This window comes from uncultured Bacteroides sp. (assembly GCF_910585845.1).
Lineage (GTDB): Bacteria > Bacteroidota > Bacteroidia > Bacteroidales > Bacteroidaceae > Bacteroides.
The window spans coordinates 1-57,671 of record NZ_CAJUHF010000020.1 but is presented as its reverse complement, the minus strand read 5'-3'; the positions used below and the strand labels follow the sequence as shown (position 1 = coordinate 57,671).

The window sequence follows — 57,671 nt, the reverse complement described above, 5'->3', positions numbered from 1 at the left end:
TCTGCCATGCTGGCTTTGGAATACATCAAAGCTCATGCCTCTTTGCTAAATCTGGATGAAGATATTTTTGAAAATTGGAACATTCATGTGCATGTCCCCGAAGGGGCTATTCCCAAAGATGGCCCGTCGGCAGGTATTACTATGGCCACTGCTCTCGCCTCTGCCCTCACCCAGCGCAAAGTGAAAGCGAACCTGGCAATGACGGGAGAGATCACGTTACGCGGCAAGGTGCTTCCTGTAGGCGGAATCAAGGAGAAAATCCTGGCAGCCAAACGGGCGGGCATCAAAGACATCATTCTGAGCGAAGAGAACCGCAAAGACATTAATGAGATACAGGAAATCTATCTCAAAGGATTGACGTTCCATTATGTGAAAGATGTGAAGGAAGTGTTTGCCCTTGCGCTTACAAACGAGAAAGTGGCCGATGCTATTGATTTATCCGTAAAGGTAGAAAAGACAGAAAAGAAAGCAGAATGACATTCGACTTACAATATACAGACAGTAAAAGCAATGCACGTGCAGGGCTGATTACCACCGACCACGGGCAGATAGAAACACCTATCTTTATGCCTGTGGGCACTGTAGGAACAGTGAAAGGTGTACACGTGACTGAGTTAAAAGAGGACATCAAAGCGCAGATCATATTAGGTAATACTTACCACCTCTATCTGCGTCCGGGATTGGATGTACTGGAAAAGGCGGGCGGATTGCATAAATTCAATGGCTTTGACCGTCCGATGCTGACCGACAGTGGAGGTTTTCAGGTATTTTCCCTATCAGGCATCCGTAAGTTGCGTGAAGAGGGAGCGGAATTCCGTTCGCATATTGACGGCAGTAAGCATATATTCACTCCGGAAAAGGTGATGGACATTGAACGCACCATCGGGGCGGATATCATGATGGCATTTGACGAGTGTCCTCCTGGCGACTCGGACTATGCTTATGCCAAAAAGTCATTGGGATTGACCCATCGGTGGTTGGACCGCTGCATCCAGCGTTTCAACGAGACGGAACCTAAATACGGGTATCGTCAGTCTCTTTTCCCCATCGTTCAGGGATGCATCTATCCGGATCTGCGCAAGCAATCGGCAGAGTTCATCGCCTCAAAAGAAGCGGATGGCAATGCAATCGGTGGTCTGGCAGTAGGCGAACCGGTAGATAAAATGTATGAGATGATTGAACTGGTGAACGAAATCCTGCCTAAAGACAAGCCGCGCTATCTGATGGGCGTAGGTACTCCGGTCAACATTTTGGAAGGCATAGAACGCGGCGTAGACATGTTCGACTGCGTGATGCCTACCCGTAACGGACGAAACGGAATGTTGTTTACGAAAGACGGCATCATCAACATGCGCAATAAGAAGTGGGAAACAGATTTCTCTCCTATTGAAGCGGACGGCGCTTCTTACGTAGACACTTTGTATAGCAAGGCATATCTCCGTCATCTGTTCCATGCACAGGAATTGTTGGCCATGCAAATAGCTTCCATTCATAATCTGGCATTTTATCTGTGGCTGGTAGGTGAAGCCCGCAAGCATATCATTGCAGGCGATTTCTCTACATGGAAACCAATGATGGTGAAACGTGTATCAACAAGGTTATGAAAAAGCTGAACTGGAAAATAAAAGGTGTGAAGTTGCCGGATAACTGGAAGTGGCTGAAGCGGCTGGATTTCTATATCATAAAGAAGTTCTTGGGTACGTATGTGTTTGCCATCGCATTGATCATTTCTATTGCCGTGGTGTTCGACTTCAATGAAAAGATGGATAGGTTCATGTCGCACGAAGCGCCTTGGAACGCTATCATCTTCGACTATTACCTGAACTTTATCCCCTACTTTGCCAATCTGTTCAGTCCGTTGTTTGTATTTATAGCTGTTATATTCTTTACCTCAAAACTGGCAGAGAATTCTGAAATCATAGCCATGTTCTCTACCGGAATGAGCTTCAAACGAATGCTTCGTCCCTATATGGTATCGGCGGCAATCATTGCCGTACTGACCTTCTTTCTGGGTTCATATGTGATACCTAAAGGCAGTGTGACGCGTATCGACTTTGAAGATAAGTATTATAAGTCGCGTAAGAAAAATACAGCCCGGAACATTCAATTGGAAGTAGATTCGGGCGTAATCGCCTACATTGAACGTTTCGAAGATTTCACCAAAACAGGATATCGTTTTTCCTTGGATAAATTCAAGGACAAGCAATTGGTCTCTCATCTTACTGCCCGTTCTATTACGTATGATACAGCTTCCGTCCATAAATGGATCATCAAGGACTACATGATACGCGAAATGGACGGCATGAAAGAGAGTATCACCAAAGGAGACCGCATTGACAGCACACTCTTCATGGAACCGGCAGACTTCCTCATTACCAAGAATCAGCAGGAGATGATGACCAACCCGCAGCTGAGTGAATATATCACCCGACAGCGGCAGCGAGGGTTTGCCAATATCAAAGAGTTTGAGATAGAGTATCATAAACGCATAGCCATGTCGTTTGCATCGTTTATCTTAACACTGATAGGTGTCTCTCTTTCTTCTAAAAAGACTAAAGGGGGAATGGGACTGCACTTGGGTATAGGGTTAGGATTAAGTTTTTCATACATATTGTTCCAGACCATTGCGTCTACCTTTGCAGTGAATGGCAATGTCCCTCCCGTGATTGCCGTGTGGATACCCAACCTGCTTTATGCGTTCATCGCATTCTATCTGTATCGGAAGGCACCGAAATAAGGTAAATTGTAATTCGCAGAAATAAGAAACCCCTCCCGCTCTTGTATTGTCTGAACAAGTGCAGGAGGGGACTTTTTGTTGTATTCATTTCCTCTTTGATCACCATTCTCCCATAACCTTCAACAACAATGAGTTGCTATTATGTTTTGGGAGAACAAACCCACTTCCATCTTACTGTTCTTTTAGGTTTCTCAAGCTACGTGTGCGATAAAAACTCAATTCAAGTAAGCAGGAAGCTCTGCGACAGAGATGTTTTTGGCTATAATCACACCATTATCATCCAGTAAATAGTTAGTAAATCCCCGGCCTAAACGGTACTTCTTGAAGATGCCGGACGATTCGCCCTTGGTTTCCACGAAACAGGTGGACGTAACTATTTGGTCCTTACGAATGGTCTCCTCGAAGATGGACTGATGTTCATCGAATGAGACGGAAACCATTTCCACATTATGACTCAGGGCTGTTGAACGAAGTGCATTGCTAAAACTTGCGTTCCGCATCCGGGACTGCGCATCGTAACTTGCCCAAAAACTGAGTAGCACATACTTTCCCCGCATTTGGGAAAGGCTTTGCGCCGGTTGCTCAGCTGACATAGTTTCAATATTGAAATCGGGGGCTATGTCACCCACACTCAAACCTCCGGTCGGTTTGTCTTTTTCTACGAAAGAAATCAAGGAACTAATTAGTAATACAACAAAAATCCATTTTACACACTTCATGTAATGCGGTTTTGGTTAATACTGGTTGATTTACAAATGTTTGTTTGGAAAGCAATTCAGCCTCTTATGAAACAAATGTAGACTCAACGTTTACTAAGATTGTAGAACCATCTGTCCTAAATCGGCGTCAAAGGTACAACATTATTAATGATTATCAAGCAAAACAGACTAAAATTTTATGTTATATAACATGTTTTTCATTTGCAATACGTTCTTAAACAGTAATCAACCGAAGAATATCGGTACTGTGTTTATAGCCGATAGATACATGATAAATGCATATTTTCGCGCTGTTTCAACAGGATTAGCGGGAATTTTATTTACTTTTGCAGTTATTATTCTTTTATTTTTAAATAGATGTTCTATGCAACCATTAGATACTGAACTTATTCTTATCCGTATCACAGGCGAAGACCGTCCGGGATTGACTGCGTCTGTCACGGAAATTCTGGCGAAATACGATGCAACCATATTAGATATCGGACAGGCTGATATCCATAACACTTTGTCGCTGGGCATTTTGTGTAAAACCGAAGAGCAATATTCCGGCTTTATCATGAAGGAGTTGCTTTTCAAGGCGTCCTCTTTGGGAGTTACCATTCGCTTCTACCCTGTTTCCGTAAAAGAGTATGAGGACTGGGTAGGCATGCAAGGGAAAAACCGCTATATCCTTACTTTACTGGGGCGTAAGTTGTCTGCCCTCCAGATATCTACCGCAACCCGCATCCTGTCCGAGCAAGGAATGAATATTGATGCCATCAAGCGCCTGACTGGACGTATCCCGTTGGATGAGTGTGACTCGCGCACGCGTGCCTGCATCGAATTCTCCGTACGAGGTACCCCGAAGGATCGTATCGCCATGCAAGAGCAGTTGATGAAGATGGCCGGTGAACTGGAAATGGATTTTTCTTTCCAGCTTGACAATATGTACCGCCGCATGCGCCGCCTGATATGTTTCGATATGGATTCCACTCTGATTGAAACGGAAGTGATTGATGAATTGGCTATGCGTGCCGGTGTGGGCGATCAGGTGAAAGCCATTACCGAGCGTGCCATGCGCGGTGAAATAGATTTCACAGAAAGTTTCCGCGAACGTGTAGCCTTGCTGAAAGGACTGGATGAGTCTGTGATGCAGGAGATAGCCGAGAACTTGCCAATCACAGAAGGCGTAGACCGTCTGATGTTTGTATTGAAGAAATATGGCTATAAGATTGCGATTCTTTCTGGAGGATTTACCTATTTCGGACAGTACTTGCAAAAGAAATATGGCATTGACTACGTATATGCCAATGAACTGGAGATCGTAGACGGCAAACTGACCGGCCGGTATCTGGGTGATGTGGTAGACGGCAAACGGAAAGCCGAATTGTTGCGCCTGATCGCTCAGGTGGAGAAGGTGGATATCGCTCAGACTATTGCTGTGGGAGATGGCGCCAACGACCTTCCGATGCTGGGTATCGCCGGATTAGGAATCGCCTTCCATGCCAAACCTAAAGTAGTGGCCAATGCCAAGCAGTCCATCAATACCATCGGTTTGGATGGCGTACTTTATTTCTTGGGATTCAAAGATTCATATATCGATTTACCCAAATAATTCAATATATCACATTGCACAAGTTTCACAGGCTCAACTTTCACAGGTTCAACTTTCGTCATTTACAAGTAGACGAGGAACAAGTAGACAAGAAAAAATGAAAGTTCTCTTATAGTAATGAAGTTCTCTTATAATAAGGAATATTTCCCTCGTCTCCCCGTTAACTGAAACCTTGTTTACTAATAAGTTGAGCTCTTGCGAAACTTATATCACATTATTTTGTATCTTTGTCCAAAATAAAAGAACAACATGAAGTTTTCCGAACTATCACTAAACGACCAAGTGCTTGATGCATTAGAAGCGATGCGCTTCGAAGAATGTACTCCCATACAAGAGAAATCTATTCCCATTATACTCGAAGGCAGAGACCTGATAGCCGTAGCGCAAACCGGAACAGGCAAGACCGCCGCCTATCTGTTGCCTATCCTGAACAAGCTTTCCGAAGGCGGGCATCCTGAAGATGCCATCAATTGCATTGTCATGTCGCCTACGCGAGAGTTGGCACAACAGATTGACCAACAGATGGAAGGCTTTTCCTATTTCATGCCCGTCAGTAGCGTAGCTGTCTATGGAGGCAACGACGGAATACTTTTCGAGCAGCAGAAGAAAGGACTGACGCTGGGTGCCGATGTGGTGATAGCTACTCCGGGACGCCTGATTGCCCATCTCAGTTTGGGCTATGTAGACCTTTCCCGCGTATCTTATTTTATTCTTGACGAAGCCGACCGCATGCTCGATATGGGCTTTTTCGATGACATTATGCAGATTGTAAAGCATTTGCCCAAGGAGCGGCAAACGATTATGTTTTCTGCCACTATGCCGGCCAAGATACAGCAACTTGCCAACACGATTCTTCATGATCCGGCCGAAGTGAAACTTGCCGTTTCCCGTCCGGCAGACAAGATCATACAGGCGGCTTACGTTTGCTACGAAAACCAGAAGTTGGGCATTATCCGCAGTCTTTTTGCCGAGCAGACACCGGAACGGGTCATCATCTTTGCTTCATCCAAGCTGAAGGTAAAAGAGGTGGCAAAGGCATTGAAGCTAATGAAACTGAATGTGGGAGAAATGCACTCTGACTTGGAACAGGCACAACGCGAGGAGGTGATGCATGAGTTCAAAGCCGGCCGGGTAAACATCCTTGTAGCTACAGATATCGTGGCACGTGGGATTGATATTGACGACATCCGCTTAGTCATCAACTATGACGTGCCGCACGACAGCGAAGACTACGTGCACCGCATTGGACGTACTGCCCGTGCCAATAATGACGGAGTTGCTTTAACCTTTGTCAATGAGAAAGAACAAGGTAGATTCAAGCAAATAGAGAACTTCCTGGAAAAGGAGATTTATAAGATCGCCTTGCCGGAAGAGTTGGGCGAAGCACCGGAATATAGCCCCCGCAATAATGACGGCAAAAACCGTCGGAACGCTCGTGGCAAAGGCAACGGAAGAAAGAATAACAAAAGCGGAAGCAACGGACAGAAAAGAGGTAATGCCTCAAAAAGAAAGAATGGCAACGCTTCGGAAAAGAATTGATGGTGGAGTCTCTTACTCCACCATTTCTACATGTAACTGCTTGTCCGCATCAATGGTCAGGCTTACAAGATGATATACAGAACTTTCGGGTATGCGCAGAGTTGCTTCATAATGATACCCTTTTCTGTCTACTCCCATGAAATTCATATCGGCAAGGATGCTTTGCCCCAACTCTTCTTCCGGAAATACGGAGGCAAACATCTTTTTGGTGATGTCTTTTCCATATAACAGGTTTTTCCCTTCATACACACAGATATGTATCACATTGTCATAATACACATTGTCTATGCTGATCCCCTCTTCCGAATATGAGGTTTTTATCACTTTCATTTGAGAAGGATTGATATAAACATATCCGCGATAACGGGTTCCTTTGTATACCACTACACTGTCTTTTTGAACGATCTCCGGAACAGTGGAAACAATTTCCGTTTCTTGATTGGAAAAAGCCAACGTATCTTCCGGATTGTTTGATTTATGCAGTTTCACAATTTCTTCCGAGAGGTTGTGAAACCATAAACTGTATTCCGTTTGCCGATCTATCTTATAGGTCGTAGGCGTATTCCCGTGTACATATATCGTATCACGGACAATCTTAAAATAGACAGGCAGATTCTGAGGATCAATATAGAAAATGGTATCTCCGTCAATGCGCATTAACGGTATCTCCGTCTCGTCATCCAGCCATACACCTTGCAATAGTTCTTTGGCTATCAAGTCTTCCTTGCTGGAGGACTCACCGTCCTTGGCACTGCTGCATGAAGCCAGCGCCATGACAAACACCATAAAGCCAGCACTCCATTTAGTCATAACTCCGTGATCTTTTTTTAGAAAATTCTTAATGTCCGATACAATGGTAAAAAAAGCCCTGTTCTTCCATTTCCTTCTTATCATAGATATTACGTCCATCCAATACTACGGGCTGTTCCATCGTCTTTTTGATGACTGCCCATGACGGCAGACGAAATTCCTTCCACTCCGTAACCAACAACAAAGCATCGGCATCAAGCACAGCATCGTACATGTCCTGGGCATAATAGACACTTTCACCAATCCGCCGGCGACACTCGTTCATTGCAGCCGGATCGTACACACGAATCTTGCATCCGGCTTTCAGCAATTTGTCTATCAGCACCAGTGAAGGCGCCTCGCGCATATCATCTGTTTCAGGCTTGAACGCCAATCCCCACATTGCTATAGTCTTGCCCGTCAAGTCGTTGTTGAAATGTTTGCAGAGTTTGCTGAACAAGATGCCCTTTTGCAATTCGTTCACCTCTTCTACGGCATGAAGCACACGCATCCGATAACCATTCGATTCAGCCGTCTTGACAAGAGCCTTTACGTCCTTAGGAAAACAGGAACCGCCGTAACCGATGCCCGGATACAGGAACTTGCGCCCGATACGGGTATCCGAACCGATGCCGCTACGCACCATATTCACATCCGCTCCCACCAACTCGCAAAGATTGGCGATGTCATTCATAAAACTGATACGGGTGGCAAGCATTGAGTTGGCCGCATACTTGGTCATTTCGGCAGAAGGTATATCCATGAAAATGACACGGAAGTTATTCAGCAGAAAAGGTTTGTAGAGTTTGGACATTATCTTCTTCGCACGTTCCGACTCCACTCCCACTACCACACGGTCGGGACTCATGAAATCACTGATGGCGTTGCCCTCTTTCAGAAACTCCGGATTGGACGCCACATCAAATTCTATGCTGACTCCCCTATTGTCCAGTTCCTCCTGAATGGCAGCACGTACTTTTTTTGCCGTACCCACAGGAACAGTACTCTTAGTGACCACCAGCAGATATTTCTGCATATTCCGCCCGATGGTGCGGGCTACTTCGAGCACATAACTGAGGTCGGCACTTCCGTCTTCATCGGGAGGGGTACCCACAGCACTGAAAACGACTTCCACATCATTCAGACAACTCTCCAATGAGGTGGTGAAATGCAAACGTCCGGCCTTTACATTGCGGTTGACCATATCTTCCAACCCATTCTCATAGATAGGAATAGTTCCTCCCTTCAATGCATTTATCTTTTCACTGTCAGTGTCTACACAAGTAACGTTGACTCCTATTTCGGCAAAACAGGTACCAGTCACCAAACCGACATATCCGGTTCCGACAATAGCTGCTTTCATATTTTATTCAAAATAAACCGCATCCTGGAAAAGTGGAGCGGCTTTGTCTTTGGGCGACAACATCAATTGTTCTTCCGCAACGGGCCAGTGTATTCCTATCGTTTCGTCGTTATAGCGAACAGAGGCTTCCATCTGGGGAGTATACGCATTATCTACTTTATACGTGAAGATGGCTTCCTCACTGAGCACCAGGAAACCGTGGGCGAATCCGCGAGGAATGAAGAACTGACGTTTGTTCTCTTCGCTCAGCTCCACACTGACGTACTTTCCGAACGTAGGAGAAGACTGCCGCATGTCTACTGCCACATCCAGCACCTTGCCTTTGATGACACGCACCAGTTTTGCCTGGCTGCATTCCCCTTTCTGATAATGCAAACCACGCAGTACACCAAAGGAGGACTTGGATTCATTGTCCTGAATGAAATGGACATTACCTACGTGCTCATTGAATTCTTCTTCTTTGAAGGCTTCCATGAAATAGCCACGTTCGTCACAAAATACTTTCGGCTCAATCAGCCATACACCGTCAATTTCAGTTTGTATGTAATTCATCTTTTCAGAATGTTTTATGTACTTTCAATTGGCAACCCAAATTGTCGCCATATATCTCTCCAAAGTCGAAAGCGACGGAAGCCTCGAAACGCCATCCCTTCCATTTGTGGGGAGTATAGAAAAACGATGCAAAAGTAGAAAAATTTTCTAATATATCGGGTATAGGTTTGAAAGGAGTTCCCCAAGTTTTATTATATGACAACTTTGCGAGGTACATCCATTCGCTGCTGATGTCTCCGCTCCACCCCAGATGCATCGCGCGGATACGGTTGTATTTGAAGGTCATATCGCCATCCTTATTATAGATGGGCGAGGCAACTAGCGGGTTTCCGATAGCCATTCCCCAGTGCACCCAACCCGGATACCAGTCGTTGTTGTAGTAATCATCGGCTCCGGTTGTTTTCTCCACTACCGAGTAGTCCAGACCATGCATCGGACCGCTTTGATGGGTGGTCTGATAGTATTCCAGCACGAATCCATTGATAGCCTGTCTTCGGCCGGACTTATATTCGATTCCCCATAATCCGTCGAAGCCATTCCGTTTCCCCATTCCGGTCAGGTCGTCATAATAGTTTTCCAGATAAGCACTCAAGGAGAAATCGTCGTGGCGATAGGTCATACGAATGTGTTCGCTTCCCATCGAGTTGCCTTGAAAAGCGATCTGTTCCCCTTCGGGACTGCTTTCGTCTCCCCGGCTGGGTATAAGCACTTTGAAGTAATCCTTCCAACTGTTGCCAAGGTCTCCGGCATCCATACCGGCACTTTTGTAGCCGCCGAACTGCACATCCATACTGAAACCCAAGTCCAGTTGCCAGCGTCCTTGCGGCACACCGATGCGAAGGAAACCGCTTTTGTGATGATACTTGATGCTTTTCGTGTACCAATAGCCCTCTCCTACCTGATGCTTCTGATAGTTGTTGTCTGTAAACCATCCGTATGAGATTTCCGCCTTGAGCGCCAGGCGCGGCAATACCTGTATGTACTCCGGAACACCGACCCCTATTTGCGGAATAGGCCTTGCATTGCCCGACCAAGTCAGTCCGCCGCTGCTCAACTGCTGATTCAGCAAAGGAGAACCGATCTCCCGGCTGCCGGCAAACAGTCCTAACCATTTATACCGCACATCGGCATATGCCTGTTGCAGGACAAATGTTGACGTAAAGCCGGAAGCGACAGCCATATCCACTCCCCCTTCCAACCTCCAGTTGCGGATGGTGTCCACATAGAATGCGCCGCCTCTCAGGTAGATGTTGTTGTTGATGGAAGACAGCCCGTGCCGGTTGCTCACCTGCCATAGCGGGGTGTTCTCGCCCGTGTGGAGAGAAGCGCCATATTCGACGAAAGAGGACAGGTTCTGCCGTTTCAGTCCGCTCTGCGCCTGCACGGCGGTGGAAGTATGGCTGTATAGAAGGATGGCTATGATATAACGGGCTATGCGCATAGACGATTATCGGAAGATTATCTTTAATGTTTTGAACATGATCCGTATATCCAATGCCAATGACCAATGCTCGATATACCAGATGTCATATTCCACTCTTTTTTTCATCTTCTCCAGATTTTCGGTCTCACCACGCAAGTTATGTACTTGTGCCCAACCCGTAATGCCCGGCTTCACCAGCAAGCGTTTATTGTAATCGGGGATGATGTCGCAGTATTGCTTGGTATGCACCAGCATGTGCGGGCGTGGTCCCACGACGGACATGTCACCTTTCAATACATTCCAGAACTGAGGCAGTTCATCCATGCTGGTGATGCGCAGGAAACGTCCGAACGGGGTAATGCGAGGGTCGCCGTCGGATGCCTGCTGGGTATCAGACTCTTTGTTGGGCAGCATGGACCGGAATTTATAGCAGGTGAACACCTTATTGTATATTCCGTTTCTTTTTTGCGAGAAGATGATTTTGCCCGGCATCTTTATCTTGATGCAACATCCCACGATGATATATGCCCACGGATATATCAGGATTAGGACGAGCAAGGCAAACACAATATCTATGATTCGCTTCAAGATACGGTTCGATTTGCGTTGCAGCGGGAAACTATATGCTGGATAATGTATGTTCATGCTAAAAACATTCTGATATTTTAGTTTTATAGAACGGCAAACCTCTTTCTATATTGCTTTGGAGGCAATAAAAAAAGTAAATTGTGCCACAGGACGGATAATTTCATCTCACGAGACGAAAAAAATCGTCCCGCGAGACCGGAAAATCCGTCCCACGAGATGAATTTTTTCAGCTCACGGGACGAAATTATCCGTCCCGTGGGACAAAACGGCAGCTTCCGCGATTAAAAGACGATTCAAATATCATAGGGAATTTCTCAGAGAGATTCTGAAAGGAAATCCTTTCAGAACGATATAGGTTTATGCCATCAAGGAGTCGTATATGCCTCTGGTACGAAGGGCGATATACGCCCAATCATACGCGGAAAGGTCATACTCCACCCTACTGTCCTGCCGCTCTGATGTTCTCTGTTCCAGAGCTTTCCGCAGGTCGTCTGTATCACCACTTCTAAAGTAGCATTCATCCGGCAATCCGATCTCTTTGTTGGCGGGGATATCGCTTGCAAGCACCGGAACCCCACAGCTCATGGCTTCGAGCAGCGCGATGGGCAATCCCTCGTGGGTAGAGGGTAGCACAAACAGCTTTGCATGTGCATACAGTTCCGTCAGGTTATCCCCTTTCACAAAACCGGCCAGACACACATTCTTCACCTTTCCGCACTTCTCTTTCAGTTTTATCGCATAACTGTCCTCATGGTCCGCCCCGCCTGCGATGACCAGCATCAGAGAGGAAGCAGGGAGCTGTCCGAAAGCTTCTACCAGCCTGTCGAAGCCTTTCTCTTTCACGAGGCGCCCGACGGCCAAGACATAGTTGCGTTCCGTCAGTCCCAGATTATGGATAAATTCCGTACCACATGTTCCGGAAAACGCTTTAACCCCATTATGTACCAAAGTGATGTTCTTTATTGAAGGATATTTCTGCAAAATCATCCGGCGTATATGCTCTGAGATGACGATGACATGATTGGCATAACGCATTCCTGCCTTCTCTCCCATGCGGAGTATCCATTTGGCAAATCTGCCCCATTTCTCCCGGTCGTAATCTGCTCCGTGGTGGGTCACCACCACTTTCAACCCCAACATGCGTGCCAACGGAGTAAACAGCGCAGGCCCGACCGCATGTATATGGACAATGTCAGCCCCTGTTCTTCGGGCATACAAGATGGACAAGAAGGTGTGCACGAACGCTTCCAGATACTTGTTGCGCACTACATCTATATCTTTGATCCTTACCTGCCTGTACACTTTCACCGCACGGTTTGCCGCATAACCGGGACGGCGGACGACAACCACTTCATGCTGCCGGTCGGCAATCAGCGGGTAGAGTTCTTCGCAATGCGTCTCTATCCCGCCCTGTATGCCGGGGATTCCTCTGGTGCCGGTAACTACTATCTTCATTCCTCTCTGTCGTTTAAGTCTACGGAATAGCCCAACAGCGATTGCAGCTTCTGATAGAGCACCCATCGCATGGGAGTGGCAATGTATTTCTTCATGACCGGAGCGGCGGTTCCCACCATCCAGCAGTTCTTGGGGCACTCCCGTACGCACTTCCGGATGTGCTCCGCCTGTTCGCTGCTCCACAAATCGTCGAAAGAAGACATGGTACGGATATTTCCCATGCTTTCCTTCCAGTATTTGCTCTCCAGACCGTTACAAGGATAAACATCGCCGTGCGGATCTACAAAGAAATTGACCAGACCGGCTTCGCAAGGGAGCAGGCGCGGTCTTCCTTTGATATAGTTTATCAGCCCCCAATTGAAGTAAGCACGAAACCAGGATTTTGGATGCTTCTCCTTCAATTGCCACTCAATCAGCTTACCAAAGTTGCTGCAAACCTCTTCCCGATTGGTAATCACATTATCCGACTTATGAAAATAATAGGAGTTATGCAAAGCGGCAGTAGCAAACTCCATCCCCAACGAACGAGACAACCGGTACAGGGAAAGCATATCCGCCGAATTGGAATTGGAGACCGTTATGCCGAAACCGATATCCTTCACGCCCATTTCCCGCAGCTGCAACAAGATGCGAAGCCCTTTGTCGAACCCACCCTGCCTGCCGCGGAGCTCGTCATTCTTCAAGGACAGTCCTTCGATGCTGATACGTATCCCTATCTTAGGAAACTTCTTCGCCAAGCGGATGACGCGCTCTTCAAACCATCCTGAGGTAGAAATGACAACACGGGGAGACTTGCGGAACGCCACTTCCACGATATCCTCCAAGTCTTCCCTAATGAAAGGTTCTCCGCCCGTGATATTGATAAACTTCACCTTGGGAAGCCTTTCGATATCCGCCGGACCGATTTCCTCACTCTTATCAGTAGGATTCTGCCATATATTACACATCCGGCACTGCATCGGACAGCGATAGGTCACAATGATACACATATCAGTAGGTGGATTCACAATTGGATTCATCTTATTCTATGCTATTGATTTACGCACAAAGGTACGACTTTTCACTCTTCTTCTGCAATCTCGCGCCACTTTTGATAATAACGTCGGGCGGAAAAGCGTTGCAATGCGGCGTCAGACAACTCTCTTCGATCGACAGAAGAGGCACTCTGGAACATCTCCGTAATTGAAGCAGGCAACTCTTCGTCCCGACCGAAAAGCCGGTTGGAGCTGTCTGTTTCCAACAATTCCGGTATGCCGCCGATATCCCGCCCCAATACAGGCGTACCACAACACAAAGATTCGATAACGCTGATGGGGTTGTTTTCATAGCAAACGGAAGGGGTGACAGTAAATAATACCTTCTTCTGCAATCCAATGATACTCTTTGTGTCCAGATGTCCAAGAAAGCAGATATTGTCCGCAGCATATCTCTTCCTCAAATCGGCCTCCAAAGGTCCGCTTCCGGCAATATACAATGTGTAGGGTAAGCGGGAAGCAGCCTCCAACAGCGATTCTATCCCCTTTTCCGGAGAAAGACGGCCTATGTATGCGTAAGCTTCTTCGCGTATGCAGTCGGGCATATCCGCTATACATTGCGCTTGCTCTTCTCCAATGAAGTTGGCAACAACCTGCAACTTATGCGCCGGAAATCCTCCTTGCCGCATTTTCTCTGCCATAAACCGGCTGGGGCATACAAAACGGTCGGTCCATGCCGAAAGTTTTTCCTTGTTCCAGTTTGCTGCTTCCCCGAAGGCAAGGAGACTTGCCACGAGGCTGTTCTTCATACATCTGCGCGACACGACCTTCTTCTTGTCTGCGAAGCAGGCTTCGCAGGGTTCCCCTTGGCAGAGGCAACTGTATGAAGGGCAGATTAGTTTGTAGTCATGTAGCGTCCAAAGCACCTTGATTCCCCGCTGATATGCCAGTCTGGCGACCACTGGCGAAAGGTAAGAGTGAATGTTATTCAGGTGCACCACGTCCGGACGGAACTCGTCCAAAATCCGATTGAAACTTCCGGCAACTCCGCTCCCCCACAGGATGCGGCAGGCAGCCTTTATTTTTCCTTGTAAGCATGGGGCGGAAAAACTGACCTCTTCGGCAAAGTACCTGCTCTCTTCGCACGCTATATTCTGCGGATAGTTCATCGCATAGAAACGGACGTCATGCCCCGCATGGCGCAACACTTCTCCCAAATTCAGGGAATGGATGCAGTCTCCTCCCCGGGGATATAAGAACTTATTGACAATGAGAACTTTCATAAATGCATGTATTAAAAAGGCACCAACCACAATCGTTTATCTTTCCTCCAGCATTCTATTATATATATTGATATATTGTCCGGCTGTCCGTTCAAAATCAAATTGGGCAACCACATGACTGTTTGCTTCACTTGCGAGTTGTTGGGCTTCCTCATAATAGGTTATGATATGCTCCAGTTTCCGGCGGAAATCATTGATGTCATTGCTCGCAAAGAAATAACCGTATTTCCCTTCGCCGATCACCTCCATCGGTCCCGGAAGATTGGATACCAGCACCGGAACACCGGCAGACATCCCCTCCGCAATGGTCAGTCCGAAGCCCTCGTCCAACGAAGGCTGCACCAACAGCTGGTATTCACACAGATGCCGGTATATCCACTCGCTGCTGCGGTTGCCCAAGAAATTGACCTTCTTCTCTAACCTTAGTTCTCTGGTCCTCTCCATCAACCAAGCCTCCGAACTGCCGCTTCCTATAAAGTCGACTGTCACGTAAGGATAAGCCAAGCCGTCCAGCACTTCCAGCAGCAAGTGTTGCCCCTTTACCGTATGTTCCAACCTGCCGACCTGCACGATACGAAACTCCTTCCGGCTCCGTTCCACCCTGGGAAATTGCCAGATGGCAGAAGTCGGCACACCATTATATATGACCTGGGGTAAAGAAAATCCCCTCGTTTCCGTCGCGTGTGCCACGGCTTTCGATATGGCGACAGTCCGGTCATACAGGCCGATGCCTTTTAGGGGCAGACAGGATGCATGGATAGTCAGTAACGAGCGATACAGGCGGCGTATAGGTACATAGAGTATGGCATCGGAATCGTGTACATGAAGAATGTCCGGATGGAACTTCAGTATATACCAATTCAACAAGAGCACATCACAGATGTTCCGGCTCCCTTTCTTCCGGTCGACACGAAAGAGCCGTATTCTATCGTCCAATTCACTCAAGAGGTCTGGAGAGTACAGATCATTGATGATGCACAGCCCCACCTGATGGTGCGTTATCTGGCTGTTGGCAAGGGCTATGACCATGCGTTCCGCCCCTCCCGTATTGAAGGAATAGATCAGGTGTAAGATTCTCATTTCAGTTTCTTCAGCAAATAGAATGTACAGATTATGATGATAACAGCTTTCAATATCTCAGTCATGATTTCAGTCAGGGCATACCCGTCCACTCCTTTCCAAGCAATCAACCCATAATAGAGGGCGCACGTAAGCAGGTTCATGGGTATCATGACCATGCCATAAACTTTCACCCGGTGCAACGCATACAGCATGCGCGAGGAAAGGGAGATCGCAATGGAGAAAGGTATGCCGACAATCAGTATGCCCATGATATGGATAAAGAGGGACAGATTTTCTGCCGTCATGGCTCCCCTCCCGAAGAAAAACTCAATAATCGGCGCGCGAAGCAAGAAAAAAAGTACAGCTCCCGACACACTCAGCATCAGCGCTTTACTACCTATCCGGACAAACGTCTGGCGCATGGACATGAATGCACGTAATGCATATTGCTCACTCAGCTTTATTTGCAACACGGCAAAGAGCTGGAGCAACAGATTCATAGGTGCCTGGAGCAATTTCGTTGCATAAGTCACGACGGTCACCGTACCCGGATGCAGCATCGAGAGCAGATAGAAAGGATACATGGTGGTGAAAGCCACAATGGAATGGTTCAGAAAAACGGTACCCATGTCGCTCGCCAGCACTTTGAGGTGCTTGAAAGAGGTGCATGTATAGCACCAGCCCAAGTTGCGCTTCGCAAAAAACAACGTCCACAGCAGATTGATGATCGTGGAGGAAAAGAATCCCCAGGCCAAAGAGAAAACGCCCAAAGTCTTATGGAACAAGGCGACAAAAAGAATGATCAGCAAATTGTTGATGACAGCAATCAGCTGCGGAAACGTGAAATATTTGTATGAAGCCAATATTTCCGCAAAAATGATGTTGAATACATACGGAAGGGAAACTGGCAGAAGGATGTACAGCAATTGTGCATGCATGCGGATATCCTCTTCCTGAAAATGGGACAACAAACGGATGCACTCTTCTCCCCCTGCCATCGCGATAACGGTAAGCACCGCCATGACGCAGGCGACTGTATAGAGGAAAGCATTCAGGCACCTGTTTTCTTCTTGGGGCGAATCCTGGCTGCGCAGTTGCATCGAATAAGGAATCAGGGCGGACGACACAACAGTCTGCACTATTTCGCATACAGCAATGATGCACCCGAAGAGATAGAAATAGATATCCGTGCCGGTTCCCGCCCCCAGGAAATAGGCGATCAGGAAGTTCTGGATGAAAGCGATGAACTTCACGACCACGCTCAGACCGGCAGAGTAAATGGCTCCTTTCTTATACGTATCTACTTTCAGTCTCATGGCAAGGTTTCATTTCATTAAGGGTTATGGCGGTGACGATCAGTATGAACAGTCCGCGATTGTGCACAATCGTAGTGTCCGCCGTCCCTTCAATAAGGAAAAACAGGAAAGAGAACAGCAGGAGTATCCATTGCTTTTGGTTTTCAGCGGAAAGCCAGTGATATCCCTTGTGCAGGATGGACCACCAGAAGAGCAGGTATAGCCCGATTCCCACCACACCAAATTGTGCCAACGAAGGATAGAATGCATCGCAAATGAAGAATCTCGTATTGCGGGATAGCCCCCACAGTTGGTCTATCCCGTACGCTTCGTACAGGGCAGAATAGTATTCTCCGGAAGCAAACGTACCGAAACTTGCCAGCCCGCTGCCAAAGGGGAAGTAATCGTAGAGGATTCTTCCGGACATCAGGAGCATGGCAGGACGACTCCACATCTCACGGGAGTTCATCATGCCGTCTACGTAGTATAGGATTATCTTATCCTTGCAAAGCCAAAGGACAAGGATAAAAACGACAATAGACACTCCGATAGAACTTTTGTTCAGACGCAGTTTTCCGCCCGCTTTGCTGTAGACCAATATAGCAAACGCAATCATCCAAAAGCCATAGAACTTGGTGCGCGTAGAGAAAAAACCTATCGTCAGCAACAGGATGAAGATAAGGATATCGCTCCATTTATAGGAACTGCAATAGAGGAAAAGAAAAGCCGTAGCCGTGATTGCCGTAGCAAACCGGGACGGATGGCCGAAAACGAAATAGATATTACCGGTAATCCCGACTATAAGAATCATTCCACCAACAATCAGACACAGAATAGCAATCAGACGTTTCTGGGTGGCGGAAAAGTGAGGTGCAACCAGGTAAGCGCAATAGAAACCGAGATAGGGTTTTATCTGGATAATCAAGTCCTTGATAATCGCCTGATACACATTGGAGTGAATCAGGAAGGAATATACCGCATAAAACGAGAATACGGCAAAGAGTATGCCCAAAGGTATGGCCTCTTCCCACTCCTTCCGCTCCCAAACCACGATACCCGCGAACAAGACCAGGAAAAGCGCCATCAACTCGTCGGTATATTTAAATTCCAAAAAGTCATACAATATGACGCCAAACAGATAACCTGCCGTCAAGAAAACAAAGAAAAGGTCGTTTTTAGAGAACACTAACCGCGACAACATGGGCTTACTCTTTTGGACGGAAGACAAATACCCACAGGCTGATGGCAATCAGCGAAAGGATGAAGGAGGCAGTCAACGCAACCGCCAGCACGACTAACTTTTTCGGATAGACCGGCTTCGCCGAACTGTACGCAGCGTCCACCACCCTGCCCGCCTGCTCGTCCGGAGAGTTTACCAACTCTTCCTCCTGCAATTTCTGCATCAGAAACAAATAGACGGTCTCTTTGATACGCTGCTGGCGCTTCATCTCGATGTACTCCCGCTCCTGAGTGGGCAGGGCACTCAACTGATCGCTAAATACCCGGTTTTTCTTTTTTATTTCTTCCAAGCTTGCACGTGTACTTTGCCGAACTGCGTCTATGGCTTCCGACAACATCTTGCGTTGCTCAGTCAGTTGCTTCTCGGCAAGGAGCAGAGCCGGATTCTCTTTTTCGGAAGAGAGGAGCAGACGCTGGCGGTCGAGCACCAGTTGATTGTAGAGAGCAATGGACTTTTCGCCTACCCCCTCCACGGCGGGCACGGAGGCATACTCATTCTGCGGGTTCCGTATGTAGTCTGCCACATAGTCTAACATCTTGAGACGAACTTCCGTCCCCAAAATACGATCCTCCAGTTCCTTATAACCCGAAATGGCGACTTGGGCGTATAAAGTCGGTTCCGGTATGTTGTTCTGCTTCTTGTAGGCTTCTATCCGGTGCTCCAGATAGGCAAGTTCCATCGTCACGCTATCCAGACGCTCTTTCACAAAACGGGCATTGCTGACGGCTTCTTTCACCTTCACATCTCGCGAATACTGGTTGTAGACAGCCATCAGGGTGTTCAGCACGTCATATCCCCGCTGCTTGTTCTCGTCTTCAAACAGGAGGAGGACGATGTCCGAAACGGTCTCTTGCGCACCAGCATATAGGTCATCATACAGATCCTCGTAGGTCTGCTGCAACGGAGTGATCCGGATAGTCAGCTTCCTATCGTCACGGACAGGAACGTCCGCATTCTGCATGACCGTGATTGTGCCTACGGGCAATTGTAGAGGACAAGGTAACGGCTGACCCTTTACTTCCACGGTTTCAAACAGATCCGATTTGATTTGTGCCGAACGTATGGCTCCATCCGACAGGGTCAGCTTGAGCTTCATTGGCCGACTCAGGGTATCTAAAAACTGTTCCGGGAAGAGCAATCTTATCGGATTGGTATTTCTGTAGAGCAGTACATTCTTCCATCCTTTCCATTCGCGCGTCTCCACCTGATATTCTGTCTCGAGTATCGCCTTGCTCATGTTGGAACGCGAAGTCAGCACAATGACTTCGTCCTCCACGCTACTGCCCGACGCACTTCCACCCAACATGGCACTTATGCCTGCACTCTTCAGCATCTTCAGTTCGGACATCATGCCCTGGTTGTCACGGATGAGCTGCATGCGCGCCGTGAACTGGTACTTCTTGGGCGTGACCATCAGGAAACAGATGGCGGCGATTAAACAAACCGTTCCGATAGATATGTATATCTTCCAGTAAATCAGGAATTGCCGCAAGAGGGCACCAATATGTATGTTTTCATCATTCATAACTGAAGTGTGATCTATTTAATCAATAATGCGATGCCCAGCGATACCAGTACAGACAGTGCGCTGATAATAGTGGATGCCAAGGAGACATTGAACTGCCCGTTCTGACTGTATTGGGCGTTTCCTTTCCTGGCTTTGTTGGGTTCTACACAAAGGATGTCATTCTGTTGTAAATAGTAATAGGGCGAAGTCAGCGTCTCTGCGGAGGTCAGGTCGAAACGGTGATACTCCTTTTTCCCGTTGTTATCGCGGATCAGAAGCACATTGTTACGGTTGCCGTAGATGGTCAAGTCACCGGCCATGCTGAGGGCATCGAGCACGGAGAGGCGTTCGTGGGACACGGTTACCGTTCCGGGTCTGTTCACCTCACCCAGTACGGAGACTTTGAAGTTTCTGATCTGTATCGTGACAATCGGCGATTTGGCATAGGCGGAAATCTTTTCTGTCAGCATGTTCGTCAGTTCGCTGCGTGTCATGCCTGCCACGTGCAGCCTGCCAAGCACCGGAAAGTCGATATTCCCTTCCGGACTGACCAGATAGGTATGCAGCACCGGAGTGGAGCTTACATAAGTGTCTTCCGCAGACAAGTAACTGGTAAGGGGCATATTGAATGCGGCTACTGCCTTGGGGTCTGTTCCCGATACCGTGATAGACAACTGGTCGTCGGGCACGATACGCAGTGCGTAGTCGGCAACCTCTCCCACAATCTCCGCCGAACGGGAGTCCAAATCCTGAAAATAGGTAATCGTATTGTTCGTGGTTCTGCACGAAGTGAATAAGAAAAACGAAAGGACGAATATAATTGTTGTAATCTTCATTGTGTACTTCCTAATGGTTTGAGTGACGTCTGAATAATTAGCCACAAAAATAAAACATTTATGTCAATAAACGCTATAATTGCTTATTTATTGTCAGATTGCTTTATAAATTGCGTCCGATAACAGGATAAATTATATCCGGTAACGGAATGCGCTGCTTCAGGCATCCTGCCCTTTTCTCGAAACACATCAACTTCATACCAGCTCCAAACATATAGGCATGAAGAAACATGAAGTTGACCCGATTCTAACATTGAAGATTCGCGCGCGAAAATACCCTGACTGCTTCCCCAAGTCTAGAAAAGATACCAGCCATATTGTATGATTTACATTTTTTTTAAAGAAAGATGCCTTGAAACTGGCTTATATCCGATATTTCCGTTATTTTTGCAACATGATTGAACTGGCACAACATATAGAAGCTTTATTATTGGAGAATGACTGCGTCATTGTTCCGGGTTTAGGAGGATTTGTAGCTCATTACACTCCAGCTATGCGAATGAAAGAAGAGAATATCTTCCTGCCCCCTACGCGTGTTGTCGGCTTCAATCCCCAACTGAAGATGAACGACGGACTGTTGGTACAGTCTTACATGTCGGTGTATGGCACCAGTTTCTCGGATGCTACCAAACGCGTAGAACGTAAAGTGGAAACGCTGATCACCGCCCTGCATGAGGATGGCAAAGTGAACTTGCCCAACATCGGCGAAGTGTACTACACGATACATAATACATTTGACTTCGCGCCATACGACAATAAGATTGCCACTCCTTATCTATATGGCTTGGATACCTTCGAGATGAAAGAGTTGGCGATAATAGAAAAACCTGCGACAGAGAAGGTTATTTCCATTCCTGCATCCACCGAAGTACAGAAGGTGAAACGTATTCCTGCCGTCCGGTTCAACCGTACCTATCTGGCAAATGTAGCTGCAGTAGTGCTTGCCATTGTTATCTCTTTCTTCTTCTCTGCTCCGATAGAAAACACGGAAGTGGTCGAAGAGAATTATGCCCAGTTGCTTCCGGAAGAGTTGTTTGAAAAGATAGAAAAGCAATCTTTAGCCATAACGCCAATCATCGTAAAGCAGACTCTTTCTACGCAGAAAGCCAGCGGTAAGCAAACTGCGAAACCGAAAAAGGTAGTAGTTCCGGTCGCCGTGAAGGAGGTTAAAGTCGGTAAAGCTCCAGTCGCTTCTACCGATGCGAAAGCGAAAAAGGAAACTCCCCGCCCTGCTACCGAAAGCAACGTGGCAAAAAAAGCGACGCAACCTGCCGCCCAATCGGCAGTTTCTGCTCCTAAGAGACCGTATCACATTATCGTTGCCAGTGTAGGAACCGAGCAAGATGCCCGGAAGATGGCCGAACAGTTGGTTACCAAGGGGTATGCCGGTGCAAAGGCTATCATCGGAGACGGCAAGATGCGGGTAAGCATCGAGTCATGCGGTACGGAAGTGGAAGCCTACCAGACACTGAAAAAGATTCGTGAAAACGAGACTTACAAGAGTGCTTGGGTGCTGAAGAAATAATGCTTTATACTTGATTTTTAATTCCTTGATATTTATTCTTTTTCCATTACGCTTATGAAACGTGTACGTTGTCCTAAATGCGATAATTACCTTTTGTTTGATGAAACCAAATATAGCGAGGGCCAGTCGCTGGTCTTTGTCTGCGAACATTGCGGGAAGCAGTTCAGCATCCGCTTAGGAAGAACAAAGATGCGTGCTCCTCAAAAAGAAGAACGTCCGGATGAGGAGGAATTTAAAGATGCCTTCGGAAGCATCACAGTGATTGAAAATGTGTTCGGCTTCAAGCAAGTACTGCCCCTGCAGGAGGGAGACAATGTAATCGGCCGTCGTTGCATCGGGACAAATATCACCACCCCTATCGAGACATCGGATATGAGCATGGACCGCCGCCACTGCATCATCAACGTAAAACGGAACAAGCAAGGCGGACTGGTATATACCTTGCGCGATGCGCCCAGCCTGACAGGTACTTTCCTGAACAATGAGATTTTAGGCGACAAAGACCGCATCCGCATTGAGGACGGTGCGATAGTTACCATCGGCGCCACTACATTCATTTTGCGCAGCGGGACGAACGAAAATTCCGATGAATCCAAGTAATGCATGCGTTATTAGAAAAGATAAAATAAAGAAGGGTGAGGCAACTGCCTCACCCTTCTTTATTTTATAGATTGGTATATCGGTTAGAGAATACCTTTCACTGTTTCCAACATTCCTTTTTCCTGAATGGAATCCAGATCAGCCTTCACAGCAGCAGTAAGTCCCGGAATGTTATTCAAGTCTTCGCCCCAGATAGATGTTGCGGCAAGTACGCCTTCGGCAACCTTCTGAGTGTCGTCCGTAGCCCACAAATCCTTCAGCAACTGCATGATTTCCGGAGCGTCATTCGGAACGATTTCAGCGCCATCTTCACGGACACCGCCTTTGTAGTAGGTGATGATAGCAGCCAGACCCAGAACCAATCCTTTCGGCAGTTCGCCCTTGCGTTGCAGGTAAGTCTTCAAACCGGGCAGGTCACGGGTTTCAAATTTCGGGAAAGAATTCAGCATGATGCTGGTTACGGCATGGTCAACAAACGGATTGTTGAAGCGTTCCAGTACATCTTCGGCAAATTTCTTCAACTCATCTTTCGGCAAATTCAGCGTCTCCATCAGCTCGTCAAACATTACCTTGTGGATGTACTGTCCGATAACCGGATGCTGGCAAGCATCGCGCACGATATTCACGCCCGACAGATAAGCAACAGGAGAAAGGACAGTGTGCGGACCATTCAGCAAAGTCACCTTTCTTTCGTGATAAGGCTCTTCGGAAGGCACAAACAGTACGTTCAGACCTGCTTTGTCGGCGGGGAATTCCTTGGCAATCTCTTGGGGAGCTTCGATCACCCAAAGATGGAAGATCTCTGCCTGAACCACCAGATTATCATCATATTGCAGTTTCTCTTTGATAGCTGCGATATCTTTGCGGGGGAATCCCGGTACAATACGGTCTACCAGCGTAGCATATACACCGCAGGCTTCTTCAAACCAAGTCTTGAACTCGTCGCCCAACTGCCACAGTTCGATGTACTGGTAGATGGTTTCTTTCAGTTTGTGACCGTTCAGGAAGATAAGTTCGCAGGGGAAGATGATCAGACCTTTGCTCTTGTCGCCGTTGAAAGTCTTGAAGCGGCGGTACAGCAGCTGAGTCAGCTTGCCCGGGTATGAGGAAGCAGGAGCGTCAGTCAGCTTGCAGGAAGGATCGAAAGCGATACCGGCTTCCGTTGTGTTGGAGATGACAAAGCGCATTTCCGGTTGGTCGGCAAGCTTCATGAACTCTTCGTTCTGAGAATAAGGGTTCAACGCACGGCTGATTACGTCGATCATAGTCAGGCTATTCACGGTTTCGCCTTTATCCAATCCTTGCAGGTTTACGTGATAGAGGTCGTCCTGAGCGTTCAGCATGTCTACCATACCTTTTTCGATGGGCTGCACCACTACGACGCTACTATTGAAATCGGCTTTCTCGTTCATGTTGTAGATGATCCAGTCGATAAATGCACGCAGGAAGTTTCCCTCACCGAACTGGATGATACGTTCCGGGCGCTGAGCCTTGGGAGCGGTTTGTTTGTTTAATGCTTTCATTTCAATAATACATTTTAAATGATTGATACTATTTAGTTTATTCAAATTCAAAGTAGAAGTTGATGTTTTCTTTCATCAGCACATCAATGGGCATATACTTCACTGCGGTCACCGGACGCTTGAAGACAACGTGGTCGCATAGTGCCTTGATTCCGCAATAGCCTTGCAATCCGGGACGTTGCCCGATCAGATGGTCTACTTCGCCCGATTTCAGATAACCGACGTTCTTTGGCAGAAGGTCGTAGCCCACCAATCCTGCCAGCTTATGCCCCGTCTCATGCAGGTAGTCCGCCACCTGATATACACGCGAATTGAAGACAACTCCCAAGGCGGCTTTCGGGTGTGCTGCAAAGAACGATTCTAACGTGCGACAGTTGGCTACATCATCTTCTTTGGTCAAGATGACATCGTGTACAGCCAAATTACTGTTTTCCTGGGAAATATAACTCATAAAGCCGTCCAGACGGCGTTGCATCTGTATCTCTGCCGGACTGTCTTTCTTATTGTTCAGAAACAGGATCAACTCCTGCCCTTCTTCATACTTCCGCATCAGGATTTTGGCGGCGATGTATCCGCTCATCCGTGAATCCTGTCCGATATAGCAGATCGCATGAGTGTCTTCGATATTGAAATCGATAAAGGCATATGGCACGTTCTTCTCTTCCAGGCTAGAGGTAAGGGCAAGCGTCTCTTCACGGAAGTTGGGTGCTATCAGCACAGCGTCCGCAGCTTCGCACCTGACCCTTGCACAAACAGCCTCGTAGGAAGGTCTGTCGGCATGGTGATAATACAGATATTCAACGCTGACATTGAACGGGCGCAACTCTTGTGCCGCACGGTTGATGCCCGCTGCTACGGCATGCCAGTAGTCATGCTCTATATAATAAGGTATAATACACAGCATGCGGTAACGCTTCTTTGCCGCCAGTCCGATGGCGAACATATTGGGATGGTAATCTATTTCATCCAAGACTTTCCGGACCTTCTCGCGACTTGCTGCGGAAACATCTCCGCGGTTGTGCAACACGCGGTCTACTGTCCCGGCAGAAACTCCCGCCATGCGGGCGATGTCTTTAATAGTGTAGTTCTTGTTTTCCATAATTCTCTTGTGCTTCGCCCGAAGGCGATAAAGGTCTCACGTTTAAAACTTAAATATTATAAATATTTGCCGCAAAGATACGAATAATTTTGTTTCTCCAAGTAAATTTTCTACTTTTGTGTTCGATAACGGTTAATAAAACTAAAAACCAATATTAAACCTATTAGCTTTACTATCAATACTATATAGGTATAATCATTGAAAAGTAATATTTTTATATACTTAAAACACAGTAGAATGAAAAAATTTATGGATGAAAACTTCCTGTTGCAGACAGAAACCGCACAGAAGTTGTATCACGAACACGCGGCTAAGATGCCGATTATCGACTATCACTGTCACCTGATCCCCAAAATGGTAGCAGATGACTATCAGTTTAAATCACTGACCGAAATCTGGTTGGGCGGCGACCACTACAAATGGCGTGCTATGCGTACTAATGGCGTGGACGAACGTTTCTGCACCGGTATGGACACAACCGATTGGGAGAAGTTTGAGAAATGGGCGGAAACCGTGCCTTATACTTTCCGCAATCCGCTATACCACTGGACACACCTCGAACTGAAGACTGCTTTCGGCATCGAAAAGATACTTAGCCCGAAGACTGCACGTGAGATTTACGACGAATGTAACGAGAAGCTTGCCAAACCGGAATATTCGGCACGCGGCATGATGCGTCGTTATCATGTAGAAACGGTTTGTACGACGGACGACCCCATTGATTCATTGGAGTACCACATCCAGACCCGCGAAAGTGGTTTCGAGGTGAAGATGCTGCCTACATGGCGTCCTGACAAGGCAATGGCAGTGGAAGTTCCGGCGGATTTCCGTGCTTACGTAGAGAAACTGGCGGAAGTGAGCGGCGTGACAATCTCCTGCTTCGACGACATGGTGGCTGCCCTGCGCAAGCGTCATGACTTCTTTGCCGAACAAGGCTGTAAGCTGTCTGACCACGGTATCGAAGAGTTCTATGCAGAAGACTATACGGATGCCGAAATCAAAGCTATATTCAATAAGGTATATGGCGGAACGGAACTGACAAAAGAAGAGATCCTGAAGTTCAAGTCGGCTATGCTGATCGTATTTGGTGAAATGGACTGGGAAAAAGGCTGGACACAGCAATTCCACTACGGGGCTATCCGCAACAACAACAGCAAGATGTTCAAGTTGCTGGGTCCTGACACCGGCTTCGACTCAATCGGTGAGTTCACCACTGCCAAGGCTATGGCGAAGTTCCTCGACCGTCTGAACTCTGCCGGAAAACTGACGAAGACCATCCTTTATAACCTCAATCCGTGTGCAAACGAAGTTATTGCCACCATGCTGGGTAACTTCCAGGATGGCACGGTTGCCGGTAAGATACAGTTCGGATCGGGCTGGTGGTTCCTCGATCAGAAAGATGGTATGGAAAAGCAGATGAATGCCCTCTCCGTACTCGGCTTGCTGAGCCGTTTTGTAGGTATGTTGACGGATTCACGGTCGTTCCTCTCCTACCCGCGTCATGAGTATTTCCGCCGTACGTTGTGTAACCTCGTTGGCCGCGACGTAGAGAATGGCGAGATTCCGGCTTCGGAAATGGAGCGTGTAAATCAGATGATTGAAGATATCAGCTACTACAATGCCAAGAATTTTTTCCAATTCTAAGAATTGGTCCGGGCTTTGTCCGGCATTGTATTGAAGGCTTTTTAGGTAGGAGTTATCGGAAGTTGAACCCCGGTAACTCCTACTGTTTTTATGCCCTGATCCGACGTGGCGCTGAAAAAGGTTCCAAGTTTTCTTCGACAAAAAGAACAGAACCACAAGCAGAATCTCTCTTTTTTTCCTTATATTTGCCGTCACTTTGCCATAAAAAGTGGCGTTTTTTTCAAAAAAAGGAGAAACAGATGAAAGTAAACTTTATAAGCCTCGCAAGCGGAAGCAGCGGCAACTGTTATTATATTGGCACTGAAACATACGGAATACTGATTGATGCAGGCATTGCCGTGCGTACCATCAAGAAATCACTGAAAGAAGTGGGAATCGGAATGGAGATGATTCGTGCAGTCTTCATCACCCACGACCACGCAGACCACATCAAAGCCGTGGGCGGATTGGGCGAAAAGCTCCATATCCCCGTTTATACCACAGCACGCATCCACGAGGGCATCAACAAGAGCTATTGCATGACAGAAAAACTGTACACCTCTGTCCGCTATCTGGAGAAAAGGCAACCGATGCAACTGGAGGATTTTCGTATCGAATCTTTTGAAGTTCCGCACGATGGCACGGACAATGTAGGCTATTGCATTGAGATTGACGGTAAGGTATTCTCATTCCTCACCGACCTTGGCGAGATTACTCCTACTGCAGCACAGTTCATCCGCAAGGCAAATTACCTGATACTGGAAGCCAATTATGACGATGAAATGCTACGCATGGGTACTTATCCCCAATATCTGAAAGAGCGCATCACCAGCCGCACGGGGCATCTGAGCAACATGGCGACCGCCGAATTTCTGGCCGAAAACATCACAGAGGAGCTGAAATATATCTGGCTTTGCCACCTGAGCAAGGACAACAACCATCCGGAGCTGGCTTATAAGACGGTGGAATGGAAACTGAAGGACAAGGGTGTATTGGTAGGTAAAGACGTGCAGCTCTGCGCATTAAAGCGTAACACTCCCTCTGAACTGTATGAGTTCGATTAGAAAAAGCCGCTTTCATCAAGAAAAAAGGATGGGATTATTTGGATGTATAAAGGGAAAATACTACCTTTGCACCCGCAATTAGGAAAGGTAATGCACTCTTAGCTCAGTTGGTAGAGCAACTGACTCTTAATCAGTGGGTCCAGGGTTCGAATCCCTGAGGGTGTACAACGAAAGGAATGGTCATCAAACGATGACGATTCCTTTTGTTGTTTATATAGGTTCATACCCGCTCCGGCGGAGAAGAGAATCAACAAAAAGATAGCTGAATGTGCTATTTTATATCACAATAATACGATTACAGCATATTGCATAACACATATCAATATTAAAAGTGCTATTCCAGCATATTTTCTGGTATCAGGATAGAGTGATTCACTGACATTTCGACATATATTTCCCCTCCTAAAGGCTATTGTGGCAGAAAAAGTTCCTATTCTGAGGAGATTAGGTTACTTGTTACAGCGGATAAGATTATGTGTTACGGAGCATAACATTACTTGTTATGGGTAATAAGGTTATTAGTTATGGCCACAAAGGTCACCTCTGCCAGCGTAAACCTTAACTTTAGGTGTCTTTTACCTGTCGATTATCCCTTTTAACCCCTTATTTTTTCTAGAATACTTGTAAGTATTTCGATATCCATCTATTATTCTGACGATTACAGATTTTCTTTCGCGTATTTCCAAACGAACTGATATCCCGGTCGAAAGAAACGATTCTCGCCCGATTAGAAATGCAAAATGTCAGAATGATAAATGCCCTTCTTTCGCACCATTTTAAAGTCTTCCTCCCTCATTCCGATATCATCCAGTGGGTGCGGTTTGTTATGGCCGTTCAGATAGACAGCCGGAACAAGGTTGTCCGGCAACTCCATTGCCTGGTTAGAATTGGTAGTGGAAGATTCAGAAACTCTACTTTTCATTCTACGATAAGGATGAACAGATGTATTTCATTAACAATTACTCCTTTTTAACATGAACCGGAAAATGGAATGAATGAAAGGTTTTGATTTTCTTTCAGCTTCCTTCTGAGAGTTATTTTTGCGGATTTTTATCTGTTTTCAAGAAGGAACATAGCGGACTATGTGACAAAGGGAAGCGGGTAAAAAGACCGAAAATAGACTCAGAAGGTGCTGAGGAAACCTTTAAAAAAGAAAATTAAAACGGTTTCTTAGATAAATCTTTCGCAAAAACATCTTATATTTGTCTTCAGAAGGCAAAACTTCAATAAACTTAGTAGAAACTTATAAAGACGGTTATTTTATGAAAAAAGGTAATTTGAAACTGGCTGCCACGATCATGGTTTGTGGAGCCTTTCTTTTCAGTTCATGCATCGGCTCTTTCGGATTGCACAGCAGACTGGTTAATTGGAATCAAAGCGTTGGCACTAAGTTCGTAAACGAACTTGTATACCTGGCATGCAATATTATTCCTGTGTATGAAGTCTGCTATTTGGCAGACGCGTTAGTTATCAACTCTATTGAGTTCTGGAGCGGCTCCAACCCAATGGCTAACGTAGGCGACGTGAAGAAGGTGAAAGGTGAAAATGGAAATTATCTGGTAGAAACGCTGAAAAACGGTTACTCCATCACCAAAGAAGGCGAGAACACCGCCATGCAACTGATCTATGACCAGGAACTGAATACCTGGAATGTCGTTGCAGAGGGTGTCAGCACGGAAATATTGCAAATGAACGGCGACGGTACGGCACAGATGTACCTGCCTAATGGCGAAGCGATGAACGTTACATTGGATGCCCAAGGCGTAGCTGCCGCCCGTCAGGCAACCATGATCGATACTTATTACGCTGCAAGATAAGCCAGCCGCAACCGAGAGTTGAGAACCGAAAGCAAGGGAACCGCCCGGCGACGACTATCGCATGGCAAGGATTTCCTCTTCCGGCTCTCAACTTTCTGCTTATCAGAAAGGATATCCCACCGCAAAATGGAATGCAAAGTCGCGTCCGAACTTAGGATGCGCAATGGGCAGACGAACTGCTCCCTCTTCAGGATTGACCGCCTTCATACCTCCATCAAAACGAAGCACAAAGAAATCCAAGTCAAGGCGCAATCCTAAGCCATAAGCCACCGCTATCTGCTTATAAAACGTATTGAAACGGAACTTGCCCCCCGGCTGGTCTTCGTATTCGCGGAGCGTCCAGATGTTTCCCGCGTCCACAAACACCGCTCCCCTGAACTTCCAGAACAGCCGCGTGCGGTATTCGATACTGGCATCCAGCTTGATATCTCCCGACTGGTTCAGGAAGTTATTGTCACCTGCAAAAGAACCGGGTCCCAAGCTGCGCACCGACCATCCCCGCACACTGTTCGCGCCTCCCGAGAAGTAGCGCTTTTCAAAAGGAATCACCCGCGCATTGCCATACGGAATGGCAATGCCGCCTCCTACGTGGAACGCGATGGAGTTGCGGTTATCAATCACAATGTTCTTGGCAAAATCCAAGTCACCCTTTATGTATTGCGCATACGGAATACTCAGAATGGTGTATTCATCCTTGTCGTTCCTCTTCAGCCGACTCATCTTCGAGATAGCATATAGCAGGTTTCCTGCCGACTCGAAGTTGAAACGTATGCTGTAAGAGTTACCTATGACCGAATTGTTTATCAATGCCTGCCCCGCACTATTGTATGTATAGCTGTACCCGGTACGAACAATCAGGCGGTCTTCGTAGTTGTACTTCAGAATATAATTTTGCTCCTTCTCCAAAAAGTCCTCCCTGAACTGCGGCTCTATCCAAGGCATGTACAGGTAATTGACGTCCAGCAAGTCTATGCGATGCTGCGACCGCTGGCGCTGGACACCCCACTTATAGCTCCACGAAGCCGAAGCCACAATGCGGGTAAACTCCGGACGCATCTGATAATTGTATTGCACGCCAAACTCCGTAGTAGCCCGTATCTTCCTCTTGAAGTCATTCGACAGGAAAGGGAACATGAAGCGGGGGAAATTGATACTGCTCTCCACCCCAAGCTCCGTATAGTTGTTGTGCGCATATCCCAGCCCCGATACTGCCTCATAAGCTCCACGCAACTTGACCAAAAAGGTTTCGGAGCCTTTGAACACATTGCGGTTTTGGAAAGAAACGGATGCCGCAGCCCCCAGGTCGCCCGATGAATTGGTGCCTTCCAACTCGAAGGAAATGGCCTGGTGCTTGTTCTTGGTCAGCATGACGTATGTATTCAGCTTGACACTGTCTCCCACTTGTGTCTCAAAGAAGCGGATATTGGTATATTTCAGTACCGGCAACCGTCCGAAATTGGAGTAAGTGCGCTGTATGTTCGATTCATTGTAAAGCTCGCCTTCGGTGATACGCAGATTGTCCACCAATACTTTGGGTCGCAGATAGAGCTTGTCTTTGTAATAAATAGGGATTCCCTTGTAGTGTATGGAGTCGTTCACCTCCACACTGCTCAATGCGGAAGTCTGCAAGACATTATAATCTGCGATGAAATTCACCTTATTGATGGAATACTGGGGATGGTTTCGGGGCTCTTCGTCAGCATGTTGCCTATAGTTTGCCAGATGCAGCGTGAGGTCTACCTGGTGAGTGCCGCGCACTGTGTCCGCCGTATAAGAAATATAATCCTTATTGAATTTATAGTATCCGTTCTGAAGAAGCTTGCTGGTGATACGCTGCCGCTCGCTGTCCAGCAGGTTGACATTGAAGTACATACCCTCCGACAGGTAGGTCGATGCGGAGTCCTTCTGTATATACTCCCGTATCTTCTCATCCTGAATGTCGTATTTCAGGCTGCGGACGATATACGGCTCGCCTGTGGTCACCTTGTACTCCAGCTTCAGCTTCTTCTTCTTTACCTTCGTAATGTATTGCACGGTAGCCCCCATGTATCCCATGTTCTGCACCGCTTTGGTCATTTCGTTACGCGAACGCTCCGTCTCTTCCTTGCTGTAGATCACCGGCGCATCTCCCAACCGACGCAATGCCCGGTTCATCCAGCGGGTAGAATCCCTTCCTGACCAGTTATAGACATACAATTGCGTCTTGACCAGACTGAACCACTTGGAATTTGGATTTTGCCGTACATAGATATAAAGCCCGGATGGCTTTACGTTCTTGCTATCGGTATGTATACGCACTTCATCCAACAAGTATGAACCATCGGGTACATATTTGGTAGTCGAGCAGGAAGCTAATGCAAATAGTACAGCAATAAATATAACGTGACGGAGACCTTTCTTCATACCAGATTTTGTAAATTGCGCATAACAGCCTACAAATATAAATCTATTTTTTCTTTCCCGAAATAAAAAAACAGACGAAGTGTCCCCTCTCTTTTGATTATATAGAAATAAACATGTACTTTTGCTCAACGATAACATTAGAATTATGGCACTAAGTAAGAACTGCATCAAATATATCCACTCGCTGGAATTGAAGAAGAATCGTAAAGCCGAGAAAGTATTCCTGGCAGAAGGACCTAAACTGGTAGGTGACTTATTGGGGCATTTTCCCTGCCGTTTCTTGGCAGCTACCCCAGAGTGGATGTCGCAACATCGCTCGCAGCTTCAGGCAGAAAACATCGTGGAAGTCTCTACAGACGAACTGTCCCGTGCCAGCCTGCTGAAAACCCCACAGCAGGTACTTGCCCTATTCGAACAGCCCGAATACGAGACAGATCCTTCCGTCATCAGCCGCTCCTTGTGTCTGGCTCTGGACGATGTGCAAGATCCTGGCAATCTGGGCACTATCATCCGCCTGGCGGACTGGTTCGGAATAGAACACATCTTCTGCTCGCAGAACACCGTAGATGTATATAATCCAAAAACCGTCCAGGCAACAATGGGCGGCATTGCCCGCGTAAAGTTACATTATGTCTCCTTGCCCGCTCTTATTCGTGACCTGAAGGACATTCCTGTCTACGGGACTTTTCTCGACGGAGAGAATATGTATGCACAACAGCTCTCCTCCAACGGATTAATCGTGATGGGCAACGAGGGCAACGGAATAGGAAAAGAAGTGGAACAACTCATCAACCGAAAGCTTTATATCCCCAATTATCCGGCAGATCGGGAGACTTCCGAGTCGCTTAACGTCGCAATTGCTACGGCAGTTGTCTGTGCCGAGTTCCGGCGACAGGCTGCATTGTTGTAAAATCGAAAGGATAAAATAGATAGGGCGTCAACCCCTTGGGGAGGCATTCTTTCCCGAAAGGCAAAGGAGGCTCCTTCGATATGTTATCCAGCGCAGGGAAAACAGAAGGCACCCCTACCTCAACCTCCTGTCTGTCAAGCAAAGCAATAACCCCGGGAAACCATTCTACCCCTTCTATCTCTTCCGTCAAAGGAAAAACAGACCGGGCACTTCCCTGCTCCACTTCTACCACATGCTGTTTGAAATAGCCATATCCGGAAACGAATATGAAATGTGCCGCATACCGCCTCATACTTCTCAAAGTTCTTTTTTCTGTATCTGAAGTTCTTGGGGTCTTTCCACTTTCTGCAACGCAGGCTCTGAAACAGACTGAGGACGCAGGCGGTTACGCTTGGGAGAATTTGTATTTGCATTAGTCTTGACTTCTTCCCGTCCTGCCGGTCTGTTCCTCTGTTCTATCGGCTTAATTTCTTGTTTTGCTGATTTCCTTTCCTGTTTCGCTGATTTAATCTCTTCTATCGGTTTTACTCTCTCTACCGACTTGACTTCTTGGTTTATCGGTTTAATCTCCTCCTTCTTCAATTCAGCGCCTTCATTCTTTTCCTGACTGATAGAATCATTCTTTGCGAACGATAAAGTATCCGTGGAATGACAACGCATGAGCGAAATGCGGTCAGCCAACAAGGTATATACACTCTGCGCAGAAGAGTAATATATCGAACCCCGCACTTCCTTGATTTCTCCCAACGTATCGGACTGGAGAGATATCGTTTTCATCCCCGCCTCATAAACTTTCTGCATATCACCTATGATGCTGTCATTCTTATAGACAATCTGCATAGCCATGACAGGAGCGTGCATGGAGTCAACCTTATCATGATGAAAATGGAAGCATACATTCCACTGCAAGGTATCCCGGTCTTTAAAATTGGTGTCGGAAGGCAATACGAATGTGATTTTATTATCCATCGGCATGCCGGTCAACCGATAAATGCGCTGCCACGCCCATACATCAATGCTGTCGCCCGGAAGGCTCTCTTTAGGCTTATTGTCACGCATGGCAATCAGATGGTTGATTCCCTCCTGCTCCTCTTTCAGTCTTGCATTCACCTTCTCATAAACTTTAGCTAAAACCTCCGGATTACGGGTAAACCACACCAAGGATGAATCAAAAACAGCTTGCGTGATTCCATGTTTCTTGAACACCGATTCAATGTACAATACTCTTTTATACCCCTCCGAGTATGGAACTTCTTCCCCCATAGCCTTCGCTATGTGATAATCATAGAGTACGTTTTCCATCTTAGCATCTGATAAAACCGCCTCAGGCCTTTTCACCTGACAGGCGGTAAAACAGAATGCTAAAAGGGATATTCCAAACCATTGAACTCGACGCAAGTCTTTCATGATTTCTTTGTTACATGATAAGAATAATCATTCAAATATTTGCTGTAGAACAGCAGCAGAGCAATGATGCCACAACTGATAGCAGCATCGGCAAAGTTGAATATCGGACTGAAGAATATGAAATGTTCCCCACCGACAAATGGCATCCATTGAGGCCAATTCGTCTCGATGATAGGGAAATAGAACATATCTACCACCTTCCCATAAAAGAACGAGGCATATCCTCCACCCTCAGGCATGAACGAAGCAATCTGCGAATGTGTGCTTTCGCTGAACAACACACCATAAAACATACTATCGATAATATTGCCCAATGCTCCCGTCAGGATGAGAGAAATAAAAACGATATATCCCGTCTTCAAACCTTGTTTTATAATTCTTGCCAAATACCAGCCTATAGCGGTAACAGCAACAATACGGAACAAGGAAAGAAAAAGTTTTCCGAATATTTCCATGCCAAACGCCATACCGTTATTCTCGGTAAAATAGATATAAAACCAATCTGTAACACGAATACTTTCATGCCAATACATATGGGTTTTAATATACACCTTGATCACTTGGTCTATGATCAAGACAGAGAATATAACGAGCAGCGCGATACGACCTTTCGTTAGATATCTGCTCATTCCTACTTCTTACCGCTGTTTTTAGCTTCAATACTTAATGTGGCATGAGGTACGGCACGCAATCGTTCGGCAGGAATCAGCTTGCCTGTCTCGCGGCAAATGCCATACGTCTTGTTCTCAATGCGCACTAATGCAGCCTGCAATCCCTGGATAAATTTCAATTGGCGTTGTGCCAAACGCGTTGTTTCTTCTTTGGATAAAGTGTTGGCACCTTCTTCCAATACTTTGTATGTAGGAGACGTATCGTCAGTGTTATTGCCATCAGTTCCAGTCAAACTCGATTTCAGCAATTCATAATCACGTTGCGCCAATTCTAATTTTTCATTAATGATAGCACGGAACTCTTCCAGTTCCGCATCTGAGTATCTACTCTTTTCTGACATAATAAAACGTTTAACAGTTAGTTAGTAAGCAGGTAGTAGTAAATAGGAATATCCGATTTGCAGTGCTTTCATTAGCAATGCGGCATCATTCACTAACTACTACTTACTACTAACTACAAAAAATTATTTTTTCACAATGCTCACATACAGACAGAAATCGTCAAAGTTCAACTCCGTACCGTTTTCTATCTCATCTGCCAGCATCAGTGAGGTTCCTAAAACTTGGTTACAAATATAGTCTTTATATTCGTTTACCGCATCATCTGTCTGCGGATTTTTCGATAAAACTATCTGAATTTTATCTGTAATCTCCAGACCGCTTGATTTACGGATATTCTGAATACGGTTAACCAACTCACGTGCAATACCTTCGCGACGCAACTCGTCCGTAACGGTCACATCCAATGCAACGGTCAGTTTTCCTTCATTGGCAACCAACCATCCCGGAATGTCTTCGCTATAGATTTCTACAGTGTCAGCTTCTACCGTAACTTCGGCACCATCCAGTTGTATGGTGTAAGCACCGTTTTTCTCCAGTTCTGCAATGGCCTCTTGCGACAGACTGGTGACAGCTGCAGCCACAGCCTTCATCTGCTTGCCGAATTTCGGTCCCATCTTCTTGAAGTCACACTTCACTCTCTTCACCAGCACACCGGCAGCACCGTCCACGAACTTGATTTCCTTAACGTTCACCTCGTTCATGATAAGTGCCTTCACGGCATCAATGTGTGCGCGCTGCTCTTCGTCCACTACGGGTATCATAATGCACTGCAACGGTTGGCGTACTTTGATGTTCACCTTACGACGCAAAGCCAACACCATCGAAGTTACATCCTGTGCCATCTGCATACGGGCTTCCAGCTCTTTGTCTATCATTCCCTCGTTGCATACAGGGAAATCCGCCAAGTGTACTGATACGACATTGTCACGTCCTGTCACGGTCACCAGATCCATATAGAGCTTGTCGGCATAGAACGGAGCGATAGGTGCCATCAGTTTGGCAACAGTCTCCAGACAAGTGTACAAGGTCTGGTAGGCAGACAATTTGTCTTGCGTAAATTCTCCACCCCAGAAACGCTTACGGTTCAGACGGACATACCAGTTGGAGAGATTGTCATTGACAAAATCAGATATCAAGCGTCCTGCCTTGGTCGGTTCGTATTCGCTGTAGCAAGCATCTACGTCCTTCACCAATGTATTCAGGACAGAGAGTATCCAACGGTCTATCTCCGGACGCTGTTCCATCGGGATGTCGGCTTCTTTATATTCAAATCCATCTACATTGGCATAAAGCGAGAAGAAAGAATACGTGTTATATAAAGTTCCGAAGAATTTGCGACGGACTTCTTCGACACCGTCCACATCAAACTTCAGGTTATCCCAAGGAGAAGAGTTCGTGATCATATACCAGCGCAGGGGATCGGAGCCGTACTTCTCGATGGTAGAGAAGGGATTGACTGCATTGCCCAGACGTTTGGACATCTTGTTGCCGTTTTTGTCAAGCACCAGTCCATTGGAGATGACCGCCTTGTATGAGTTGGTGTCGAACACCATTGAAGCTATCGCATGGAGCGTAAAGAACCAACCGCGTGTCTGGTCTACACCTTCGGCTATGAAATCGGCCGGGAACAGCTGCTTACTGTCGAACGCCTCTTTATTCTCGAAGGGGTAATGGATTTGGGCATACGGCATGGCACCTGAATCAAACCATACATCGATCAGGTCTGCTTCGCGCTTCATCGGCTTGCCGTCCTTGGATACGAGGATGATATCATCTACATACGGACGGTGCAGGTCGATCTTATCATAGTTCTCCTTAGTGTATTCACCGGGAACAAAGCCTTTCTCTTTGTAAGGATTAGACTTCATCACTCCGGCAGCTACAGATTTCTCTATTTCGTTGTAGAGTTCTTCGACCGAACCGATACAGATTTCCTCGCTGTTGTCTTCGGTGCGCCAGATGGGTAGCGGAGTACCCCAGTAGCGTGAACGGCTCAAGTTCCAGTCGTTCAGGTTCTCCAGCCACTTGCCGAAGCGTCCCGTACCCGTACTTTCCGGTTTCCAGTTGATCGTTTTATTCAGTTCGATCATGCGCTCCTTGCATGCCGTAGAGCGGATGAACCAGCTGTCCAACGGATAGTACAGCACCGGTTTGTCCGTACGCCAGCAGTGGGGATAGTTGTGCACGTGCTTCTCTGTCTTGAAGATTTGATTATTGGCCTTCATCATCATGCAGAGGCTTACGTCGAGGCTTTCGTCCTGTTCCGTCAAATTGGGGTCGTAAGCATTCTTCACGAAACGGCCTGCATATTCTTTATACAGTTCTACGTTCACGCGCTCTTTGACGAAGTCTTCGTCCAGTTCTTCCAGCAAGTAGAATTTACCTGTCAGATCAACCATCGGACGGAGTTCGCCTTTCTTATTGATGAGCTGCAACGGCGGAATGCCGGCAGCTTTTGCCACCAAGGCATCATCAGCACCGAATGTCGGAGCAATATGCACGATACCCGTACCGTCTTCCGTAGTGACATAGTCGCCCGGTATCACACGGAAGGCGCCTTCACCCGGATTCACCCAAGGAATCAGTTGCTCGTACTCCATGCCTACCAGTTCCGGTCCTTTATACTCAGCAACGACCTTGAACGGGATCAATTTATCGCCCGGCTTGTAATCTTCCAAAGCTATATCTTCTGCCTTCTTGTTGAAGTGCGTATAAAGCAGCGCTTTGGCAAGAACGACGGTAATCTTCTCTCCGGTATATCCATTATAGCTTTGTACGGCTACGTAATCAATCTTCGGTCCTACACACAAAGCCGTGTTCGAAGGCAACGTCCACGGCGTAGTGGTCCATGCCAGGAAATAGGGAGTTCCCCACTCTGCCATTTCCGGCTTCGGGTTCTTCATCTTGAACTGTGCCACACAGGTCAGGTCTTTCACATCGCGGTAACATCCGGGCTGGTTCAACTCGTGCGAGCTCAATCCGGTACCGGCAGCAGGCGAATACGGCTGTATGGTATATCCTTTATAGAGGTAGTCTTTCTGATAGAGTTGCTTCAACAGCCACCACAAGGTTTCAATGTAACGGTTGTCGTATGTGATGTACGGATCGGTCATGTCCACCCAATAGCCCATCTTGTGCGTGAGGTCTTCCCATTCTTTGGTAAACTTCATCACGTCCTTGCGGCAAGCAGCGTTATAATCGGCAACGGAAATTGTCTTGCCAATATTTTCCTTCGTGATGCCAAGTGCTTTTTCCACTCCTAACTCCACCGGAAGTCCGTGTGTGTCCCATCCGGCTTTACGTTTCACCTGAAAACCTTTCATGGTTTTGTAACGGCAAAAGATATCTTTGATAGAACGCGCCATTACGTGATGGATGCCCGGCATACCATTGGCCGAGGGAGGTCCTTCGTAAAAGATGAAAGAAGGACAGCCTTCACGCTCTGTCATACTCTTGGCGAAAACCTGGTTCTCGTCCCATTTCTTCAACACTTCCGCGTTTACCTGTGAGAGGTTGAACTGCGAATATTCGGCAAACTTCTTACCCATTTTTATTTGCTATAATTTAACGATGTTACTTTGTTAACGATCAGAAGGTACTTTTCGTTATAAAACTGTTACCTTCTTTATTTTAAGGGTGCAAATTTACAAAAAAGTTAGAGAAAAGAGATTGTTGGATAGAAAAAAACAATAGATTTCAAAAAGAGGGGATGCGGATACGTTCCTGATGTAAATCGGTTTGATAAAGAATAACCTGTTTCTCAAACATTTTATTACTTTCTTCTGTTACATTGATATTCACTAAAACATCAGAAACAGTATGGACAGAAAATTAAAAAAAGTGGTTGTCCTTTTGGCACATCCCAATCTGGAGAGTTCAAGGGCCAACATGGCTTTGTTCGAAGCCATAAAAGAGATAGAAGAAGTCGCCGTGTATAATCTGTATGAAATGCCTGCAGAAGATGTTTTCAATATTGACGAGTGGAGCCGTATCATCTCTCATGCCACGGCTGTAGTATACCAGTTCCCGCTCCATTGGATGTCAGCTCCTTATCTGCTGAAGCAGTGGCAGGATGAGGTTTTCACTCATCTTGCCAAGACGCCCGCCATTGCCGGAAAGCCGTTAATGATAGCCACCACCACCGGATCTGACTTTGAAGCCTACCGTAGCGGAGGAAGAAACAGATTTACGGTAGACGAACTGCTACGCCCTTATCAGGCAGGCGCCATACATGCCAGCATGCAATGGCAGACGCCTTTCGTCATTTATGGCATAGGAACTTCGGATACGGAAAGGAATCTGGCTAAAGGGGTGGATTGCTACAAGAAAAAGCTGATTGCATTCGTGGGAAAGGATAAAACAGAAGATGTCTGGTAGCCGTCAATTTCGTCTCATGAGACGGATAAATTCGTTCTGCGAGACAGAAAAATCCATCCCATGAGCCGAAAATATTCGTCCCGCGGGATGGATTTTTTCGGCTCATGGGACGAAAAAAGTCCCTCAAAGGAACCATTCCGTCTTTCTTACTGCCACACATTATTTTGCCAATGGCGAGAAAGTAATTTCAGGAAATAAAAAAAGGCTCATAACGTAATGTTACAAGCCTTAAATCATTAATCACCAACTACTACGAGGATGGAGCGGAAAACGAGACTCGAACTCGCGACCCTAACCTTGGCAAGGTTATGCTCTACCAACTGAGCTATTTCCGCAACTGATGACTCCTTTTTCACAAAGAAGAATGTGCCCAGAACAGGACTCGAACCTGCATGCCTCTCGACACACGCACCTGAAACGTGCGCGTCTACCAATTCCGCCACCTGGGCATAGGTAATCGCAATCTATGTAATTGAGCGGAAAACGAGACTCGAACTCGCGACCCTAACCTTGGCAAGGTTATGCTCTACCAACTGAGCTATTTCCGCATTATGATGATCACGTGAAGAGAAGGAGACTCGAACTCCCACGACATTATTGTCACTACCCCCTCAAAGTAGCGCGTCTACCAATTCCGCCATCTCTCCATACCTATCACATTTTCAAAGAGCAATTGCTTCACCTATGTGCCCAGAACAGGACTCGAACCTGCATGCCTCTCGACACACGCACCTGAAACGTGCGCGTCTACCAATTCCGCCACCTGGGCATAGGTAATCGCAATCTATGTAATTGAGCGGAAAACGAGACTCGAACTCGCGACCCTAACCTTGGCAAGGTTATGCTCTACCAACTGAGCTATTTCCGCGATTGCGGTTGCAAAGGTAGGCATTTTATTTAAACTAGCAAGCGTTCCGGCTATTTTTTTTGTAGTTAAATTTGCGGCTCTACCTCTGTCAGCGCATCATTCTTTTGATTCTCAGCTATTTCTATCCCGATAATTTTCATAAAAAAATTGCCTGAATATTTCAGCTTTTCCCTCTTTCGTCCACATGGCGATGGCTGGATGGTGGATTCCGTTGAACATATTCGTCTTTACGATCGTGTAGTGAATCATATCTTCAAAGACGATCCGTTCGCCGATTTGCAATTCATGATCGAAGCTCCAGTCTCCCATATAATCGCCGCTCAGACACGAATTGCCGCCCAAACGATAGACATAGCTGCCGCCATTATTCCCTATTTCGGCTCCACGCACAACCGGCTGGTAGGGCATCTCCAGGCAATCGGGCATGTGGCAAGTGAAACTCACATTAAGAATAGCGGTACGGATGCCTCGGTTTTCCACAATATCCACTACCTCGGAGGCTAATACTCCGGTTTGCCAAGCAAAGGCTGATCCTGGTTCCAAGATAATACGCAAGTGCGGATAGCGAGCACGGAGTCCGTTCAATACACGGATGAGATGTTCGACATCATAGTCCTTGCGGGTCACCAAATGGCCACCGCCCAGATTCAACCATTTGATTTGCGGAAACCAACGGGAGAATTTTTCTTCCAAATGTTGCAACGTCCGTTCCAGTTCGTACGAGGAGGATTCGCAATGGCAATGGCAGTGGAAACCGTCAATACCTTCCGGAAGGGTTTCGGGCAGCGTGTCCGCCGTTATGCCGAAGCGGGTGCCGGGAGCGCAGGGATTATAAAGTTCTGTTTCTATCTCCGAATATTCAGGATTGATACGGATGCCGCATGAGATGCCTTCTCCGTTGCGTAGTACCGTGGGGTGAAAACGATTGAATTGAGACAACGAGTTGAAAGTGATGTGGCTGCTGCATCGCATGATTTCCGGAAAATCGGCTTCGGTGTAAGCAGGAGAATAGGTATGCGCCTTACTGCCAAATTCTTCCAGTGCCAGTCGTGCCTCATACACTGAACTTGCCGTGGAATGCTCTATATACTCCCTGAATATAGGAAACGAACGCCAGATGGCAAATGACTTGAATGCCAGAATAAACTCTACTTCGGCACGTTCGGAGATACTTTTAATGAGTGTGAGGTTCTTCCTCAACAATTCTTCCTCCATGATATAACACGGAGAGGGAAAGCGGTCGAAATCTATCATAATTATAACTTTTGTTTGAGCTGATATAACATTATATAAAGTATAAGCGGAAACTTTCATACCTTATTATATATAAAGTATAAAATAACATCATATATGATAAGGCATAAAATGCCGGAGAAAACAGGCACTTACTTTATCTTAAAACGAGCGAAACGCAATAAGAGTTGCTTGTCTCCCGCATTCTCGAAATGAATGGTTGCCTTGGCATTATCTCCACTGCCTTCCACTTTTATGACTTCTCCCAAGCCAAAGCGTTCATGTTCGATGAACTGCCCTGCCTGTACAGTCGTTTCCGAAGCGGAAGAAGAAGGAATGCCTGAAGAAGATGACGGAGTAACGCCTGAAGCACCCGAAACGGACGGAGTTATTCGTTTCAGGTTGCGCGGAATACTGGGCGCAATAATTTGCTGTTTGGGGCGCTGCTGGGTCTCCGTAGCAGACCGTTGAAACGGAGTACGGGACTGAGACGAATGGGAGAATCCCCCACTACCACCCTCTTTACGGAGATATCCGGTTCCCTCATCGCTCCTGTCCGCCCGCCTTACCTCTTGCGGCAGATGCAGATAACGGGCATCAATATCTTGCAGGAAGCGGCTGGGACTGCCAAATTCCATTTTTCCATAGCGGAAACGGGTACGGGCAAATGAAAGGAAGCAATGCTCTTCGGCACGGGTGATAGCTACGTAGAACAAGCGTCTTTCCTCCTCCAGGGCCTGAGGCGATTCACCCACCATGCTGCTGGGGAAAAGGTTCTCCTCCATACCCACTACAAATACATTCTTAAATTCCAGTCCTTTTGCCGAATGCACAGTCATAAGCGTCACTTTCTCGTCGTTTCCGTCCTTGTCCGAATCCTGGTCGGTCAGCAGAGAGACTTCAGAAAGGAAGTCCGTCAGGAAGATGTTGGTGTTACCCTCTTCCATACGCATGGAGCAGAAATCGCTCATACCGTTCGCCAGTTCTTCGACATTTTCCTTACGGCTCAGGTTCTCCGGTGAGTTGTCCTGACAGACTTCATTGATGATGCCGGAACCACGGATGATTTCACTGCCGAGTTCATATGCGTTCTTCGTCGCCACGCCTTCGATGAATCCGTCTATCAACTCGCGGAAACGTTGTAACTTTGCCAATGTACCCTTATTGAAATCTACTCCGTATGCCGTAGGATCGCAAAGCACCGTCCATAGGCTGACGTTATTTTCTGTAGCGGCGGCTATGATTTTGCTGACAGTCGTATTGCCGATGCCGCGCATGGGGTAATTGATGATACGCTTGAACGCTTCTTCATCATTGGGATTGACGACCAGACGAAAATAGGCTATCACATCTTTTATCTCCTTGCGCTGATAGAACGACAGACCTCCGTAGATGCGGTAAGGCATGTTCTGCTTACGCAGTGCCTCTTCGAAGATACGGCTTTGCGCATTGGTTCGGTAGAGGATGGCAAAATCGGAATAGGCATAGTGCTCGGTTCGGCGCAACCGTGCGAGCGCATTAATGACAATGTCTCCCTCCTCAACGTCGCTGTATGCACGGAAAACACCTATCGCTTCTCCCTGTTCCTTTTCAGTGAAGACCTCTTTGCGTATCTGCCACTGGTTCTTTTCTATCAAGCTATTGGCAGCACGGACAATGGTTTGTGTAGACCGGTAGTTCTGTTCGAGCTTGAAGACTTTCGTTCCCGGATAGACTTTCGTGAAGTAGAGGATATTGTCGATATTCGCACCCCGGAAGGAATAGATGCTTTGCGCGTCGTCGCCTACCACACAGACATGGCGGTGTTGCGAAGCGAGTTGCAGTACGATGCTATGTTGCGCGTAGTTGGTATCTTGATACTCGTCCACGAGGATGTAGCGGAATTGTTCGCGATAGCGTTCCAACACGGCAGGATGGTCGCGGAAGAGGATAAAGGTATAGAAGAGCAAGTCATCGAAGTCCATCGCATCCGCTTGGCGGCAACGTTCGCTATAACGACGGTAAATATCGCGGACGGCGGGCATCTTGGCTACACAGTCTGCATTATAGATTTCCTTGTCGGCGGCGTATGAGGCTGGCGACAAGAGATGGTTCTTGGCGTTGGATATGCGCGATTGCACGCTGCCGGGTTTGTAGATTTTATCGTCCAGTCCCATTTCCTTTATAATGGAATGCAGCAGACTTTTGCTATCGGCAGTATCGTAGATGGTAAACTGGGAAGTGAAACCCAAGGTTGCCGCTTCGGCATGAAGGATGCGCAGGAAAATGGAGTGGAACGTACCCATCCATAGGTGGCGTGCACACTGTTCACCCACTTGCCGAGCGATACGTTCTTTCATTTCACGGGCAGCCTTGTTAGTGAAAGTCAGAGCCAACAGGTTCCAAGGCTGATAGCCATTCGATAGCAGATGGGTTATCTTGTAGGTCAATACCCGTGTCTTTCCTGATCCTGCACCTGCTATGACCAGCGAAGGACCGTCGCAATAAAGCACCGCAGCACGCTGCCCTTCGTTCAATTCTTCGAGATATTTTGTATTCATATATGCAAAATTAAAATAATCTTTTTATATTTGTACAATCTTACTCCCATTAATATTATATTTAAATATGGAATCAGTAAAAAATAGGAGACTTAATATTCCTTTTATTTGCCTGTTGGCATTCTTGTGTGCATCGCCGATGGCGGCACAGAAACAAAGCAAAGTAGAAAAACTCTTGAAACTGCTTGTAAACAACGAGAACGAGAAGTTCGCAAAGAATCGTGACAAGCTGGACGCTGAGACCGCAGCCGCTTTCGAAGCGGAGTTGAAGTTGATAGAGTTGTGTGACCAAATGTGGAACCAGCAGGAAGTAGCCGTAGCCAAAGAGTATTTTCAGGCATACATGACCGCCACTAAAGGTAATTTCCTTGCCATCTGCCAGGGAGCGGAAGTGGATGCCGGCGAACTAAGAAAACGGATGGAGAACTGCATCAACGCTACGTTGGACGAGTATCCCAATAAGCTGATCTACTCAGGATCGTTGGTCGAAGCGGTGAAGGCATCGGGGTACGAACTGTCGGACGAGGTCAAAAGCCATCTGTTACAGATCCATGAAGAAGAACTATGGAAAGACTTCATGCACAATAAGAACATACCGAAGTGTGAACGCTACATGGAGGAGTATGCAGAGGGGAAACACAAGCAGGAGGCGATGGTAGAGTACAACCGCCTGTTGTTGCAAACCGTAAAGACATCTCCCTCAAGCAGTAACTTCAAGCGCTTTTTCGACCACGAACGCCTCAATACTTTCTTCGGAGGACGCACCAAACGGGAAGGTATGGATCAGGCAGTCTCGCTCTACGACGACTATCTGTATGGAAACATCTGCAAAGCGCAAGCCGTAGCTTCCATCAAACAAGCCATAACGGAGTACGAACAGTCTCCCTACCTTCAACCTGCCGACAGGAAGCATGCCGGAACACTGGAATATAAGAAAGACAGCATCGACTATGAGGTGTTGAAACTCGAAGTGAATGCAGCCAGCAAACTGGAGCTTATCAGAGAGTATCTGAAGACACACAAATATAAAGAGTTCCGCGACAAGGCAAACCTGTTGCGTCAACCCTTTGAACAGCAACTGGTGTGGAGCAATCCGAACATCATACAGTCTTACAGTAAAGGTGTACTGATGAAGTCGAATGAGACGAGAAACGGAAAGACAGTGCAGAAGACCTATATGTATGATGAGAACGGCAGACTGGTGAGCATCAAGGAGACTGTGGAAGAGAGAGGGACTACGACATTGCAGACCAACTTCCTTTATGACGCGCAAGGACATTGCGTAGAAGAAGTGCAAGTGAACCAGCGAGGCATGAAAGAGGTCTACAAACGTCGCCGTACATACAGCACGCTGGGCATCATTCTCACCGACTCTACTGCCTACCAGAACGGAAAACTGATCGTAAGAAAGTATCACCCGAAGTTCAATCTGTTGACAGAAGAGATCAACTTCGAGAAGAACATACGGCAATCATCCATCTTCAACCAATATGACAAGAAAGGAAAGTTGGTGAAGAAAGAAGAGACATTCCCACTGGACAAAGATCCGCTCCCTACGCAGGTGAGCAGGCAGATAGACCAGTATGAGTATGATGCCTACGGATATCTGACCCGGATTTCGTTCGAAAAACTTCTGGTGAGCAACGAAAAGACCAACGGTTCGCTTATCTTCCTCTACGACGAGTTCGGCAACCAAATAGACAGCAATGCCTATTATGAATACGACAACACCGGCCGCTGGATACAAAAAACCGACCGAGGAGACGAAAAGAATACAGAAAAGATACAGGTGATCTACCAATAATCGGGGTTCTACCCCGCCCCGGCATTATCCGCCGGACATGGCAACTGGCACCGACATAATACCAAAATGACCACAGACAGGTTATTGACATTCAATAACGCTTATCTGTGGTCATTTATATTATTCCGTCAGAGTACGCTATCCGCCTTACCCATGTTCATCAGAAGCAAGCGTATAACATATATGCCAAGTGCGCCACGACAGCTGCCGCGATACCTCCCACGGTATGCGCCAAGATGGCTTTCGACGTCAACTCCCGATAGCCCAGCGAGTCGAGCATAGCCGTATGCGTACTCAAATAACCGCTCCAGCACATACCGATGGCAGTAAACACGGCAATTGCATTTCCATCTACCCAACCTTGCTCGATAAAGTTAGGCACCAGACTCAACGCTGCCCCTACAGCTCCCAGTGCCGTGATAGGAAACGCCACCAAATGCGGATCTGTAAACCCGAACAGCCACTCGAAGATGATGTTCACCTGCCCTGCCAGCCACGGTAGCAATTCAACTCCCTGATAGGCAGCACCCGTATAGGCACCGTCGGCGGCAGGTCCGAAAGTAAGGATCATCACGAAAGTAGAGATGACCAACACACCCGGAATGATGGCAATACCCACGTCAACTCCCGTACGTCCGCCATCGAGCAACGAATCGAGCGTACGCAAGAAGAGAGACTTCCCGTTCGCGGCATTCGCATCATCTGCATCAGTCGCCGCATCCTCCTCATCCTCGGTATATGCAGCCTCGGTGGCATAGCGAGGATAGGCTTTCAGTACAAAACGCTGCATCAGTCGAGTAGAGACGATACATCCGCAGAAAGCACCGAACAGTCCGATAAAAGGTGCCGCATAATAACCTTGCCCCACCATGAAGACAATCACCAGCAATCCCATACCGAATGCCGTACCGAAATTGGTCAGTGAGATATACTGATACTTCTTGAAGTAACTACAAAAACGCTTGTCCTGCGACAGGGAGATGATGGCTGGGTTATCCGAAAGGAACGTCATCACCGCTCCCAAAGATGCCACACCCGGCAGGTGAAAGAGCGGACGCATTAACGGACGGAGCAAACGTTCCAGCAGGTTCACTACACCAAATTCTACGAACAACCGACCTATGGCACCGGTAATGACACAGATGCCCATCAGGTAGAATACGGTATTGAGCAACAAATCATGAGCAGTCTTCATGATGGTGTTCAGCATGTTGGGAAGCCCCATCACCGAAGACAAGTAAGCAAACAAGGCAAATACAATGAGTAGACAAGGAATTCCCTGAGGGATAAATCTTGTCCAGCCTTGACGACAATCGTTTTTCATATCAGTGATATATTGAAGAATATTTAATGTTTCAGTAACCTGTTAGTCAAAGCAAAGAGATCAAGACGCCACGTCACACCAGCCTGTCCGGTCAATTGTTTGTCGAGGCGCGCACCTTCGGGATTGCCGTTGCGACCGGTAGTGTAGAAACAGGTGGCATGAAACCTCAAGTCGCGATTCTTTTTAAGCGGGAAATACTCCAGTCCGCCCCCATACATGGTCAGTTCAGTACCAGGCATGACACAATAGTCCGCCACTCGCCCTCCGTCCCCGCCATTCGTGCGGTTCACATCATAAGTCACCTTGCCAAACAACTGTAGCTTCTCGGAACAACGCCACGCTACCTCACCCATCACCGAACAGTCTCTCAACAGAAACACCTGATGATCGGCTGCACGGTTCATCAAATCGAGTTCTACAGCCACGTTGCCCAATTCAATCCGGTGTCCCAGTGCCAGATAATTGATAAATCGCCCAGGAGCATACTCTATCATATTTGCCGAGTAAAGCGTACTTAAGCAACCGTGCTTACCCATCCACATCAGATTATAGGCAAACATCTCACTCTCCGGATGCACCGACTGGAAAGGACTCTCACAGAACTGTGCCATCCATTGGTCGCGTCCGTTGCGCGAACGGAAGGTGACGCTTCCACCCATCTGGTAACAAGGGATATTATTCCAAAACTCCGAACAAGAATAGAGATCTATCGGTGCACGGTCGTACTCATAACCTCCGATACCGACAACTTGTTTTCCTGCCGACAGGTTCCACTGCCCTTCACCCAGCTCATAGACGATATAAGCCCAGTCCGTGGCATCCCAAAAACTCTGATTCTGATGATTTTTATTCAGCCGCTGCCTCCACGAATAAGATAATGAAGAAGTAATACGACCGTCTAACCTTAGATTAAGAAATTTTCCGTCGAAACCCGTATGGCTGTGGTCCGTCACTCCGTCCACTTTCTCTAACTGATAGTCTATCCTGACCTCGGCTTTCAACGATAAAGGCACGTTCTCCTGCGCATGGCCGGCTAACGCAAAACAAGCACATAGCATGCTCGCCACTGTCCTTTTCATAGCATCATCTGTTTTGTTAAAGTTTTAAACATTTTATTCTATGAGGCTGCCCTTTTCGCATATTAGCTATCAATATGATAGCACTTCATCATTGTGCTACCCCATTTACAGATGCAAATATATCATTATGTTCCGAAACGACAATAGGAAGATACCTGTTTTTTCAGTCGAAATGAGAGGCAATCTATCTCAGACACAAATGGAGCAGTGTTTTACGGACTAACCAAAGAAGAAAATCCACAAAACCCGCTCCATTCGCGCGTGCTCGTGCTATACTTTACTTAGCACATACGCTCCTATTCCAAGCGCCGGGCGATCTCCTGAATGGAGAACGAACCGTCCAGCGTCCGTACGCTGATCTTCCCGTGCAAAAGATCGAAGAAAAAGTCTGCCACCTTCTCCGGTATAATCTCACAAACTTTTCCATTCGCATCCACACCCAAGTCGTAGGTCTTCAGCAGTTGGCTACCCAGTGCAGTGGCACCTATCAGAAAATGATTCTTCAATTTGTCTACATTGACCAAATCAGCAGCCAGCACCTTGCCGACTACCGAGTAACAGTGCACCAATACTTTCTCGTCTCCCTCAAACAATTGAGACTCCTGCTCGTCCGAATATGTGTTCATCTCGATGATACCCGTATTCTCCATCTCAGGCATTCCCGCATACAAGGCACCCAAGTCTGCCAGGCTCAGATTAAACAGCCTTGCCTCGCTCATCACTTGCATCTCCTCACCGCTGAATGCACTGGGCAACAATAGCTTGATATCTCCGCTCACTGCTACCGTCTTCGCATTGAAGGTTCCTACAATGCAATCCTTCATATTCAGTTTGGCTGTGGCGAAAACACCACCCAGCACGATACAATCTTCCAGCACGACCTCGTCCGCAAAGATGCTGCCTGCCACGAAAGCATTGCAGAGCTTCACCGTCTTTCCGTTGATGTCTGCCATGAACATCAGACGGCAATCGCGGGCATACGACACTAACGAGTCCGACGTGGCAACCGTCTTGCGCAGAATGATGTTTCCCTTTGCGCCATTGCTGATGTGGCACTCCAGTTTGGTAAACACCGCTCCGCCGATCTCTACATCTCCATTCTGTATCTCCAGTTTGCGGGCATAGACCGCCCCTTCTACTATAGTATCGTTCTGTATCAGTACGTCCCTCTCCAACTCCGCAGACGTACGGGGAAGAATGGAGCCTTTCACCAGGTTCTCACTCAATATCACTCCATTCTCCAGACTTATTACTTTCAATTCTTTCATATCTTTTTCTCCATATTTATATAGCTTATTTGTTCCCCAGATACCGGCACTGCAATACACAGAGATACTGTGCATTACTCTACGGCAAATAATTGACGGCGAGCTTTCGCATCATCGCTGCCACCCGGCAATTGTGTTCCGAGGTACCTAACTTCTGAATCTCTCTTTCCAAATGCCGCCCAATGGTACGCTTCTCCTCCGTTGTCATATCGGGTATGACAGACTGGCGGACATTCTGAAGCACTTTCCCTTCGTTCACCCCCATGCGTACGGTTTGCTCGTTCATCACGACTCCGGTTTCCCGACCGTCTCCCGCACCGGTGACTTTCTCTACAAACACCACCGGAAGCATCCAACGGGCATTCTTGCATCCACTCACCAACACGCGTTCGATATGGCTTGCCAACTGTTTCTGCCCTATCAGATAGCGCTTCGCACTGTCTATCAATCCTGCTGCACGCTGCTTCACTTTCAGTGCCGAAAGGCGTGCCTGGGTATCCAACTGTTCTTTATGCCCCACGAGCGCCATTGCCGAAAGTGAAGATTCCGTATTGCGCAACTGTTCCCGTGCGCTACTTTCCACGAAACGGAAGCAAGGCTCCAGCAACATGTGTATGCGCTGTTCCAATTCGCGGTCCAGATTACCGAAGATGCCGGAGTAGCGGGTGGTCAGGATGTCGTAGTCGTCTTCCATCACCAGTTTGCGGTTTCCCAACTCATCGGACTGTGACTGCAACTCGGCAACCACAGCTTCTACGCTGGATTTCTCTTCCATGTTCTGCATGTCCAGACTTGCGGTTATATATCCCAAGAATCCCTTGGATATGTGTTTGGCTATCTGTTGCGTAGAAGCTATTTTGTGGGCAACCTCCGCCGTGTTACACGCCACGACCGAGTTGCGCAGACTCTCAATGTGCTGGGCACAATCCTGCACACTGCTATTATAAGGACTATCATCTATCTCCAGATAAATGTCGATAGGCTCTTCCAAAGTGACGGTTTTCGAAGCCGACTTGTCGCCCACGGTGAGTGTCACAGTCTCACTCTTCCGTATCACGTCGTGAATGATATGTCTTCTTACTCCCATACTCAGCCCTCCTTCATGTTAAGCCAACTTTCGTTCTGGGCCATAAGTCTCTTCATGTTCTCCTTCACTCTTTCGCCAAGATCGGAAGCAGTTATCAGGCGTTCCAGTTCTCCGATCACCATCCGCCGAGACTCTTCGGAGACATTCTCCCATCCGTTATTCTCTATCTTCCGCGCCATACTTTCTTGCATCCTTGTGCAGGAAGACGTGCCGATAAGTTGTTCCAAATCTTGTGGCAGACAAGTTTCCGCAATCTCTCCGCTTTCTTCTCGTTTCTGCAACAGGATGGCCGGCAGATATCTGAGAACTGGTTTGCCTACGAAAGAGTTCAGTTTGATACGCTGCATCTTGGTGCTTTGCTGCTTGCAGGTAGTGAGGAATTGAGTCATTTTCCCAATCAGCATCTGTGCATTCCGCTTGACATGTGCCGCAGCAATGGTCTGAACGGTAGCCAAGGATTCGATCTGGTTGACCGGTACGGAAGCGATCTGATTGTTCACGCGCCCCAACGTGGTCGCCACGTCCTGTTCGCAAAAACGGATGACAGGCTTGTCCAGTTCATGTATACGGTTGTGAAGAGCTACATTCAAACCTCTAAACAGTTTGGAGTAACGTTCTGTCAAAATCAGGAAGTCATCTCCCATCCTCTTTTTCAGATCCAGCAGTGCTTCCTGTTGCTGCATCAGCTCGGAAGCATACGCATTCACCGAACTCAACGCGGTAGCATTCTTCTGCTCAATCTGGGAAGTGACCAATGAAAAGAATCCCTTGTTCAACCTTTTGCACAGCCTGTTCGTAGCGTCCCTCTCGGCAGCTATGACAGCCGTCTCCATAGCAACGACCGCTGTAGTGACCCCGCTGACTTTGTTGGATACGGTATCTATCTTGTTAGCCATGTCGCGGGTGTCGACTGTAACATCATATTTAGCCATAATCTTTAATTTTTCAGGTTCATTGCATGCTATTTATCTTTCTCGGAGGCGTTCAGGTCGTCTAAATCGTCCAAGTCACTAAGGTCGTCCAAATCGTCCAGATCATCCAGATCGCTCAAAGCATCCTGTACGGCTGGTTCCTCAAGAACGGCAGGAGTTACAGATTCTTCAGGAGTAACGGGAGTTGAAGAAGTTGAAGTTGCAGGCTCTTCTGTGATCTCAGTAACTTCAGGAACCTCACAAGTAACAGAAGCCTCGGAGGTAGTAGTGGTAGAAGTCTCAGGTTCTTCGGTTATCTTCGTTTCTTCTGAAATTTCCGAAGTTTCGGAAACTACTTCTTCCGTAATAATCATCTCTTCCGCAACATCCTCTTTTTGTTCAACCTCTTCCCCGGCCTGTGGAGCGTATGCCGAGACTTCCATTGCCTCGCTGTCGTCCACCAGTTCTGCATGTTGGTCCGGCGTCACCTCCTGGCTGTTTTCTGCAATCTCCTGCAAAGAATCAGTAGCTACCCGGGCAATATCTATAGTTATATACTCTTCTACACAATCCTCAACGGCCGGAGCAGGCGGAATGCTGGAAGCAAACGCATAGAATGGATTGATACCTGCCAAAGGTCTCCGACGGTCGTCCAGCAGTGCAACGTTGTCATTGGCAACCACAATCTGCTTAGCTAATCCGTCACGAAGACTGGCATCGAAATATTCAATATATCCATATTCCGTAGCTTTCTGGTTTATATTCTCCTGTAATTCCCGCATATAAAGTTTAAATTCATCCTGTGTCTGCTTGAACGAATCGGACTGTTCGGCAAACTTCTGCAGATTATTCTCCAGTTGTTCTTCAGCATGCCCTTCCAGCTCCTGCATGTCGTCGTCCATCATCTGTTGCAACATACGCGATTTCATCCGGTCAAGACGTTCAAAGGTGGACTGTGCGGCGAGGAACTTCGTCAGATTGCTACGCATGATGTTAATAAGGTCGTCGCCCGAAGTACGGTTACGCCCGTAGAAGTCCTGGGTCTCCCGATGCCACTGGTTCAGGTAATCCCGCTTCTGGTTATCAATGTCATTGTATATATCCAACCGGTTCAGGCGTGTTTCGGCCAACAGATTTTGCACGATCGGCGCTACAATCTCTTCCTGTATCTGGCTGATGCCGTATGGCATTGTCGTACGGCTGCCGTCTTCCGCAACCCATGAATGGTCTTTCATGTCGTAGCGTACACGCGAACTCTCTTTCAGTTGGAAGGGAGTATAGTTCTCCACCGTATCGCGGAAGTTGAAGTTCGTCTGGCGTATCTTCTCCAACTCATCCTTCTCCAGCTTGGGCGAATAGTGATTGTAAGAGGTCTTCAGAATAGTAAACAGCAACTGATTGGAACTGTCCACCAGCGAATTGGTCGACTTGACTTTTGCCGCAGCAATAGTCTGCACGGCATAACCGACGTTGGATATCAGGCGCCGCAATACATCTTCAAACTGCTCACTCTGATCGGACAACGAACGGCGCATTGCATTCAATGAGTTGAACTGTTCTATCTCTTTATCGTATGCGGCCGTATCGAAGATATTCAGCACAGGCGCTCCTGAGGGATTGGCAGTACCATATTCGTTCAGATAAGCAATGACCGGTGACTCGGGAGAAATCACGGGCATTCCCACGGAAACCGTATGCACATCGGACAGGTAATAAGCACTGTCGCGCAAGTTGCGGTCCATACGACCGAAATAATCGTAGAACTTCACTTTAGGTATAGAGGCGGAATAGTTTTCAGTAGAGATCTCCTCCACGTCTTTGCTGTCCTCCACCAAAGGTGCTACAGTAGAGAGTTCATCCAGCTCACGTAGCTTTTCCGACAGTGCCCCTTGATTATTGACTAACTGCAGCTCAAAATTCTGTACCGGGCTATTTCCGGTATGGTCGATCACGAAGCTCTTATTCTCAAAGGGAACCTGACTTGCCACAGGCACGTAGACCACTCCCATCTTCTCAATCTTGTAATCTCTGAATATCCGGCGGTGTTTGTCTTCCAATTCTTTCAGATTCTTCCCGACACTTTCTATCGATTTCGTACTGGATTTGGATGAAGTATAGCTTTTTATTCCCCAATAGAGGCCTCCCGCAACAATGGCAATACCCAATATACCCATTACTGCTATCAATATCAGTCCGACAACAAAAATACCGATTCCCACGTACATTTGCGTCATGGCTTTCTTCTTACCTTCCGCATGCTGTGCAATCGAGTTCTTCAGCACTTCCATCTCCTTTTCCAGTTCTTCTTCTTGCGACACTATTCGTTCCGCCGCATCCTTATAGAAGTCAAAAAGGATCTTCGCTTGATCTTGATACAAATCTTGCGAAGAAGAAAAAATCTTTCCTTTCATACTTGATATGTTTTTTATGATAAATAAATTATGTTTTATGGTAAACAATGTAAGATCCACATTTCTAATTGTAACCTAATTCCTGCAATTTACGTTCTGCCAGCTTAAAGCCCTTTGCCTTTGCCTTCCGATACCATACAACTGCTTCAAAGATATCCATGTCAACACCCGTTCCTGTCTCATACATCAGACCGAGACAATACTGCGCCTCTACATTTCCGGCATTAGCCAGCGATTTATAAATGTCGAATGCTTTTTTATAGTCACCATTCTGAGTTGCCTCTCTGGCTGTTTCCAATGTGGCCTGGACTTTTTTCTCACTCTTTGCCGGTTCGGCTTGCTGTTCGGGCTTGTCGGCGGTCTTTGTTTCCGATTGAGGTTGAGATGAAGACTGAGACTGAGACTGGGACGAAGACTGAGACTTTTGTTCTGTTTGGAGCGAGGGTTGAGAGTCGTTCTTCTTTGAATCGGATTTTTTTGAATCTGCCTTTTCCGAATCGGCTGTTTCCAGTGCCTGAGGTGTCTCCGATGCAACAACCGGTACAACGGTCGAAGTATCCTTTATTGCAGTAGTCGTGTCAGTACCCACTGGTTCCGGTTTCATTCCGATTGCGAAATACACACCGACCGCAACCAGAACCAATAATGCACAACCGCCTGCTATATAAACTGACTTCCGGGATTTCTGCTGGTCTTTAGGAATATCTTTTTGTACATCGGAATCAAACGGCTTGATTTGCGGTTCAGGCAACATCGGCTCCGGTTGTTTCATTTCCGGCTCCGGTTCAGATTCTGCCTGTTCAGATTCTGGTTCTACTTGTTCAGGATCAGGTTCTATTTGTTCAGATTCTATTTGTTCAGGTTCCATTTGTTCAGACCCCAATATTTGTTCCGATTCGGTTGCTTGTTCCGGCTCAATTACTTGTTCTGATTCTAATTCCGCGTGTTTCGGCTTTGGTTCTGCTGCCGATTGTTCCGATTCTACTACCGGCTGTTCCGGTTCTGCCTCAGGCAAATCAGCTCCGGTTGCAATCCCTTCAGTTTCTGCCTCCTCCGTCACCTCAGCCGTATCTTCCGCTTTTCCCTCAGCTGCAACCGGTATCTCCGGCTGAACATCTTCCAACAAAGTTATCTCTGCAGGGACATCCAATTGAACAGGTTCTTTGCCCAATTCCCGATAGAAAGCATCCAATATTCCCCGAATAATGCCAAAGTAATATATATCCTCTTTTTTAAAGAGCGACGAATGCTTCAAGTATAACTGCTCGGCCATTTCCAAATACGCCTTTTCATCAGAAACATTATCGCATGCCGTCTGCCATTCATTCACTTCCTTCAATATCGGCAAGAAGCGAAGATTGATCCTAAGCACTTTCAGTTTCACGACGTTCAGGAAATTCGCCTCACACAAGCCGGCATATTCATTCAGATACTTCACTAACTTAGGCACTTTGTCAGCATACGGTTCTATCAGAGAACGCAATCTACCCACCGCTTCCCGGCAAGCCTCTTCATCAGCCTGAGACTTCCTGAAGTTCTCGTCGAGCACGATCAGTTCAGGAGTTATTTTCTTTATAAGAACATGTTCGGCATTCTTCTGAAGAGCACTCCGCAAAAGCTGAAAGCGCTCTGCCTGCTTCATATCCAACACAAACTTCTTGGAAAGCAAATCTTTCCGAATCGCTTCGAGCATGGCTACCAGCAAGACATTATCCATCTCTAAAACAGCTGCTATCTTTTCGCATTCTTCTGAAGAGAAACGTCCCTCCTTTTCAAGGAGGAGCCGACGGATTTTGGTTACTTCATCCAACAAATATATTCTATCCATAATACTAAATTCATAAAAAGTCTCTAAAGATACACATTATTTTTACTTGAGCAAACCTTTTTTCAAAATTTCCGTTTATATATTTTTATTTGTAACGGAAAACCGTGACAAATTCTGTATCAATATTTAAGATTCATTCCAAATGAACATTTTCAACCCGCCAATCGTTGTATTACCAGAAATATAATTCAAATAAAAAATTATGAATACATTATTAACATCTTTAATGCTTATAGTTATGACTCACGAAATGCCAAAACTTCCGTATGCAAACAATGCATTGGAACCTGTAATCAGTCAGCAAACCATAGATTATCATTATGGCAAGCACTTGCAAACGTATGTGAACAACCTCAATAATCTCGTGCCAGGCACAGAGTATGAGAACAAAGACCTGCTGACCATAGTGGCCACCGCACCCGACGGAGCCATCTTCAACAATGCCGGACAAGTCCTGAATCATACCCTTTACTTCCAGCAATTTTCTCCCAAGCCCGCCCACAACGAGCCTACTGGAAAATTGGCAGAGGCCATCAAACATGATTTCGGAAGTTTCGATAACTTCAAGAAAGAATTTACGGCAGCTGCTGTCGGCCTGTTCGGTTCCGGATGGGCATGGTTGTCGGTAGACAAAAACGGCAAGTTGCACATCACTAAAGAAGCTAACGGTAGCAATCCGGTTCGCTCCGGTTTCACACCATTATTAGGATTTGATGTCTGGGAACATTCCTATTACCTCGACTATCAAAACCGCCGTGCCGACCATATTAATGCTCTTTGGGACATCATTGATTGGGACGTCGTGGGTAGTCGGATGCGATAACAACATCACCAGAAAATCAGTCATGATCACCCTCTCTTCACGAAAGTTAAGGTTCAGCTTCATAAAGTTGACCTTAGCTTTCGTAAAGCTGAGGTTGGCTTTTATAGTACTGAGGTTGTAATAGAATGAAATCCCACTATCATTTTTTGAACAGAAAGGAGCAACTGTTTCTGTTTTT

General features: G+C 46.9%; 46 protein-coding genes and 7 tRNA genes (1 of these 53 running past the window's edge). 15 read left to right on the top strand and 38 right to left on the bottom strand.

All coding sequences use genetic code 11. From position 1 onward, the window contains the following. The 3 genes in view from lon to QZ323_RS07720 are tightly spaced (each overlapping or abutting the next) and all read left to right on the top strand, a layout consistent with a single transcriptional unit that may run on beyond the window. Positions 1–477: the final stretch of an endopeptidase La gene (gene lon / locus QZ323_RS07730; protein WP_294634027.1), read on the top strand. It extends 2,004 nt beyond the left edge of the window; only the last 477 of its 2,481 coding nucleotides appear in the window; its start codon lies beyond the left edge, outside the window; it ends in the stop codon at positions 475–477. Then, positions 474–1,604 (top strand): tRNA guanosine(34) transglycosylase Tgt, encoded by a 1,131-nt coding sequence (gene tgt, locus QZ323_RS07725; RefSeq protein ID WP_294634026.1) that lies wholly within the window; start codon positions 474–476, stop codon positions 1,602–1,604. The genes lon and tgt overlap by 4 nt, the downstream gene beginning before the upstream one ends. Next, positions 1,601–2,737 (top strand): LptF/LptG family permease, encoded by a 1,137-nt coding sequence (locus tag QZ323_RS07720; protein ID WP_294634025.1) that lies wholly within the window; start codon positions 1,601–1,603, stop codon positions 2,735–2,737. The genes tgt and QZ323_RS07720 overlap by 4 nt, the downstream gene beginning before the upstream one ends. Before the next feature lie 215 nt (positions 2,738–2,952). Here the strand turns inward: QZ323_RS07720 and QZ323_RS07715 are convergent, their stop codons facing one another. Then, the gene (locus QZ323_RS07715) at positions 2,953–3,456 is read right to left on the bottom strand and encodes a thioredoxin family protein (protein WP_294634024.1); all 504 of its coding nucleotides are present in this window, start codon (positions 3,454–3,456) and stop codon (positions 2,953–2,955) included. 364 nt (positions 3,457–3,820) lie between these two features. Here QZ323_RS07715 and serB point away from each other — a divergent pair, with 364 nt between their 5' ends. Then, complete coding sequence (serB, locus tag QZ323_RS07710; RefSeq protein ID WP_294634023.1) at positions 3,821–5,050, top strand: phosphoserine phosphatase SerB; 1,230 nt, start codon at positions 3,821–3,823, stop codon at positions 5,048–5,050. 249 nt (positions 5,051–5,299) lie between these two features. After that, complete coding sequence (locus QZ323_RS07705; protein WP_294634022.1) at positions 5,300–6,589, top strand: DEAD/DEAH box helicase; 1,290 nt, start codon at positions 5,300–5,302, stop codon at positions 6,587–6,589. Between the two features lie 12 nt (positions 6,590–6,601). Here QZ323_RS07705 and QZ323_RS07700 read toward each other — a convergent pair whose 3' ends face one another. The 13 genes from QZ323_RS07700 to QZ323_RS07640 all read right to left on the bottom strand — a co-directional run bounded on the left by QZ323_RS07700 (position 6,602) and on the right by QZ323_RS07640 (position 20,956). Next, positions 6,602–7,399 carry a DUF4738 domain-containing protein gene (locus tag QZ323_RS07700; RefSeq protein ID WP_294634021.1) on the bottom strand — a complete coding sequence of 266 codons (798 nt, stop codon included), beginning with the start codon at positions 7,397–7,399 and terminating at the stop codon, positions 6,602–6,604. Between the two features lie 28 nt (positions 7,400–7,427). Continuing rightward, positions 7,428–8,741: a UDP-glucose/GDP-mannose dehydrogenase family protein gene (locus tag QZ323_RS07695; RefSeq protein ID WP_294634020.1), complete on the bottom strand. Its 1,314-nt coding sequence runs from the start codon at positions 8,739–8,741 to the stop codon at positions 7,428–7,430. Positions 8,742–8,744: 3 nt separating this feature from the next. Then, positions 8,745–9,293 carry a dTDP-4-dehydrorhamnose 3,5-epimerase gene (gene rfbC / locus QZ323_RS07690; RefSeq protein WP_294634019.1) on the bottom strand — a complete coding sequence of 183 codons (549 nt, stop codon included), beginning with the start codon at positions 9,291–9,293 and terminating at the stop codon, positions 8,745–8,747. A 4-nt stretch (positions 9,294–9,297) separates the two neighbouring features. Beyond that, complete coding sequence (locus QZ323_RS07685) at positions 9,298–10,734, bottom strand: capsule assembly Wzi family protein (protein ID WP_294634018.1); 1,437 nt, start codon at positions 10,732–10,734, stop codon at positions 9,298–9,300. Positions 10,735–10,740: 6 nt separating this feature from the next. After that, on the bottom strand, positions 10,741–11,361 hold the full coding sequence (locus QZ323_RS07680) for an exopolysaccharide biosynthesis polyprenyl glycosylphosphotransferase (RefSeq protein WP_294634017.1): 621 nt from the start codon (positions 11,359–11,361) through the stop codon (positions 10,741–10,743). A gap of 300 nt (positions 11,362–11,661) precedes the next feature. Then, positions 11,662–12,759: a glycosyltransferase family 4 protein gene (locus QZ323_RS07675; RefSeq protein ID WP_294634016.1), complete on the bottom strand. Its 1,098-nt coding sequence runs from the start codon at positions 12,757–12,759 to the stop codon at positions 11,662–11,664. Continuing rightward, the gene (locus QZ323_RS07670) at positions 12,756–13,778 is read right to left on the bottom strand and encodes a radical SAM protein (RefSeq protein ID WP_294634015.1); all 1,023 of its coding nucleotides are present in this window, start codon (positions 13,776–13,778) and stop codon (positions 12,756–12,758) included. Before QZ323_RS07670 ends, QZ323_RS07675 begins: the two co-directional genes overlap by 4 nt. A gap of 41 nt (positions 13,779–13,819) precedes the next feature. After that, the gene (locus tag QZ323_RS07665) at positions 13,820–15,016 is read right to left on the bottom strand and encodes a glycosyltransferase (protein WP_294634014.1); all 1,197 of its coding nucleotides are present in this window, start codon (positions 15,014–15,016) and stop codon (positions 13,820–13,822) included. Between the two features lie 36 nt (positions 15,017–15,052). After that, a complete protein-coding gene (locus QZ323_RS07660; protein WP_294634013.1) occupies positions 15,053–16,096 on the bottom strand; it encodes a glycosyltransferase family 4 protein in 1,044 nt (347 codons plus the stop codon). Further along, positions 16,093–17,394 carry a lipid II flippase MurJ gene (locus tag QZ323_RS07655; protein ID WP_294634012.1) on the bottom strand — a complete coding sequence of 434 codons (1,302 nt, stop codon included), beginning with the start codon at positions 17,392–17,394 and terminating at the stop codon, positions 16,093–16,095. The genes QZ323_RS07660 and QZ323_RS07655 overlap by 4 nt, the downstream gene beginning before the upstream one ends. Then, positions 17,369–18,574 (bottom strand): hypothetical protein, encoded by a 1,206-nt coding sequence (locus QZ323_RS07650; protein WP_294634011.1) that lies wholly within the window; start codon positions 18,572–18,574, stop codon positions 17,369–17,371. Before QZ323_RS07650 ends, QZ323_RS07655 begins: the two co-directional genes overlap by 26 nt. A 4-nt stretch (positions 18,575–18,578) precedes the next feature. Continuing rightward, entirely contained in the window at positions 18,579–20,138 is a 1,560-nt protein-coding gene (locus QZ323_RS07645) for a GNVR domain-containing protein (RefSeq protein ID WP_294634010.1), read from the bottom strand. 14 nt (positions 20,139–20,152) lie between these two features. Beyond that, the gene (locus tag QZ323_RS07640; protein ID WP_294634009.1) at positions 20,153–20,956 is read right to left on the bottom strand and encodes a polysaccharide biosynthesis/export family protein; all 804 of its coding nucleotides are present in this window, start codon (positions 20,954–20,956) and stop codon (positions 20,153–20,155) included. 394 nt (positions 20,957–21,350) lie between these two features. Between QZ323_RS07640 and QZ323_RS07635 the strand changes: the two genes are divergently transcribed. Together QZ323_RS07635 and QZ323_RS07630 are read left to right on the top strand one after the other, a co-directional pair. Then, positions 21,351–22,481, top strand: a complete 1,131-nt coding sequence (locus QZ323_RS07635; RefSeq protein ID WP_294634030.1) for an SPOR domain-containing protein — start codon at positions 21,351–21,353, stop codon at positions 22,479–22,481. A 54-nt stretch (positions 22,482–22,535) separates the two neighbouring features. Beyond that, positions 22,536–23,081, top strand: coding sequence for an FHA domain-containing protein (locus tag QZ323_RS07630; RefSeq protein ID WP_294634008.1), 546 nt, complete (start codon positions 22,536–22,538; stop codon positions 23,079–23,081). Between the two features lie 83 nt (positions 23,082–23,164). On the opposite strand, the gene QZ323_RS07625 is transcribed toward QZ323_RS07630, so the two are convergent. Together QZ323_RS07625 and QZ323_RS07620 are read right to left on the bottom strand one after the other, a co-directional pair. Beyond that, positions 23,165–24,604 (bottom strand): tagaturonate reductase, encoded by a 1,440-nt coding sequence (locus QZ323_RS07625; RefSeq protein WP_294634007.1) that lies wholly within the window; start codon positions 24,602–24,604, stop codon positions 23,165–23,167. A gap of 37 nt (positions 24,605–24,641) precedes the next feature. Then, positions 24,642–25,703, bottom strand: a complete 1,062-nt coding sequence (locus QZ323_RS07620) for a substrate-binding domain-containing protein (protein ID WP_294634006.1) — start codon at positions 25,701–25,703, stop codon at positions 24,642–24,644. A gap of 237 nt (positions 25,704–25,940) precedes the next feature. Here QZ323_RS07620 and uxaC point away from each other — a divergent pair, with 237 nt between their 5' ends. From uxaC to QZ323_RS07605, 3 genes are all read left to right on the top strand, one after another. Continuing rightward, on the top strand, positions 25,941–27,347 hold the full coding sequence (gene uxaC, locus QZ323_RS07615; RefSeq protein WP_294634005.1) for a glucuronate isomerase: 1,407 nt from the start codon (positions 25,941–25,943) through the stop codon (positions 27,345–27,347). A 239-nt stretch (positions 27,348–27,586) separates the two neighbouring features. Next, entirely contained in the window at positions 27,587–28,390 is an 804-nt protein-coding gene (locus QZ323_RS07610; RefSeq protein ID WP_294634004.1) for an MBL fold metallo-hydrolase, read from the top strand. A 92-nt stretch (positions 28,391–28,482) separates the two neighbouring features. Beyond that, positions 28,483–28,555: transfer RNA gene (locus QZ323_RS07605), tRNA-Lys, on the top strand. A gap of 562 nt (positions 28,556–29,117) precedes the next feature. Here the strand turns inward: QZ323_RS07605 and QZ323_RS07600 are convergent. Next, entirely contained in the window at positions 29,118–29,312 is a 195-nt protein-coding gene (locus QZ323_RS07600) for a hypothetical protein (protein WP_294634003.1), read from the bottom strand. A gap of 340 nt (positions 29,313–29,652) precedes the next feature. Between QZ323_RS07600 and QZ323_RS07595 the strand changes: the two genes are divergently transcribed. Beyond that, complete coding sequence (locus QZ323_RS07595; RefSeq protein WP_294634002.1) at positions 29,653–30,207, top strand: DUF3332 domain-containing protein; 555 nt, start codon at positions 29,653–29,655, stop codon at positions 30,205–30,207. A 102-nt stretch (positions 30,208–30,309) separates the two neighbouring features. Here QZ323_RS07595 and QZ323_RS07590 read toward each other — a convergent pair whose 3' ends face one another. Further along, complete coding sequence (locus QZ323_RS07590) at positions 30,310–32,610, bottom strand: BamA/TamA family outer membrane protein (RefSeq protein ID WP_294634001.1); 2,301 nt, start codon at positions 32,608–32,610, stop codon at positions 30,310–30,312. A gap of 145 nt (positions 32,611–32,755) precedes the next feature. On the opposite strand from QZ323_RS07590, the gene QZ323_RS07585 reads away from it, so the two are divergent. After that, entirely contained in the window at positions 32,756–33,520 is a 765-nt protein-coding gene (locus tag QZ323_RS07585; protein ID WP_294634000.1) for an RNA methyltransferase, read from the top strand. Here QZ323_RS07585 and QZ323_RS07580 read toward each other — a convergent pair. The 5 genes from QZ323_RS07580 to ileS form a co-directional block, all read right to left on the bottom strand. Beyond that, on the bottom strand, positions 33,471–33,812 hold the full coding sequence (locus QZ323_RS07580; RefSeq protein ID WP_294633999.1) for a hypothetical protein: 342 nt from the start codon (positions 33,810–33,812) through the stop codon (positions 33,471–33,473). The genes QZ323_RS07585 and QZ323_RS07580 overlap by 50 nt on opposite strands. 5 nt (positions 33,813–33,817) lie before the next feature. Beyond that, the gene (locus tag QZ323_RS07575) at positions 33,818–34,927 is read right to left on the bottom strand and encodes a DUF4296 domain-containing protein (RefSeq protein WP_294633998.1); all 1,110 of its coding nucleotides are present in this window, start codon (positions 34,925–34,927) and stop codon (positions 33,818–33,820) included. Then, positions 34,924–35,556 (bottom strand): lipoprotein signal peptidase, encoded by a 633-nt coding sequence (locus QZ323_RS07570; RefSeq protein ID WP_294633997.1) that lies wholly within the window; start codon positions 35,554–35,556, stop codon positions 34,924–34,926. The genes QZ323_RS07575 and QZ323_RS07570 overlap by 4 nt, the downstream gene beginning before the upstream one ends. Positions 35,557–35,558: 2 nt before the next feature. Beyond that, positions 35,559–35,939: a TraR/DksA C4-type zinc finger protein gene (locus QZ323_RS07565; RefSeq protein WP_294633996.1), complete on the bottom strand. Its 381-nt coding sequence runs from the start codon at positions 35,937–35,939 to the stop codon at positions 35,559–35,561. A gap of 123 nt (positions 35,940–36,062) precedes the next feature. Beyond that, positions 36,063–39,488 carry an isoleucine--tRNA ligase gene (gene ileS / locus QZ323_RS07560; protein ID WP_294633995.1) on the bottom strand — a complete coding sequence of 1,142 codons (3,426 nt, stop codon included), beginning with the start codon at positions 39,486–39,488 and terminating at the stop codon, positions 36,063–36,065. Between the two features lie 271 nt (positions 39,489–39,759). Here ileS and QZ323_RS07555 point away from each other — a divergent pair, with 271 nt between their 5' ends. Then, entirely contained in the window at positions 39,760–40,317 is a 558-nt protein-coding gene (locus QZ323_RS07555; protein WP_294633994.1) for an NAD(P)H-dependent oxidoreductase, read from the top strand. Between the two features lie 259 nt (positions 40,318–40,576). Here QZ323_RS07555 and QZ323_RS07550 read toward each other — a convergent pair. The 8 genes from QZ323_RS07550 to QZ323_RS07515 form a co-directional block, all read right to left on the bottom strand. Continuing rightward, a tRNA-Gly gene (locus tag QZ323_RS07550) sits at positions 40,577–40,652 on the bottom strand. Between the two features lie 32 nt (positions 40,653–40,684). Beyond that, a tRNA-Leu gene (locus tag QZ323_RS07545) sits at positions 40,685–40,766 on the bottom strand. Positions 40,767–40,792: 26 nt separating this feature from the next. Next, positions 40,793–40,865: transfer RNA gene (locus QZ323_RS07540), tRNA-Gly, on the bottom strand. Between the two features lie 15 nt (positions 40,866–40,880). Then, positions 40,881–40,964, bottom strand: a tRNA-Leu gene (locus QZ323_RS07535). 40 nt (positions 40,965–41,004) lie between these two features. Continuing rightward, positions 41,005–41,086 (bottom strand) — tRNA-Leu (locus QZ323_RS07530). Positions 41,087–41,112: 26 nt separating this feature from the next. Then, positions 41,113–41,185, bottom strand: a tRNA-Gly gene (locus QZ323_RS07525). A 111-nt stretch (positions 41,186–41,296) separates the two neighbouring features. Continuing rightward, positions 41,297–42,439 carry a carboxynorspermidine decarboxylase gene (nspC, locus tag QZ323_RS07520; RefSeq protein WP_294633993.1) on the bottom strand — a complete coding sequence of 381 codons (1,143 nt, stop codon included), beginning with the start codon at positions 42,437–42,439 and terminating at the stop codon, positions 41,297–41,299. A gap of 131 nt (positions 42,440–42,570) precedes the next feature. Further along, positions 42,571–44,958 carry a UvrD-helicase domain-containing protein gene (locus QZ323_RS07515; RefSeq protein WP_294633992.1) on the bottom strand — a complete coding sequence of 796 codons (2,388 nt, stop codon included), beginning with the start codon at positions 44,956–44,958 and terminating at the stop codon, positions 42,571–42,573. A gap of 67 nt (positions 44,959–45,025) precedes the next feature. On the opposite strand from QZ323_RS07515, the gene QZ323_RS07510 reads away from it, so the two are divergent. Beyond that, positions 45,026–46,762 carry a hypothetical protein gene (locus QZ323_RS07510; protein ID WP_294633991.1) on the top strand — a complete coding sequence of 579 codons (1,737 nt, stop codon included), beginning with the start codon at positions 45,026–45,028 and terminating at the stop codon, positions 46,760–46,762. Between the two features lie 160 nt (positions 46,763–46,922). On the opposite strand, the gene QZ323_RS07505 is transcribed toward QZ323_RS07510, so the two are convergent. The 7 genes from QZ323_RS07505 to QZ323_RS07475 all read right to left on the bottom strand — a co-directional run bounded on the left by QZ323_RS07505 (position 46,923) and on the right by QZ323_RS07475 (position 56,670). Beyond that, positions 46,923–48,086: a nucleoside recognition domain-containing protein gene (locus QZ323_RS07505; protein WP_294633990.1), complete on the bottom strand. Its 1,164-nt coding sequence runs from the start codon at positions 48,084–48,086 to the stop codon at positions 46,923–46,925. A 23-nt stretch (positions 48,087–48,109) separates the two neighbouring features. Beyond that, positions 48,110–49,165 carry a porin gene (locus QZ323_RS07500; protein WP_294633989.1) on the bottom strand — a complete coding sequence of 352 codons (1,056 nt, stop codon included), beginning with the start codon at positions 49,163–49,165 and terminating at the stop codon, positions 48,110–48,112. Between the two features lie 296 nt (positions 49,166–49,461). After that, on the bottom strand, positions 49,462–50,433 hold the full coding sequence (locus QZ323_RS07495) for a hypothetical protein (protein ID WP_294633988.1): 972 nt from the start codon (positions 50,431–50,433) through the stop codon (positions 49,462–49,464). A gap of 79 nt (positions 50,434–50,512) precedes the next feature. Further along, positions 50,513–51,520, bottom strand: a complete 1,008-nt coding sequence (locus tag QZ323_RS07490) for a hypothetical protein (RefSeq protein ID WP_294633987.1) — start codon at positions 51,518–51,520, stop codon at positions 50,513–50,515. 2 nt (positions 51,521–51,522) lie between these two features. Further along, positions 51,523–52,452, bottom strand: coding sequence for a hypothetical protein (locus QZ323_RS07485; protein ID WP_294633986.1), 930 nt, complete (start codon positions 52,450–52,452; stop codon positions 51,523–51,525). Positions 52,453–52,481: 29 nt separating this feature from the next. Next, on the bottom strand, positions 52,482–54,842 hold the full coding sequence (locus QZ323_RS07480; protein ID WP_294633985.1) for a hypothetical protein: 2,361 nt from the start codon (positions 54,840–54,842) through the stop codon (positions 52,482–52,484). A 64-nt stretch (positions 54,843–54,906) separates the two neighbouring features. Next, on the bottom strand, positions 54,907–56,670 hold the full coding sequence (locus tag QZ323_RS07475) for a hypothetical protein (RefSeq protein ID WP_294633984.1): 1,764 nt from the start codon (positions 56,668–56,670) through the stop codon (positions 54,907–54,909). 202 nt (positions 56,671–56,872) lie between these two features. Between QZ323_RS07475 and QZ323_RS07470 the strand changes: the two genes are divergently transcribed. Next, entirely contained in the window at positions 56,873–57,493 is a 621-nt protein-coding gene (locus tag QZ323_RS07470; RefSeq protein ID WP_294633983.1) for a superoxide dismutase, read from the top strand. Positions 57,494–57,671: the final 178 nt, after the last annotated feature.

Excerpts from the sequence above, each read along its gene's own strand:
- tgt (WP_294634026.1), top strand. The coding sequence starts at position 474 with ATGACATTCGACTTACAATATACAGACAGTAAAAGCAATGCACGTGCA.
- QZ323_RS07720 (WP_294634025.1), top strand. The coding sequence starts at position 1,601 with ATGAAAAAGCTGAACTGGAAAATAAAAGGTGTGAAGTTGCCGGATAAC.
- QZ323_RS07715 (WP_294634024.1), bottom strand. The coding sequence starts at position 3,456 with ATGAAGTGTGTAAAATGGATTTTTGTTGTATTACTAATTAGTTCCTTG.
- serB (WP_294634023.1), top strand. The coding sequence starts at position 3,821 with ATGCAACCATTAGATACTGAACTTATTCTTATCCGTATCACAGGCGAA.
- QZ323_RS07705 (WP_294634022.1), top strand. The coding sequence starts at position 5,300 with ATGAAGTTTTCCGAACTATCACTAAACGACCAAGTGCTTGATGCATTA.
- QZ323_RS07700 (WP_294634021.1), bottom strand. The coding sequence starts at position 7,399 with ATGACTAAATGGAGTGCTGGCTTTATGGTGTTTGTCATGGCGCTGGCT.
- QZ323_RS07695 (WP_294634020.1), bottom strand. The coding sequence starts at position 8,741 with ATGAAAGCAGCTATTGTCGGAACCGGATATGTCGGTTTGGTGACTGGT.
- rfbC (WP_294634019.1), bottom strand. The coding sequence starts at position 9,293 with ATGAATTACATACAAACTGAAATTGACGGTGTATGGCTGATTGAGCCG.
- QZ323_RS07685 (WP_294634018.1), bottom strand. The coding sequence starts at position 10,734 with ATGCGCATAGCCCGTTATATCATAGCCATCCTTCTATACAGCCATACT.
- QZ323_RS07680 (WP_294634017.1), bottom strand. The coding sequence starts at position 11,361 with ATGAACATACATTATCCAGCATATAGTTTCCCGCTGCAACGCAAATCG.
- QZ323_RS07675 (WP_294634016.1), bottom strand. The coding sequence starts at position 12,759 with ATGAAGATAGTAGTTACCGGCACCAGAGGAATCCCCGGCATACAGGGC.
- QZ323_RS07670 (WP_294634015.1), bottom strand. The coding sequence starts at position 13,778 with ATGAATCCAATTGTGAATCCACCTACTGATATGTGTATCATTGTGACC.
- QZ323_RS07665 (WP_294634014.1), bottom strand. The coding sequence starts at position 15,016 with ATGAAAGTTCTCATTGTCAATAAGTTCTTATATCCCCGGGGAGGAGAC.
- QZ323_RS07660 (WP_294634013.1), bottom strand. The coding sequence starts at position 16,096 with ATGAGAATCTTACACCTGATCTATTCCTTCAATACGGGAGGGGCGGAA.
- QZ323_RS07655 (WP_294634012.1), bottom strand. The coding sequence starts at position 17,394 with ATGAGACTGAAAGTAGATACGTATAAGAAAGGAGCCATTTACTCTGCC.
- QZ323_RS07650 (WP_294634011.1), bottom strand. The coding sequence starts at position 18,574 with ATGTTGTCGCGGTTAGTGTTCTCTAAAAACGACCTTTTCTTTGTTTTC.
- QZ323_RS07645 (WP_294634010.1), bottom strand. The coding sequence starts at position 20,138 with ATGAATGATGAAAACATACATATTGGTGCCCTCTTGCGGCAATTCCTG.
- QZ323_RS07640 (WP_294634009.1), bottom strand. The coding sequence starts at position 20,956 with ATGAAGATTACAACAATTATATTCGTCCTTTCGTTTTTCTTATTCACT.
- QZ323_RS07635 (WP_294634030.1), top strand. The coding sequence starts at position 21,351 with ATGATTGAACTGGCACAACATATAGAAGCTTTATTATTGGAGAATGAC.
- QZ323_RS07630 (WP_294634008.1), top strand. The coding sequence starts at position 22,536 with ATGAAACGTGTACGTTGTCCTAAATGCGATAATTACCTTTTGTTTGAT.
- QZ323_RS07625 (WP_294634007.1), bottom strand. The coding sequence starts at position 24,604 with ATGAAAGCATTAAACAAACAAACCGCTCCCAAGGCTCAGCGCCCGGAA.
- QZ323_RS07620 (WP_294634006.1), bottom strand. The coding sequence starts at position 25,703 with ATGGAAAACAAGAACTACACTATTAAAGACATCGCCCGCATGGCGGGA.
- uxaC (WP_294634005.1), top strand. The coding sequence starts at position 25,941 with ATGAAAAAATTTATGGATGAAAACTTCCTGTTGCAGACAGAAACCGCA.
- QZ323_RS07610 (WP_294634004.1), top strand. The coding sequence starts at position 27,587 with ATGAAAGTAAACTTTATAAGCCTCGCAAGCGGAAGCAGCGGCAACTGT.
- QZ323_RS07600 (WP_294634003.1), bottom strand. The coding sequence starts at position 29,312 with ATGAAAAGTAGAGTTTCTGAATCTTCCACTACCAATTCTAACCAGGCA.
- QZ323_RS07595 (WP_294634002.1), top strand. The coding sequence starts at position 29,653 with ATGAAAAAAGGTAATTTGAAACTGGCTGCCACGATCATGGTTTGTGGA.
- QZ323_RS07590 (WP_294634001.1), bottom strand. The coding sequence starts at position 32,610 with ATGAAGAAAGGTCTCCGTCACGTTATATTTATTGCTGTACTATTTGCA.
- QZ323_RS07585 (WP_294634000.1), top strand. The coding sequence starts at position 32,756 with ATGGCACTAAGTAAGAACTGCATCAAATATATCCACTCGCTGGAATTG.
- QZ323_RS07580 (WP_294633999.1), bottom strand. The coding sequence starts at position 33,812 with ATGAGGCGGTATGCGGCACATTTCATATTCGTTTCCGGATATGGCTAT.
- QZ323_RS07575 (WP_294633998.1), bottom strand. The coding sequence starts at position 34,927 with ATGAAAGACTTGCGTCGAGTTCAATGGTTTGGAATATCCCTTTTAGCA.
- QZ323_RS07570 (WP_294633997.1), bottom strand. The coding sequence starts at position 35,556 with ATGAGCAGATATCTAACGAAAGGTCGTATCGCGCTGCTCGTTATATTC.
- QZ323_RS07565 (WP_294633996.1), bottom strand. The coding sequence starts at position 35,939 with ATGTCAGAAAAGAGTAGATACTCAGATGCGGAACTGGAAGAGTTCCGT.
- ileS (WP_294633995.1), bottom strand. The coding sequence starts at position 39,488 with ATGGGTAAGAAGTTTGCCGAATATTCGCAGTTCAACCTCTCACAGGTA.
- QZ323_RS07555 (WP_294633994.1), top strand. The coding sequence starts at position 39,760 with ATGGACAGAAAATTAAAAAAAGTGGTTGTCCTTTTGGCACATCCCAAT.
- nspC (WP_294633993.1), bottom strand. The coding sequence starts at position 42,439 with ATGATAGATTTCGACCGCTTTCCCTCTCCGTGTTATATCATGGAGGAA.
- QZ323_RS07515 (WP_294633992.1), bottom strand. The coding sequence starts at position 44,958 with ATGAATACAAAATATCTCGAAGAATTGAACGAAGGGCAGCGTGCTGCG.
- QZ323_RS07510 (WP_294633991.1), top strand. The coding sequence starts at position 45,026 with ATGGAATCAGTAAAAAATAGGAGACTTAATATTCCTTTTATTTGCCTG.
- QZ323_RS07505 (WP_294633990.1), bottom strand. The coding sequence starts at position 48,086 with ATGAAAAACGATTGTCGTCAAGGCTGGACAAGATTTATCCCTCAGGGA.
- QZ323_RS07500 (WP_294633989.1), bottom strand. The coding sequence starts at position 49,165 with ATGAAAAGGACAGTGGCGAGCATGCTATGTGCTTGTTTTGCGTTAGCC.
- QZ323_RS07495 (WP_294633988.1), bottom strand. The coding sequence starts at position 50,433 with ATGAAAGAATTGAAAGTAATAAGTCTGGAGAATGGAGTGATATTGAGT.
- QZ323_RS07490 (WP_294633987.1), bottom strand. The coding sequence starts at position 51,520 with ATGGGAGTAAGAAGACATATCATTCACGACGTGATACGGAAGAGTGAG.
- QZ323_RS07485 (WP_294633986.1), bottom strand. The coding sequence starts at position 52,452 with ATGGCTAAATATGATGTTACAGTCGACACCCGCGACATGGCTAACAAG.
- QZ323_RS07480 (WP_294633985.1), bottom strand. The coding sequence starts at position 54,842 with ATGAAAGGAAAGATTTTTTCTTCTTCGCAAGATTTGTATCAAGATCAA.
- QZ323_RS07475 (WP_294633984.1), bottom strand. The coding sequence starts at position 56,670 with ATGGATAGAATATATTTGTTGGATGAAGTAACCAAAATCCGTCGGCTC.
- QZ323_RS07470 (WP_294633983.1), top strand. The coding sequence starts at position 56,873 with ATGAATACATTATTAACATCTTTAATGCTTATAGTTATGACTCACGAA.